The sequence below is a fragment of the Enterococcus viikkiensis genome (genome assembly GCF_005405345.1).
GTDB classification, from domain to species: Bacteria; Bacillota; Bacilli; order Lactobacillales; family Enterococcaceae; genus Enterococcus_A; species Enterococcus_A viikkiensis.
This window is the reverse complement of record NZ_BJDW01000004.1, coordinates 1-57,671: the sequence shown is the minus strand read 5'-3', so window position 1 is coordinate 57,671 and position 57,671 is coordinate 1. Positions and strand designations below refer to the sequence as shown.

Annotated in this window: 55 protein-coding genes, 1 tRNA gene, 1 pseudogene, 1 riboswitch and 1 other annotated feature; of the genes and pseudogenes, 39 read left to right on the top strand and 18 right to left on the bottom strand. The window is 40.3% G+C overall.

Annotated elements, in window-relative coordinates; all coding sequences use genetic code 11:
* Positions 1 to 433 precede the first annotated feature (433 nt).
* Positions 434 to 1,321, top strand: a complete 888-nt coding sequence (glyQ, locus tag FFM67_RS03755) for a glycine--tRNA ligase subunit alpha (protein ID WP_137613289.1) — start codon at positions 434 to 436, stop codon at positions 1,319 to 1,321.
* Position 1,322: 1 nt separating this feature from the next.
* Positions 1,323 to 3,401 carry a glycine--tRNA ligase subunit beta gene (gene glyS, locus FFM67_RS03750; protein ID WP_137613288.1) on the top strand — a complete coding sequence of 693 codons (2,079 nt, stop codon included), beginning with the start codon at positions 1,323 to 1,325 and terminating at the stop codon, positions 3,399 to 3,401.
* Between the two features lie 36 nt (positions 3,402 to 3,437).
* Here the strand turns inward: glyS and FFM67_RS03745 are convergent, their stop codons facing one another.
* Genes FFM67_RS03745 through FFM67_RS03730 form a run of 4 tightly spaced genes read right to left on the bottom strand, consistent with a single transcriptional unit; the run spans position 3,438 to position 7,840 of the window.
* Entirely contained in the window at positions 3,438 to 4,379 is a 942-nt protein-coding gene (locus FFM67_RS03745; RefSeq protein ID WP_137613287.1) for an AEC family transporter, read from the bottom strand.
* Between the two features lie 42 nt (positions 4,380 to 4,421).
* Entirely contained in the window at positions 4,422 to 6,371 is a 1,950-nt protein-coding gene (locus FFM67_RS03740; protein WP_137613286.1) for a fructose-1,6-bisphosphatase, read from the bottom strand.
* 15 nt (positions 6,372 to 6,386) lie between these two features.
* Entirely contained in the window at positions 6,387 to 7,199 is an 813-nt protein-coding gene (locus FFM67_RS03735) for a pyruvate, water dikinase regulatory protein (RefSeq protein ID WP_137613285.1), read from the bottom strand.
* Between the two features lie 11 nt (positions 7,200 to 7,210).
* A complete protein-coding gene (locus FFM67_RS03730; protein ID WP_137613284.1) occupies positions 7,211 to 7,840 on the bottom strand; it encodes a CBS domain-containing protein in 630 nt (209 codons plus the stop codon).
* A gap of 198 nt (positions 7,841 to 8,038) precedes the next feature.
* Between FFM67_RS03730 and FFM67_RS03725 the strand changes: the two genes are divergently transcribed.
* The 5 genes from FFM67_RS03725 (at position 8,039) to FFM67_RS03705 (ending at position 12,032) form a co-directional block, all read left to right on the top strand.
* Positions 8,039 to 8,110, top strand: a tRNA-Glu gene (locus FFM67_RS03725).
* A gap of 344 nt (positions 8,111 to 8,454) precedes the next feature.
* Positions 8,455 to 8,928 carry a hypothetical protein gene (locus FFM67_RS03720; protein WP_137613283.1) on the top strand — a complete coding sequence of 158 codons (474 nt, stop codon included), beginning with the start codon at positions 8,455 to 8,457 and terminating at the stop codon, positions 8,926 to 8,928.
* 3 nt (positions 8,929 to 8,931) lie between these two features.
* Positions 8,932 to 10,149 carry an efflux RND transporter periplasmic adaptor subunit gene (locus FFM67_RS03715; RefSeq protein ID WP_137613282.1) on the top strand — a complete coding sequence of 406 codons (1,218 nt, stop codon included), beginning with the start codon at positions 8,932 to 8,934 and terminating at the stop codon, positions 10,147 to 10,149.
* A complete protein-coding gene (locus FFM67_RS03710; protein ID WP_137613281.1) occupies positions 10,150 to 10,836 on the top strand; it encodes an ABC transporter ATP-binding protein in 687 nt (228 codons plus the stop codon).
* Complete coding sequence (locus tag FFM67_RS03705) at positions 10,833 to 12,032, top strand: ABC transporter permease (protein WP_137613280.1); 1,200 nt, start codon at positions 10,833 to 10,835, stop codon at positions 12,030 to 12,032. Before FFM67_RS03710 ends, FFM67_RS03705 begins: the two co-directional genes overlap by 4 nt.
* A 50-nt stretch (positions 12,033 to 12,082) precedes the next feature.
* On the opposite strand, the gene yidC is transcribed toward FFM67_RS03705, so the two are convergent.
* Both yidC and FFM67_RS03695 read right to left on the bottom strand, forming a co-directional pair.
* On the bottom strand, positions 12,083 to 13,012 hold the full coding sequence (gene yidC / locus FFM67_RS03700) for a membrane protein insertase YidC (RefSeq protein WP_137613279.1): 930 nt from the start codon (positions 13,010 to 13,012) through the stop codon (positions 12,083 to 12,085).
* Between the two features lie 104 nt (positions 13,013 to 13,116).
* Positions 13,117 to 13,389 carry an acylphosphatase gene (locus FFM67_RS03695; RefSeq protein WP_137613278.1) on the bottom strand — a complete coding sequence of 91 codons (273 nt, stop codon included), beginning with the start codon at positions 13,387 to 13,389 and terminating at the stop codon, positions 13,117 to 13,119.
* A gap of 129 nt (positions 13,390 to 13,518) precedes the next feature.
* On the opposite strand from FFM67_RS03695, the gene FFM67_RS03690 reads away from it, so the two are divergent.
* The 4 genes from FFM67_RS03690 (at position 13,519) to efp (ending at position 16,378) form a co-directional block, all read left to right on the top strand.
* Positions 13,519 to 14,280 carry a TrmH family RNA methyltransferase gene (locus FFM67_RS03690; protein ID WP_137613277.1) on the top strand — a complete coding sequence of 254 codons (762 nt, stop codon included), beginning with the start codon at positions 13,519 to 13,521 and terminating at the stop codon, positions 14,278 to 14,280.
* A gap of 129 nt (positions 14,281 to 14,409) precedes the next feature.
* Positions 14,410 to 14,907 (top strand): HD domain-containing protein, encoded by a 498-nt coding sequence (locus tag FFM67_RS03685; RefSeq protein WP_137613276.1) that lies wholly within the window; start codon positions 14,410 to 14,412, stop codon positions 14,905 to 14,907.
* A 44-nt stretch (positions 14,908 to 14,951) separates the two neighbouring features.
* Complete coding sequence (locus FFM67_RS03680) at positions 14,952 to 15,626, top strand: YczE/YyaS/YitT family protein (protein WP_246042913.1); 675 nt, start codon at positions 14,952 to 14,954, stop codon at positions 15,624 to 15,626.
* A gap of 188 nt (positions 15,627 to 15,814) precedes the next feature.
* Positions 15,815 to 16,378 carry an elongation factor P gene (efp, locus tag FFM67_RS03675; protein WP_071862208.1) on the top strand — a complete coding sequence of 188 codons (564 nt, stop codon included), beginning with the start codon at positions 15,815 to 15,817 and terminating at the stop codon, positions 16,376 to 16,378.
* 55 nt (positions 16,379 to 16,433) lie between these two features.
* Here the strand turns inward: efp and FFM67_RS03670 are convergent, their stop codons facing one another.
* Both FFM67_RS03670 and FFM67_RS03665 read right to left on the bottom strand, forming a co-directional pair.
* A complete protein-coding gene (locus tag FFM67_RS03670; RefSeq protein ID WP_137613275.1) occupies positions 16,434 to 17,333 on the bottom strand; it encodes a WaaS/CpsH family glycosyltransferase in 900 nt (299 codons plus the stop codon).
* A 184-nt stretch (positions 17,334 to 17,517) separates the two neighbouring features.
* Entirely contained in the window at positions 17,518 to 18,048 is a 531-nt protein-coding gene (locus tag FFM67_RS03665; RefSeq protein WP_137613274.1) for a folate family ECF transporter S component, read from the bottom strand.
* A gap of 35 nt (positions 18,049 to 18,083) precedes the next feature.
* Positions 18,084 to 18,180, bottom strand: a riboswitch (THF riboswitch).
* A gap of 181 nt (positions 18,181 to 18,361) precedes the next feature.
* Between FFM67_RS03665 and FFM67_RS03660 the strand changes: the two genes are divergently transcribed.
* A complete protein-coding gene (locus tag FFM67_RS03660; protein ID WP_137613379.1) occupies positions 18,362 to 19,126 on the top strand; it encodes a formate/nitrite transporter family protein in 765 nt (254 codons plus the stop codon).
* A 62-nt stretch (positions 19,127 to 19,188) separates the two neighbouring features.
* On the opposite strand, the gene FFM67_RS03655 is transcribed toward FFM67_RS03660, so the two are convergent.
* Positions 19,189 to 21,087, bottom strand: a complete 1,899-nt coding sequence (locus FFM67_RS03655; protein ID WP_137613273.1) for a M13 family metallopeptidase — start codon at positions 21,085 to 21,087, stop codon at positions 19,189 to 19,191.
* A gap of 157 nt (positions 21,088 to 21,244) precedes the next feature.
* Between FFM67_RS03655 and FFM67_RS03650 the strand changes: the two genes are divergently transcribed.
* The 6 genes from FFM67_RS03650 to FFM67_RS03625 all read left to right on the top strand — a co-directional run bounded on the left by FFM67_RS03650 (position 21,245) and on the right by FFM67_RS03625 (position 26,121).
* A complete protein-coding gene (locus tag FFM67_RS03650) occupies positions 21,245 to 21,820 on the top strand; it encodes a hypothetical protein (protein ID WP_137613272.1) in 576 nt (191 codons plus the stop codon).
* Between the two features lie 82 nt (positions 21,821 to 21,902).
* Positions 21,903 to 22,874, top strand: a complete 972-nt coding sequence (locus FFM67_RS03645; protein WP_137613271.1) for a ribose-phosphate diphosphokinase — start codon at positions 21,903 to 21,905, stop codon at positions 22,872 to 22,874.
* An 83-nt stretch (positions 22,875 to 22,957) separates the two neighbouring features.
* Positions 22,958 to 24,103 carry a cysteine desulfurase family protein gene (locus tag FFM67_RS03640; protein WP_137613270.1) on the top strand — a complete coding sequence of 382 codons (1,146 nt, stop codon included), beginning with the start codon at positions 22,958 to 22,960 and terminating at the stop codon, positions 24,101 to 24,103.
* Positions 24,104 to 24,208: 105 nt separating this feature from the next.
* Positions 24,209 to 24,556 carry a DUF1831 domain-containing protein gene (locus FFM67_RS03635; RefSeq protein WP_137613269.1) on the top strand — a complete coding sequence of 116 codons (348 nt, stop codon included), beginning with the start codon at positions 24,209 to 24,211 and terminating at the stop codon, positions 24,554 to 24,556.
* Positions 24,557 to 24,790: 234 nt separating this feature from the next.
* A complete protein-coding gene (locus tag FFM67_RS03630; protein ID WP_246042911.1) occupies positions 24,791 to 25,423 on the top strand; it encodes a hypothetical protein in 633 nt (210 codons plus the stop codon).
* 92 nt (positions 25,424 to 25,515) lie between these two features.
* Positions 25,516 to 26,121 carry a metallophosphoesterase gene (locus tag FFM67_RS03625; RefSeq protein ID WP_137613267.1) on the top strand — a complete coding sequence of 202 codons (606 nt, stop codon included), beginning with the start codon at positions 25,516 to 25,518 and terminating at the stop codon, positions 26,119 to 26,121.
* 84 nt (positions 26,122 to 26,205) lie between these two features.
* On the opposite strand, the gene FFM67_RS03620 is transcribed toward FFM67_RS03625, so the two are convergent.
* Positions 26,206 to 27,582: a PH domain-containing protein gene (locus FFM67_RS03620; RefSeq protein WP_137613266.1), complete on the bottom strand. Its 1,377-nt coding sequence runs from the start codon at positions 27,580 to 27,582 to the stop codon at positions 26,206 to 26,208.
* A complete protein-coding gene (locus tag FFM67_RS03615) occupies positions 27,579 to 27,956 on the bottom strand; it encodes a GntR family transcriptional regulator (protein WP_137613265.1) in 378 nt (125 codons plus the stop codon). The genes FFM67_RS03620 and FFM67_RS03615 overlap by 4 nt, the downstream gene beginning before the upstream one ends.
* A 183-nt stretch (positions 27,957 to 28,139) precedes the next feature.
* Between FFM67_RS03615 and mnmA the strand changes: the two genes are divergently transcribed.
* Positions 28,140 to 29,258, top strand: coding sequence for a tRNA 2-thiouridine(34) synthase MnmA (gene mnmA, locus FFM67_RS03610; RefSeq protein ID WP_137613264.1), 1,119 nt, complete (start codon positions 28,140 to 28,142; stop codon positions 29,256 to 29,258).
* A gap of 41 nt (positions 29,259 to 29,299) precedes the next feature.
* On the opposite strand, the gene FFM67_RS03605 is transcribed toward mnmA, so the two are convergent.
* Both FFM67_RS03605 and FFM67_RS03600 read right to left on the bottom strand, forming a co-directional pair.
* Entirely contained in the window at positions 29,300 to 29,530 is a 231-nt protein-coding gene (locus FFM67_RS03605; protein WP_137613263.1) for a hypothetical protein, read from the bottom strand.
* Positions 29,531 to 29,612: 82 nt separating this feature from the next.
* Positions 29,613 to 30,860, bottom strand: a complete 1,248-nt coding sequence (locus FFM67_RS03600; protein ID WP_137613262.1) for a multidrug efflux MFS transporter — start codon at positions 30,858 to 30,860, stop codon at positions 29,613 to 29,615.
* Positions 30,861 to 31,095: 235 nt separating this feature from the next.
* Between FFM67_RS03600 and FFM67_RS03595 the strand changes: the two genes are divergently transcribed.
* The 14 genes from FFM67_RS03595 to rlmN all read left to right on the top strand — a co-directional run bounded on the left by FFM67_RS03595 (position 31,096) and on the right by rlmN (position 48,739).
* On the top strand, positions 31,096 to 31,467 hold the full coding sequence (locus FFM67_RS03595; RefSeq protein ID WP_137613261.1) for a DUF1033 family protein: 372 nt from the start codon (positions 31,096 to 31,098) through the stop codon (positions 31,465 to 31,467).
* Positions 31,406 to 33,481, top strand: coding sequence for a DNA topoisomerase III (locus FFM67_RS03590; RefSeq protein ID WP_137613260.1), 2,076 nt, complete (start codon positions 31,406 to 31,408; stop codon positions 33,479 to 33,481). Before FFM67_RS03595 ends, FFM67_RS03590 begins: the two co-directional genes overlap by 62 nt.
* A 246-nt stretch (positions 33,482 to 33,727) precedes the next feature.
* Positions 33,728 to 36,406, top strand: a complete 2,679-nt coding sequence (locus FFM67_RS03585; protein WP_137613259.1) for a sigma-54-dependent transcriptional regulator — start codon at positions 33,728 to 33,730, stop codon at positions 36,404 to 36,406.
* Positions 36,407 to 36,526: 120 nt separating this feature from the next.
* Positions 36,527 to 36,844: a PTS sugar transporter subunit IIB gene (locus FFM67_RS03580; protein ID WP_071862190.1), complete on the top strand. Its 318-nt coding sequence runs from the start codon at positions 36,527 to 36,529 to the stop codon at positions 36,842 to 36,844.
* Between the two features lie 13 nt (positions 36,845 to 36,857).
* Positions 36,858 to 37,187: a PTS lactose/cellobiose transporter subunit IIA gene (locus FFM67_RS03575; RefSeq protein WP_137613258.1), complete on the top strand. Its 330-nt coding sequence runs from the start codon at positions 36,858 to 36,860 to the stop codon at positions 37,185 to 37,187.
* 27 nt (positions 37,188 to 37,214) lie between these two features.
* Complete coding sequence (locus tag FFM67_RS03570; RefSeq protein ID WP_137613257.1) at positions 37,215 to 38,357, top strand: GNAT family N-acetyltransferase; 1,143 nt, start codon at positions 37,215 to 37,217, stop codon at positions 38,355 to 38,357.
* A 15-nt stretch (positions 38,358 to 38,372) separates the two neighbouring features.
* Positions 38,373 to 39,626 carry a PTS sugar transporter subunit IIC gene (locus FFM67_RS03565; protein WP_137613256.1) on the top strand — a complete coding sequence of 418 codons (1,254 nt, stop codon included), beginning with the start codon at positions 38,373 to 38,375 and terminating at the stop codon, positions 39,624 to 39,626.
* A gap of 132 nt (positions 39,627 to 39,758) precedes the next feature.
* Positions 39,759 to 41,147 carry a glycoside hydrolase family 1 protein gene (locus FFM67_RS03560; protein ID WP_137613255.1) on the top strand — a complete coding sequence of 463 codons (1,389 nt, stop codon included), beginning with the start codon at positions 39,759 to 39,761 and terminating at the stop codon, positions 41,145 to 41,147.
* Between the two features lie 18 nt (positions 41,148 to 41,165).
* Positions 41,166 to 42,257 carry a DUF871 domain-containing protein gene (locus FFM67_RS03555; RefSeq protein ID WP_137613254.1) on the top strand — a complete coding sequence of 364 codons (1,092 nt, stop codon included), beginning with the start codon at positions 41,166 to 41,168 and terminating at the stop codon, positions 42,255 to 42,257.
* Positions 42,258 to 42,336: 79 nt separating this feature from the next.
* Positions 42,337 to 42,562, top strand: a binding site (T-box leader).
* 335 nt (positions 42,563 to 42,897) lie between these two features.
* Positions 42,898 to 43,539, top strand: coding sequence for an amino acid ABC transporter permease (locus tag FFM67_RS03545; RefSeq protein WP_137613378.1), 642 nt, complete (start codon positions 42,898 to 42,900; stop codon positions 43,537 to 43,539).
* Positions 43,540 to 43,552: 13 nt separating this feature from the next.
* Positions 43,553 to 44,188, top strand: a complete 636-nt coding sequence (locus FFM67_RS03540; protein ID WP_137613252.1) for an amino acid ABC transporter ATP-binding protein — start codon at positions 43,553 to 43,555, stop codon at positions 44,186 to 44,188.
* Positions 44,189 to 44,215: 27 nt separating this feature from the next.
* Positions 44,216 to 45,046, top strand: coding sequence for an amino acid ABC transporter substrate-binding protein (locus tag FFM67_RS03535; RefSeq protein WP_137613251.1), 831 nt, complete (start codon positions 44,216 to 44,218; stop codon positions 45,044 to 45,046).
* 75 nt (positions 45,047 to 45,121) lie between these two features.
* On the top strand, positions 45,122 to 47,521 hold the full coding sequence (locus FFM67_RS03530) for a DNA translocase FtsK (protein WP_137613250.1): 2,400 nt from the start codon (positions 45,122 to 45,124) through the stop codon (positions 47,519 to 47,521).
* A 150-nt stretch (positions 47,522 to 47,671) separates the two neighbouring features.
* The gene (rlmN, locus tag FFM67_RS03525; protein ID WP_137613249.1) at positions 47,672 to 48,739 is read left to right on the top strand and encodes a dual-specificity RNA methyltransferase RlmN; all 1,068 of its coding nucleotides are present in this window, start codon (positions 47,672 to 47,674) and stop codon (positions 48,737 to 48,739) included.
* A 295-nt stretch (positions 48,740 to 49,034) separates the two neighbouring features.
* On the opposite strand, the gene FFM67_RS03520 is transcribed toward rlmN, so the two are convergent.
* The 5 genes and pseudogenes from FFM67_RS03520 to FFM67_RS03500 all read right to left on the bottom strand — a co-directional run.
* Complete coding sequence (locus tag FFM67_RS03520) at positions 49,035 to 49,514, bottom strand: DUF2798 domain-containing protein (RefSeq protein ID WP_137613248.1); 480 nt, start codon at positions 49,512 to 49,514, stop codon at positions 49,035 to 49,037.
* 210 nt (positions 49,515 to 49,724) lie between these two features.
* Complete coding sequence (locus FFM67_RS03515; RefSeq protein ID WP_137613247.1) at positions 49,725 to 50,552, bottom strand: NUDIX domain-containing protein; 828 nt, start codon at positions 50,550 to 50,552, stop codon at positions 49,725 to 49,727.
* Between the two features lie 98 nt (positions 50,553 to 50,650).
* Positions 50,651 to 51,583 carry a peptidylprolyl isomerase gene (locus FFM67_RS03510; protein WP_137613246.1) on the bottom strand — a complete coding sequence of 311 codons (933 nt, stop codon included), beginning with the start codon at positions 51,581 to 51,583 and terminating at the stop codon, positions 50,651 to 50,653.
* A 148-nt stretch (positions 51,584 to 51,731) separates the two neighbouring features.
* Positions 51,732 to 52,130 (bottom strand): YtxH domain-containing protein, encoded by a 399-nt coding sequence (locus FFM67_RS03505; protein ID WP_137613245.1) that lies wholly within the window; start codon positions 52,128 to 52,130, stop codon positions 51,732 to 51,734.
* A 1-nt stretch (position 52,131) separates the two neighbouring features.
* A pseudogene (locus FFM67_RS03500) lies at positions 52,132 to 52,572 on the bottom strand (HIT family protein); the annotation flags it as partial.
* Positions 52,573 to 52,751: 179 nt separating this feature from the next.
* Between FFM67_RS03500 and FFM67_RS03495 the strand changes: the two are divergent.
* The 6 genes from FFM67_RS03495 to FFM67_RS03470 all read left to right on the top strand — a co-directional run bounded on the left by FFM67_RS03495 (position 52,752) and on the right by FFM67_RS03470 (position 57,657).
* On the top strand, positions 52,752 to 53,489 hold the full coding sequence (locus FFM67_RS03495; protein ID WP_137613243.1) for an ABC transporter ATP-binding protein: 738 nt from the start codon (positions 52,752 to 52,754) through the stop codon (positions 53,487 to 53,489).
* Complete coding sequence (locus FFM67_RS03490; RefSeq protein WP_137613242.1) at positions 53,482 to 54,690, top strand: ABC transporter permease; 1,209 nt, start codon at positions 53,482 to 53,484, stop codon at positions 54,688 to 54,690. The genes FFM67_RS03495 and FFM67_RS03490 overlap by 8 nt, the downstream gene beginning before the upstream one ends.
* Positions 54,691 to 54,694: 4 nt before the next feature.
* Positions 54,695 to 55,564 (top strand): D-amino-acid transaminase, encoded by an 870-nt coding sequence (dat, locus tag FFM67_RS03485; protein WP_137613241.1) that lies wholly within the window; start codon positions 54,695 to 54,697, stop codon positions 55,562 to 55,564.
* 89 nt (positions 55,565 to 55,653) lie between these two features.
* Complete coding sequence (locus tag FFM67_RS03480) at positions 55,654 to 56,436, top strand: phosphotransferase family protein (protein WP_137613240.1); 783 nt, start codon at positions 55,654 to 55,656, stop codon at positions 56,434 to 56,436.
* A 92-nt stretch (positions 56,437 to 56,528) separates the two neighbouring features.
* A complete protein-coding gene (gene trmB, locus FFM67_RS03475) occupies positions 56,529 to 57,179 on the top strand; it encodes a tRNA (guanosine(46)-N7)-methyltransferase TrmB (RefSeq protein ID WP_137613239.1) in 651 nt (216 codons plus the stop codon).
* Between the two features lie 229 nt (positions 57,180 to 57,408).
* Positions 57,409 to 57,657: a hypothetical protein gene (locus FFM67_RS03470; RefSeq protein WP_137613238.1), complete on the top strand. Its 249-nt coding sequence runs from the start codon at positions 57,409 to 57,411 to the stop codon at positions 57,655 to 57,657.
* Positions 57,658 to 57,671: the final 14 nt, after the last annotated feature.

The following is a 57,671-nucleotide window of genomic DNA, read 5'->3' as shown; positions in this document are numbered from 1 at the left end:
TAAATAATTTTAAAAAAAACAATGCAATTAAAGGATGGTATTTTCCAACCAATCTCTTTTGATAGGAGAAAGATTTGACAAAAGGGGCATTGAGTCGCTATTATAGAGTCAAGTTGAATAGGTGCGAAGATCAAATTAAAAATTTGTGGAAGATCACAGCGAGTTTGGAGAGGTGAAAGCCAAGCAGGGAAGCAAATTTTGTTGGCGTTTGTGAGCACATGATAGTGAAAGCTGCCAAGCTGATGCTTGGAAGTAGGGTGGAACCGCGTTGATACGTCCCTATGCCGATTTATTTCGGCATAGGGACTTTTTGTATTTATTCGTTCAACTTTTTGCGGTTTGGAAAATGACGGTCTTTAGTAGGAACAATTTTCAGTCATTACTAGCTTTTCGCAAGTTCCAAACATAATAAGAAATTACAGGAGGAAACAGAATGAGCAAATTAACAGTACAAGATATGATATTGACGTTACAAAAATTTTGGTCAGATAATGGCTGTATGCTGATGCAAGCCTACGATACAGAAAAAGGAGCGGGAACCATGAGCCCCTATACATTTTTACGGGCGATTGGACCTGAACCGTGGCGTGCGGCTTACGTGGAGCCTTCACGTCGTCCAGCCGACGGTCGTTATGGAGAAAATCCGAACCGCTTGTATCAGCATCATCAATTTCAAGTAGTCATGAAGCCGTCACCAAAAAATATCCAAGAATTGTATTTAGATAGCTTACGTCTTTTAGGAATCGATCCCTTGGAGCATGATATTCGTTTTGTAGAAGACAACTGGGAGAATCCTTCCATGGGGTGTGCCGGTGTTGGCTGGGAAGTATGGTTAGACGGTATGGAAATCACCCAATTCACGTATTTCCAACAAGTTGGTGGATTGCAATGTCATCCAGTCACTTCTGAAATTACTTACGGCTTAGAACGCTTAGCATCCTATATTCAAGAAGTTGAAAGTGTTTATGACTTAGAATGGAGTCGTGGCGTCAAATATGGTGAAATCTTCAAACAGCCGGAATATGAGCATTCAAAATATTCCTTTGAAGAAAGCGATCAAGAGATGCTGTTGGATAACTTTGATAAATTTGAAAAAGAAGCGAAACGTTGCATTGATGAAAATCTAGTTCATCCAGCCTATGATTATATATTGAAATGCAGCCACACCTTTAATTTATTAGATGCGCGAGGTGCGGTGTCAGTAACAGAACGGGCTGGCTACTTAGCTCGTATTCGTAATTTGGCACGTTCGGTTGCTAAGATCTTTGTAGCTGAACGTGAGAAACTAGGCTTCCCATTATTGAATCAGGAGGGCAAATAAGATGGCGAAAAATCTATTATTAGAAATCGGTTTAGAAGAAATGCCAGCCCACGTGGTTTGGCCTAGCATCAAACAACTAGAGGAAAAGGTCTCAAAATTTTTAACGGAGAACAGTCTAACCTTTGAATCGATCGAAACATTTTCGACCCCTCGCCGCTTGGCGATTCGGGTGACAAATATTCCCGATCGTCAAGAAGATGTCCAAGAAGAAGTCAAAGGTCCAGCGAAAAAAATCTCTCAAGACGCTGAAGGTAATTGGAGTAAAGCAGCGGAAGGATTTGTTCGTGGTCAAGGTCTAACTACTGACGCGATTACTTTCCGTGAATTAAATGGCGTAGAATATGTTTACGTGACCAAATATATCCACGGGAAAGAAAGCAAAGAAGTATTGACGGGACTTTTAGATGTGGTGAAAGGCTTGAACTTCCCAACAATGATGCACTGGGGCGATACGATGTTTGAATACATTCGTCCGATTCATTGGATCGTAGCTCTATTAGATGATGAAGTGATCCCATTTGAATTGTTAGATGTGGAAACTGGCCGGACAACAGAAGGCCATCGCTTCTTAGGCGACCAAGTGGAACTTACTGAGCCGAGCGAATATGAAGGAAAACTAGAAGAACAATTCGTCATTGCGGATGCCCATAAGCGTCAGCAAATGATCGTATCTCAAATCGAAGAAATCGCTGAAAAAAATAATTGGGTGATTGATTTGGATGCTGATTTATTAGAAGAGGTGACGAATTTAGTGGAATACCCAACCGCTTTTGTCGGTGCGTTTGAAGAGCGTTTCTTGTCTGTGCCGGAAGAAGTGTTAGTCACTTCTATGAAGGAACATCAACGTTATTTTGAAGTTCGCAATCAGGCGGGGATGTTGTTGCCTCATTTCATTTCTGTTCGGAATGGAAATAGCGTGAAATTAGATAATGTTATTAAAGGAAATCAAAAAGTATTAGCGGCGCGTTTAGAAGACGGCGAGTTTTTCTTTGAAGAAGATAAAAAATTATCGATTGAAGACTGTGTCGAAAAATTGAAGAACGTGACCTTCCATGAAAAAATTGGCAGCATGTATGAAAAAATGCAACGGGTGGGTATAATTGCCAAAGTCATCGGCGAGAGGGTTGGCTTGGACCAAGCAGAATTAACCGACTTGAAACGTGCGTCTGAAATTTATAAATTTGACTTAGTGACGAATATGGTCGGCGAATTTCCTGAGTTGCAAGGAATCATGGGTGAAAAATATGCCTTATTGAAAGGCGAGCGTCCTGCTGTGGCTACGGCGGTTCGGGAACACTATTTGCCAATCTCCGCTGAAGGAGAATTGCCGCAAAGTGCGATTGGCGCCGTTTTAGCAATTGCGGATAAGATCGACAGCGTATTAGGTTTCTTCGCTGTAGGGATGATTCCTAGTGGTTCGAATGATCCTTACGCATTGCGTCGGCAAACTTACGGAATTGTACGGATCGTCGAAGCGCAAGGCTGGACCTTCCCATTCACAGATATGCAAGGAGCAATAGTGGATGCCATCAATGAAGACATCTTAGATTACGGCATTCATTTCAATCGTGACCAAAAAGAATTTATCGAATTTTTCAAAGGTCGGATGCGGCAACGTCTTCAAATCCACAATGTTCGTCATGACATCATTGATGCCGTAGTGGATTCAAGTCAAGACGACTTAGTCCAAATCTTCCGGACGGCTAAAATTTTTGATCAGCATGTAACGGATGAGCATTTTAAAGAGGCAATGGAAGCCTTGACGCGAGTCATTAATTTGACTAATAAGATGAATCCAGCTACGATCACTTACAAAGTCGATCCTAAATTATTTGAAAACGACAGCGAGCAAGAATTGTATGAAGCTGTTAAAGAAGCTTCTGATGAATTCGCCAACCAAAGCATGGCGGAAAATTATCAAACCTTGACGAATCTTCGCCCAGTGATCGAACGCTATTTTAACGCGACGATGATCATGGTAGAGGATGAAAAAGTTCGTGACAATCGTTTGAATCAGCTAGCGATCGTTGCTCGGATGGCCAATGCTTTAGCAAGTATCGATAAGATTATTACGAAATAATAAATAAAAACCTTCGAGTTTATCCTCGAAGGTTTTTTATAATAACAATTTCAATAATAAGGGAATATAAGCGAGATATAGCAGCACCGAATAGCCTAATGCAGAGGCGGCAAAGGGCTGATCCGCATCGTAAGAACGTGCTAAGATCGGTACGGAATTTTGTACCGGCATGGCTGCTTGGATAATAAATACCGAAAGCATCAAGGGTGGTACGCTGATCCACAGACCTAAAAGCCAGACGACTAAAGGAGAGATCACGTAACGACCCATCAGCACCCCTAAGATATCTTTATTGAGTGTCAGATTTCTGATCCCCACATTATAAACAATGATGCCAATCACAAACATCGACAAGGGCGTAGTCAAATTTCCTAAGTAGGCGAGGAAGGTCGCGATTGAGCTAGGCAGTTGAAAATTTAAAAGGACCGCACATAAACCGATTAGAAAGCCTAGTAAGGCGGGGGAAAAGATTTTTTTTAAAATCGGCAACAGATGAAAATTGACGGTCGCTTGTTCGATTTGAGGATTGTCTCGTGCAATCAAATAAATACCTAATGTCCAAAATAGCGTCGTGTTGACGATGTAGTACAGCAATACATAAGGCACCGATTTCTCGCCAAAGATCGCCAGATTAATCGGCAGACCAATAAAAATCGTGTTGGAACAAGTAAACATCGTGGAGAAAATCCCATGACGAGTAGGCGTGATGCGAAAGAGCCACCGATAGACAAAGCTAATCATAAAGGTCAGCAGCATCGAAAGGATCGGGATCACCGTTCCGCCAACTAAGTGTAAAAATTCAGCACGGGAAAAATTTTTGGTGATGGTCAGAAACATGTTGCAAGGCAGTGCAATCTGCAAAACAAGTTTTGAAAAAGCGTCCCCGATTTGATTGGAGAACCACTGCTTATAAGTCAGCAGATAGCCGATAAACATCAAGACAAAAATAAAAAAGATATTGATATATGCAGAAATCATGTTTTCACCTCGAATTTACTATATATAAAAAAACCAGCAGCATCAATTAGTGCCGCTGGTTTTGTCATTTTTTTCTTGATAGTGAAGCAGACCAGTTAAATTTTCGATTTGTTCTTCTAAACTATCACCGACGGTCGTATCTTTGATTAAGACTCGCGTCAGTTCTCGGTCAATCACCCGCTTCAATGATGTTTCATCGGCCTTTTTGGCTAAAAGATTCGTGATTGATTCAAAGGGATCGTGGGTGACTAATTGAAAGCCGTAAGAATTATTCAGTAGTGAGTAACCGGCGATACCGGTCGTCTTTTGATAAGCCTTCGATAACCCGCCGTCGATCACAAAGAGCATGCCGTCGCCTTTGATTGGTGACTCGCCGCTTTTAACCTTCACCGGAGTGTGTCCATTGATGATCCGAGAGTTCTGTGAATACAAGGCGAATTCTTCTAAAATCATCTGGCAAGTTTCTCGGGTATCGCGAAACTTGTAGTAAGGATTTTTGATTTCTTTATGCGTTTCTTTGTCAGCGATAAAATAGCGTTCAAAAGTAGTCATGGCACTTTTCCCGAATTGCGGTGAGATCTTTCCGGTCCAGCAATACCAGATCCAATCGGCTTCGGAGCTATCGCTTTGTTGATTTTGACAACCTGTTCGAATCTGTTCATCAAAGAACAACAGTAGTTCCTTGCCGGCATATTCGTGTCCTTCGGTCTTTAATGGAAGGAATGAACCGTCTGCTTTTAAAGGCAAACAACCGTGAAATAATAAATGCTGATTGTAAACGCGGTACATCCCGCCTTTTTCCAACAGCAACTGTATGTGTTCTTGCATTTTTGCGGATTGTTGGAAGGAGGTCAGCAGCATATCCACCACATATTCTTCTTTCTCCGTTAACGCATGAGGATCCGCTTGTAGTGTTTGGAAGCAGCTTCCTTGCAAGGGATATTCTTTTCCTGCTAGTTGGATCGTATCCTTTTCGAAATCAATCTTTTCTAGCAGTAAGCGATCCTCCATCTCAAATTCAGGATGACGCTTGATCAATTGACCTTCCAATTTAAACTGAATGATTGATAAGGCTTGATGAACTTTTTCCAGACTATCTAGACTTTCGATCGAGTAATTTTCATTGCTGTTTTTTTCCTTCGGTGTAAAAATCGGATTTTTTTGATAATGTTCCTCGGCGTACATAAAGAGTGGTCGCAAATTCAACGCGTAAGCTTGCTCGATCTCGTATAGGTAATTGTAACGAGCTGCGATACGTAACAGCGTCAGTAAACAAGCCCGCGAGCCAGCGTAAGCGCCCATCCATAATATATCATGGTTGCCCCATTGGATATCGACAGAAGGGTGTTGAGTTAGTTTGTCCATTACCTTATCAGCGTCCGGACCACGGTCATAAATATCGCCCACGACATGTAAATGATCGACGACTAAACGTTGGATACTTTGACACAAGGCAGTAATGAAGGGCTTCCCTTGCTCTAAATCTAATAAGTGCGTCAAGATTTGATCAAAATAAGCGGCCTTATCCGAATAAATCGTATCTGTGTACATTAATTCTTCGATGATATACGCGTATTGCTTTGGTAAGGCTTTACGAACCTTTGAACGGGTGTATTTCGTTGAACAAAAGGCTAATAATTCCAATAATTGTCGAATTTTTTTGCGGTACCATGAACAATCACGATAAGCGAAAAATGCATCGTCAGAAAGCGCCTCGCGGGGATAAGCAACCAGAATCGTCAGCTTATCTTTTTCATGCTCGGTCAGACGATCTTGAAACAGCAAACTGATTTTTTCTTTGATATTACCAGCACCTGTTCGTAAAATATGGTCGAAAGCAGTAAATTCGCCGTGGATATCACTAATGTACAATTCGGTACCCTTTGGCAGATGAATGATGGCCTCAAGATTGATCAGCTCAGTCATGATAGCCTCTTTTGTACTAAATTCCTTTTCCAACATTTGATAATACTTATCTCGGGTAGATAGCATAATAGCCTCCTAAGGTTACAAAGAATTATCCAAGTGCTCACAAATCAAGGTTGCTGCTTCTTCAATCGATTTGTTGGTGACATCAAGTGTGAAAGCACCTAGCTCATCATAAATACCTAATGCATAATCGACTTCTTCTTTGATGCGATCAATATTCGCATAGCGAGAATTTTCATCAAGTCCCAAAGAAGCTAAACGGTTGGTTCGGATTTTCTGCTGCACATCGGGTTCGATTACTAGTCCAATGATTTTTTCTTTAGGAACATTTTTGATTTGCTCCGGTAACGGCACTTCAGGAATTAAAGGCAAGTTTGCTACCTTTAGGCGGCTGTTAGCAAGATACATACTCAAGGGTGTTTTAGAAGTACGAGAAATTCCTAACAAAACAAGATCGGCTTCCAAAAAGCCTTTGGCATCTTTTCCGTCGTCATATTTAACAGCAAACTCAATCGCAGCAACCCGATCAAAGTATTCTTTGTTGAGCTTATGAACAACTCCAGCTTGTTTTAGCGGGGCCACACCTGTTTTTTGGTGAACGATGTCCATGAAAGGTGCCATTAAGTTGATGTATTGCAGGCCAGTCCGTTCGCCAAAGTCAGAGACAATTTGAGATAAGTTATCGCTGACTAAAGTTGTCACGACAACAGCACTGTCCTTCAATGCATCGCCTAAAATATTTCTTAGCTCTGTTTCATCCTTTGTAAATGGAAAGCGGTAAGACAAATCAAACTCCACAGTAGGGAATTGTGCCGTAACAGCGTTAACTAGCTTCAGAGAGGTTTCACCGACTGAATCAGAGATCATATATAATGGTACACTTTTTTTCATTTTTTTCGCTCCTATCGATTGGTTTCCGTTTGTTTTGCTTGCTGCATAATATAATTAAAAATTCGTGATTTCGTAATTTTGCCAATGACTTTTTTCGGATTTTCTTCACTAACCACCGGCAGTGAATCGACTTGATAATCAAGTAGGAGAGCTCCTGCTTCTAAAATGGTAAAATCCTTGGTACAAGTCTGTAAATGAGGTGCTCGCGTCATTACGACAGCTACTGGCGTATTTTGCAGATTGCTGTTGAGAGAGGCGCGTAATAGATCTTTACGGGATAGTAGACCAACCAGTTGTTGTTCTTTATCCGTCACGTAGATAGAGCCAACATCATACATAAACATATTCGTAATCGCGTCATGGATCGATGTGTCTTGTGGGGTTAAAAGCGGCGATAACATAATTTCTTCCACTTTTACTGAAAAGATCTTGTCGAATAAAAATTGTTCAATTCCCACACCTGTATAGGTATAACCGACTTTGGGACTGGCTTCTAAAATACCAGCCATTGTCAAGAAGGATAAGTCTGTTCGTAAAGTGGCATGTGAAATTCCTAAGTGCTCGGCGATTTTTTCACCGCTTAAAGGCTGCTCACGCTTCACGATCTCGATGATTTTTTCTTGCCTTTGTGATAGATTCATAAGTCCTCCTAGTAAGCTCTGAATAATTTATTTGAAGGGGTAAATCAGAAACTTGAATACACAATCTATTATACACTTAATAACTATATAAACAACATAAACGAATGAATAAACGCATATATGGGAAACCAAAGAAAAAAAGGCAAAACACTTTCTAAATACATAATTTAGCAGTATACTACTCAATGTGTTGAAAACAACCCGTTAGTCAAGGGGTCAAGACGCCGCGTTCTCAGCGCGGAGGCACGGGTTCAAATCCCGTACGGGTTATAAAGAGTTTGGAATTGATGAATCAGTCTCGGTGACTGGTTCATCAATTCTTTTTTTTTACTTTTTTTCTTTGCGAGGTCAAAAAAGTATTTAATGAGACACTGATTGGGTGCTTTTTTTTACGAACAATTTAGTTTAAAAACTTGCAACGTTTATCAAGTTAAATCCCGTAAATGGTCGCGCTATTTTTAATTATTATTTTGTGATAAAATGAACATTTTTTGAAATCACCTTTAATGGGCTATCTGCAAGTAGTATAATAGGGATTATTTTATGAAATGATCTGTTGGGGTTGTTGTATGACTTTCATAAAGTAATGAAAATAATTGAAGCGGAGTGGTTAAATGGAAAAGCATTTGAAAAAGGCAAAGACGTGGAATATGATTCTAATTATTTTAGGATTGTTGTCAATTGTAACAGGAGTAATTGGATTGCCTAAGTCACTAAATCCTAAATTCAGTGATTATAAAGTGATGGGGGATTATGGTCAACAAATGTTTGATTATTTAAATAATCCACTAGTGAAGACCATTTCCATTCTCTCGTTAGTGATTTCAATCGTTTTAGTTATCTTTTATTTTATGGCTAATAAAAAATTGGCAGATCAGGTCGCACCTACTAAGATCCCGTATTATATCAATATTGGATGGAGTATTTTTGGTGCAATTATCGGTTTTATAATGCAACCGAAGATGGAAGTAGAAGGAATGGATTTTTCTTTGGTTATGATGATTGTTGGGATAGTTTTCCAATTAATTTTCTTGCTACCTGCTATTTTAGTAATTGTCCATTTATTCAAAGCAGAGCCAGAGGAGTAGCCGATGAAAAAAAGAAAATTTACAAAGAAGCAAAGAATTCGTTGGAGTATTATCGCAGGCGTATTGGTTTTAGCATTATTTATCGGAGCGTTTGTGTACTCGCAAGTAAAGGTAACTAAAAATGAAGCAAGCAGTGGGTATCAAACAGTCGTATTAAAAAAGTCTGATCCGTTGACCTTTAACGGAATGGTGCAAGCAACGCATACACAGGATTATTATTTTGACCAAACTTTAGGGAAAATTTCTGACATAAATGTTCAAGACGGACAAGAGGTCGCATCAGGAACTGTCTTGCTGAGTTATACCAATAACGACTATCAAGAGCAAGCAGACGAGCAAAGCACGAATTTAGACAAGCTTTATTTAGCAGTTAGTAATGCCCAAGAAATGCTAGCAATCGCCCAAGACAAGCAAGCCAAAGAACAGCAAAAACTGAATACTGCGACGACGAATTATAATAATACGAATGCGGATAGTGAAGAAGGCGCAGCCAAAAAGGAGCAATACCAGCAAGAGAAAACACAGTCTGAAAGTAGCGTGGATGCAGCAACTGATGCCGTTGTTCAAGCTAGACAAGCGCTGGAAAGTGCAAATGTGGAGTTAAGTTCGGCTAATCAAAGCGTTAATACAATTCGTGGAAAGGTCAGCTCAACGGTAACAAGTGCAACAGCAGGAATTGCCTACATTAATGAAAAAGGAAAAAATGATCCATCTGTTCCAGTTGTAAAGGTTGTTAGTAATGATGTGACGATTGAGGCCAAAGCCTCAGAGTATGATTATCCACAGGTTCATCAAGATGCTGCAGTTACGATTAAGCCCATCACGACGAATCAAGAAATCGGTGGGACAATTACGCATATCAGCAAGCTACCGGATCAAGCGAGTGAGGCAGGTGGACAAGCTGGAGTAGCTAGCAGTGCAGCGAGTTCGGTATCTAACTATAGTTTTATCGTCAAGCCGGCAGAAAATTTGCAATATGGCTACAATGTTCAGGTTGTCTTGCCGTTAAATGAGATTCGTTTGCCTAAAAAAGCTGTGAGAAAGACCGGGGAAACACAATATGTATTTGCCTATCGCAAAGGCAAGGTAGAAGAAGTGACCGTTCAAGCAGAAAATCAAGGGGCCTACTTCCTATTAAAAAATGGACTCAAAGAAGGAGACAAAATTATTTCTAATCCAGACAAGTCATTAAGAGATGGTCAGGAAGTGGCGGTGGATTAAATGATCGAACTTAAGCATATTAATAAATATTACCGCAACGATGAAGAAGTCTTGCACGTTTTAAAAGATATCAATTTAAAAGCGGATGCTGGGGAAATGATCGCGATTATGGGTCCCTCCGGTTCTGGAAAATCAACGTTGATCAATCTATTAGGCTTCATCGATACAAAATTTGAAGGACACTATTTATTTGAAGAAGAAAATTTGGTGACTACGACGGATGACCGCTTGTCAAAAACTCGGAATCAAATAGTTGGTTTTGTCTTTCAAAATTTTAGCTTGATTGAAAATTATACCGTGTATGAAAATGTCGAACTTCCCTTACTTTATAATGGTTATGGCTTTCATCAAACAAAAGAAAAAGTCATGGCGGTATTGGAAAAAGTTGGGATTGCTGATAAGGCAGAAAAACACCCCCGTCAGCTTTCTGGCGGCCAGCAACAGCGGGTGGCAATTGCTCGGGCACTGATTAATCAACCCAAATTCATTATCGCAGATGAACCGACGGGAGCTTTGGATACTCATACGTCAAATGAAATCATGGAGCTGTTTAAGGAATTAAATCGGCGTGATCAGACGACGATTTTCTTGGTAACTCATGACCCTGAAGTTGTTCCTTTTTGTACCCGCCTCGTTCGTATCAGAGACGGAGCGATCACTGAAGATCGGGCGGTGATTGAAGCATGAAATTTTATGTGAATTGGCGCTCGTCATTAGGATCTATTTTCAAAAATAAAAAGCGCAGTGCGTTAACGATGTTTGGAATAATTATCGGAATTGCGGCAGTAATTGCCATTTTGTCGGTTGGGCGTGGCTTTGAACGAGACACAATCGAAAGTTTGACGGCGAGTGATTCGGAGAAATTAGAAGTGAATATTAATTTTGTTCCGGGAAATGACGCCCTTTATTCCTCTAACATCGACATGATCCAAGCTTCTGATTTTAGTTTGTTGAGAAATGTCGAAGGAGTCGAAGCAGTCGCTTATCCCAAGAATGATCTTTCTAATATTTATAAGGATGTTCAGGTTAAAGATAAGACGAAAAATTATCGTATTTCTGTTGTTTCCAAAAAGGGTAAGGCGGTGCGCTATGGCCGCTCACTCTCGATGTATGATGATCAAACACAAATCAAAATCGTGACTCTGGATTCTTCTCTGGCTAAAGATTTATTTGGCACAGCGAAAGGCGCAGTGGGACGTGGCTTTAAATTAGGTAATCAAGTATTTACGATCGTTGGAGTTTTTCCATCCGGTGAAGGGGAGACCATGTTTTCGATGGGGGAAGCTAAAATTCAACTTCCTCGTCAAACGTACAGCCACTTTTTTGGCAATGAACAATCTAAAAACTCGGTGGTTTTAACGTTAGCCGATGGTAGCCAGTTGAATAAAGTTGCAGATAAGGCAATCAAAAAGCTGCAAGATGCTGGAGCGATGCGACAACAAGGAGAGTATCAAGTCTCCAATATGGCGATGATGACTGATGGAATCAGCGAAGTATTAAATAGTATCACGCTTTTCATTAGTGCGGTAGCGGGTATTTCTTTATTCATTGCCGGAGTTGGTGTAATGAATATGATGTATATCTCAGTTTCTGAGAGAACCAAAGAAATCGGGATTCGCCGTGCCCTAGGTGCAACTCGAGGCGCGATTCGTCTGCAATTTTTATTAGAAGGAATGACCTTGACGTTAGTCGGCGGAATTATTGGTTATCTGCTAGGAATGGCAGTAGCTTATGGGATTGGAAAAATGATGGATATTTCGGTATCCGTGGATTTATTTACCGTTTCGCTGGCTATTGGCGTTTCAAGTGCAATAGGCCTGCTATTTTCTGTCATGCCTGCATCTGAAGCAGCTAAGAAAGACTTAATCGATATTTTAAGATAGTCAATTAGAACAAAGTAAAAACCATCGCCGGACAGCGATGGTTTTTACTTTTATTTGCGTTGTTTGCCAGCGTTTCGTCCGCTGTTGTTTTTATTATTTTGGTTCTTAGGTTGATTGACTTGTTTTGGACTGATTGGTTCAGCTTGTTTGATTGGCTTTGTCACCACTTGTTTTGGTGGATTCTGTTTAAGCTCTTCTTGGATCTGTGCTTTGATCCGAGGACGCATCAAAACGTTCGTGATAAAGGTTTGGATACAACTAAAGATCCCACCGACTACCCAGTACAACGCAACTCCGGCTGGAGAAGTGAAGGACATGAAGACGATCATAAGAGGCGATGCGATCATCATGCTGCGCATCGTTTTCTTTTGTTCTTCAGGAATCCCAATGAGTGAAATATACCCTTGCAGCAAGTATGCGACCCCGACAACAGCTACTAAAATATAACTTGGTTTTGCCAGATCAATGCCGATGAAGGTCGAGTGTTGAATACCTTCAGAGAAACGTGCTGTGTAATACAATGCGGAGAAGATCGGCATTTGGATCAGTAGTGGCAGACAGCCCATGCCGCCCATCATGCTGACGTTGTTTTCTTTGTAGACAGCCTGCATCTCACGCTGTGCTTCCATTTGTTCTTCTTGGGTGGATGCCGCTTTTACTTTTGCTTGTGCAGCATCAATTTGTGGCTTGATCGATTGCATTTTTTCTGATTGGATCAAAGATTTCTTCGATTGATTGATTCCTAAAGGCATGATAATCAAACGAACGATGATTGTTAAGACAATGATCGCCAAACCGTAAGACCAGTTGAAATTTTGAACCATCCAATTTAGAAAGTTTTCTAAGGGAACAACTAACATCCGATAAACGATACCAGATGTATCCGGGTTTCCGTTTTTATCGGAGCGGACACAGCCCGAAAGTAGGATAACGGCACCTAAAAGGCCCGAACCTAAAAGCCAATTTTTAAATTTATTCATTTATTTCTTCCTCTGCTAATAAAAATTTATACAGGAATTACTATACTAGATAACCCAAGCCTTTTCAATCTAATTCGGAAAAAGCAGAGAACCTTGTCAATTTTTTAATAGACAACCTTAAATTGTTTAAAATCCTTGATGCTAGGATCTTCGTATTGCTGGATATGATCAACACGGGCAAATGAATTTTTTGGTTTGTTTAATTTTTCTAGAAATGCGTCTAATTGTTCTTTCGTACCGACTGCTTCGATCGTTACGCTACCATCATCTTCATTTTTAACCGTTCCTGTCAAGCCGATTTCAATGGCGATTTGATGGGTTGTATAACGAAAGCCGACGCCTTGAACGCGTCCAGTTACATTTAAGTGCATCTTCATTTGAAAAACCTCCTATTAAATCTTTTCTTACCTTATATGATAACGAGTTTTACTAGTTCTTACAAGAATTCGCGTGCTATAATGACAGACGGAGAAAGACATTGTAGACAAATTAAATGAGGTGACAGCTTGAAAGAAATCCAATCAAGTAAAAATGAATTAATCAAAGCAACCAAAAAGTTGCAACAAAAAAAATATCGCCAACAAACGCAGACCTACCTATTGGAAGGGTTTCACTTAATTCAAGAAGCAGTGAAGGCTAAGGTAGTCTTACGAGAAATTTTTATCAGTCAACGCGGATTAAAGGAATGGTCAGAGTGGATTGAAGCGCATTTGACAGATTATTATTTAGTTTCAGATGAGGTACTAAAGGCTTTAACGACGCAACCAACACCGCAAGGAATAATCGCCGTAGCAGAAATGCCGAAGGAACAGTCTGAAGCTTTTTCTGGCGCTTGGCTACTTTTGGATCATGTGCAGGACCCAGGAAATGTTGGGACGATGATTCGGACAGCGGATGCGGCTGGTTTTGCTGGTGTCGTTTTAGGTCAAGGAAGTGCGGATTTATATAATGAAAAAACACTGCGCAGCACCCAAGGAAGCTTGTATCACTTATCGGTTAAAACCGGTGATCTATTAGAAATCGTTCCCAAGATGCAGCAAGCTGGGAAAAAAGTTTTTGGAACGGCGCTAGATAGAGCAGCAAAAGAATATTTAGCTGTTCAAAAACTGTCAGATTTCGCCTTGGTAATGGGCAACGAAGGGCAAGGGATGACCCCGGAATTACTAACGCTGACTGATCAAAATCTGTATATTCCCATCAAAGGGCAAGCGGAATCTTTGAATGTGGGAATCGCTGCGGGTATCTTGATGTTTCATTTGCTTGAATAAGTCTTTACTTTTTGGTAACTGTTATTAAGGAACTGTTAAACTTCAATCTGCTCTTCTTGGAAGCCTATCCAACTTTTCTGAGACGTGCTATAATATTCACCAGAGACAAAGAAAAGGGGCTTTATATCCATGACCGAAAACTGGCGTGATGACGAGGAATACGTTTCTTATATTGAGGATTTACTAGCTACCGAAGAAGTCCAAAAATTAGCAAATTACACCCAACATATGAATTCAACTCGTTTGGAACACTCAATCAGTGTTTCCTATAATAGTTATAAATTAGCAAAACAATTTAATGGCGATGCAAGAGCAACTGCTCGTGCTGGCTTACTTCATGATTTGTTCTACTATGATTGGCGGACAACGAAATTTGATGAAGGGTCACATGCTTATATGCATCCTCGTATCGCGGTTAAGAACGCAGAAAAAATCACGGACTTATCCGACCTTGAACGAGACATTATTATTAAGCATATGTGGGGCGCAACGATTACTCCTCCAAAATATAAAGAAGGCTATATCGTAACGATGGTTGATAAATATTGTGCCATCAAAGAAGCGGCAGTTCCATTAGTTGACCGTTTCAACGCCTACAAAGCACGTTTTAAGAAAGAATGGAACTAGTATAAAATTTTAGGCATCAAACATCCTTGTTTGATGCCTTTCTTTTGCCGTTTTTTGGTTTTAGAAAGGTTAGACATAAAAATGGAAGTGAGGCGTCACCGATTAAAGCAAAAGTAGGGAAACAATTATTATTCGCACTGATAGGAACATTTGTCGCGGCAATTGGCGTGCGCTTGATCGTGGTTAGTGGATTAGGTGCTGACGCTATCAGTACCTTAGTATTAGGAATTCTTCAGCATGTATCCTTGAAATTTGGAACGATTAGTATGCTGTTTAATGGAATCGTTTTAGTGATTATTTTTTTCTATGATCGCAAGATGATCGGGTTTGGCAGTCTGATCAATAGTTTTGGTTTGGGCTTTTGTTTAAACTTGTTGGATTGGCTAGGACTGCTGCATCAGATTCCAAAGGGAATGGAATACCCTTCGATTATTTTAGGTTCGATTGTTTTTGGGATTGGGACAGGAATCTATTTATTAGCCGATGCGGGCTCAGCGGCCTATGAATCTTTAATGATACTGATCAAACGAGGATTGCACAGTACGGTTAAGACAGCGAGAATTTTATTGGATGCAACTTTTTTCTTAACGGGCTTTTTATTAGGTGGTCACATCGGGTTTGGAACGGTGATTGTTTTATTAGTAATGGGCCCCTCGTTAGAAGTAACCTTGAATCAACTGCCTAAACGAAAGTTTTTCCGAGTACGAGCAGTAAAATGAGTGACTAACAGTTTAGACAAGCAATTTTTTCCTAGTAACTGAAAGGGTTATTTGCTACAATGAATGAGGTTCATTTTATGTAGTAGAAGACGATTTTTTGACTGAAAATAAATGTTTTAGTCAGCAGAAGAATCAAAAGGCTTCTAAAAAATAAAAAGTAATTAATTAAGAATAAGGAGTGTTTATTCATGATTGCAGCAAGCGATTTACGTGCAGGTATGACGTTTATTCAAGACGGAAAATTGATCAAAGTGTTGGATGCCAGCCACCACAAACCAGGTAAGGGAAATACAGTTATGCGAATGAAACTGCGTGATGTTCGTTCAGGATCAACTTACGACACGACTTTCCGTCCGGATGAAAAATTTGAAAAAGCGATGATGGAAACAAAAGCAGTTCAATATTTATACAGCCAAGATGACGTGGCAATCTTCATGGATCTTGAAACCTATGAACAATATGAATTACCAATTTCAACGATTGAAGCAGAAATGAAATATCTACTTGAAAACATGGAAGTAAAAATTCAATTCTACGGCGATGAAGTGATTGGGTTAACGCCGCCAACAACGGTGGTCTTGAAAGTGGTTGAAACGCAACCATCAATCAAAGGAGCAACAGTTACAGGATCGGGTAAACCAGCAACAATGGAAACTGGCCTAGTTGTGAACGTTCCTGACTTTATTGAAGAAGGCGAAATGCTAGAAATCAATACAACAGAAGGTACGTATCAAAAACGCGCGAATAAATAATTAAAAAATAGCTCGGACCTTTCTATAAGAAAAGGCTGAGCTATTTTTTTCACGTTTATAACGCGCTCTCATGCGCCATCAATTCGGGATAGTATTCATATTCAGCAAAAACTTTCGGGTCATAGTCTACGAAGCGGCGGGCCCAAGTCTCGGCTTCAAAAAAATCCAAGAGCGTTTTGTCGGCGGGGTGATAAGGAATATTTAGAAATGCCGTCAGTTTGCTTAAATCGGGAGTGATTAGAAACATATTACGGGAATCATACAGACGATAAAAGGGCAGCATTTTATTAGCGGTGACTAATTTTTTTTGCAAGAAGAGCGATTCAAAGGTTCTCAGTGTTACACCATATTGACCTGCACGCAGTATTTCTAAAATACTGGTGCTATTTTTAACGAGTTTCAGATAATCTTCGTAAGGTAAATACCCAGCTTGTTCATTTCCTCGCTTTGGAAGGATATGATAATACGTCGAAAGCCCTAGCGCTTCAAAGCGTTCCTTTAATTCTAAGGCTTGTTCCTTGCGGCCATTGTCATTGGCGCCAAAGAAAATATCGTAATCACAATGGTTTAAAGGACTACCCACTGAACAAGTGTAAAAGGAGCTATTGTGAAGCAGCCCGAGATCCCGAGCTTCTAACGGATCAAAGTGATAGATTTCATCAATCGCCGGTTCCTTTTGGGCAGCGTTCAATAAACGGTAATGTTCCAGCTTAAAGTGGTTCCAGAAAAATAGAACAATTTTGGCATTAGTAAAAGGACGAATGCGTGCAGCCATTTCTGGATCAAACGCATAGTCTAAAAATATAATCAATTGAAAATCTTTCAAGAACGTACGGAGATAATCATTACTGGCTGCAAGGAGCTCTTTCCCTGAGCAAACAGCAATATCAGATAAGGCAGGGAAAAAATAAAGGGAACGATCTTTAGGGACGAGTAAAATTTCAGAGTTTTTCATGTTCCTCCCAGCTTTCTTGTTAAAATTTTTCCAATCATAGCGCTTTCTATAACCAATAGCGATTTTTATGCTTGTAAAAATAAATACAAAAAAAGACTTGTACTCAAATTGAGCCAAGTCTTTAAAGGAATTTTTTGTGTGAAAGAAATAACTACAAAAGAATAACGTAACTAATTCTCAAAGATTAATGGGCGCGATTGAAGTTTGCCACCCAGCGTTTATAAGGTAATACACCACCTAAGAAATAGGTAATGAGCGCTTGGATTGGAATCCAGATCACGGTCTTGATTAGGCGTGGTGCCCAAATCACCCAGCTAGTTAGTGGGACCTGATACATCATTGCCAGCCACAGGGGTGTTAAGATCAAGTTGATCACGATCGTAGTAACAAGAACCGATTGGATCGAATTTTTCCAAGTAATCTCTTTCTTATAAAAGAAGTAGCCATAGATCGCTCCTTCAAGAAAGGCATTAATGGTAAAGCCGATAAAAAACGGTGCTTTAGCAAAAAGTGACATTCCAATAAAATCAGCAATCACCGAACCAATCCCTGTCCAAAATGGGCCGAACAGCATGCCCATAATAATCTCTGGGATAAAGGTGAAACTGACTTTGAGAAATTGTGTCTCGATTCCTAATAGGCGAGACAAAGTGACCATCATGGCGATCAAAAGCGCCATCGTTGTGATGCTTCTAGCATCGAGGTGTTTCTTCATTCCGAGCATCTCCTTATAGAGCTGCTACATCTTCATGCAGCGAATGCGAAAATAAAACCGCAGACTAAGTCTTTCGTCCAGAAGGCAACATCCCATCCTTCCAGCACTTAACGCTTTATTTCCTACTCTGATTTATTTTTGGAGGAAGACCTCCGTGAAAAATACTAGCACAGAAATGAATAGGAAACAAACTTTTCATTTCGGGCTAGTTAAAAATGAGCTATTTTTTTAGGAAATCCTCTTTTTAACTTGTGAATAAAATAGTAAGATAAGGAAATGAATTGAGAAAATGATTGAAGAAAGTGGGAGTTATATGTATACGCCAAGTGAGACAGCGGAAATTTGTAGTAAAAAAGGCATTGAAAAAGTGGAAAAAAATCTGGTGGCAAAAATGTTGCTAGGTTTCATTGGAGGAGCGATGATCTCATTAGGCTATGTGTCCTATATGAAAATCGTGGCAACAACGCCAGAAGAACTTAGTTTTTTGGGAACTTTATTAGGAGCGTCGGTTTTCCCGATAGGACTGATTGTTATCTTACTTGCCGGTGGTGAACTAGTTACAGGAAATATGGTGGCTGTCTCGATGGCCTGGTTGAATAAAAAAATTAGCTGGCAGGCAGTAGTAAACAATTGGCTGATCATCACATTCGCAAACTTGCTTGGAGCAATCTTTGTGGCCTTTTTCTTTGGTCATGTGGTTGGGTTAACCGGAAACGGTGCGAATCTACATGAAATGTTGGTTGTGGCAGATGCAAAATTAGCGGCAACACCTCTGCAAGCCTTTGTCTCTGGGATTGGTTGTAACTGGTTCGTTGGCTTAGGGGTTTGGTTAAGCTACGGTTGTAAAGATTCTGCTGGAAAAATGATTGGTATTTGGTTCCCAATCATGATTTTTGTTTTGTTAGGGTTCCAGCATAGCGTTGCAAATATGTTTGTATTATCTGATGCGATGATTGAAGGTCATATTGGGCTTTCAGCTTTCTTGGCAAATATCATTCCCGTATATTTTGGTAACATCGTTGGCGGGGTAGCATTTGTATCATTCCCATATTTCATGTCGTATCAAAAGGGCCATTAACAAACGAACAAAAAGAGAGAACTTCATTTTTGAAGTTCTCTCTTTTATTGTAAAGAAATCAATTACCAAATGCTGACCCGTTTTTCTGGTGCTAAATACATGGCATCTGTTGGTTGAATGTCGAAAGTCTGATAAAAGTCCTTCAGATTCTTCGCTTGAATATTTGCCCGCAATTTATTTGGTGCATGGACATCGATTGCTAATAATAATTGAGTATATTCTGGACGAGCTTTCATCCGCCAAATCGTTGCCCAATTAATAAAGAAGGCTGCAAGATCTACCTGGTCTTCTTTTTTTGCGGCTTCTAGTGCACAGCTCAATCCACCGGCATCGGCAATATTTTCAGAGACGGTTAGTTTGCCGTTGACTTTTCCGTCAGCAATCTCTAAGCCGTCAAACTCAGCGATCATGTCATCGGCTAATGCTTGAAAATGTTTTTTGTCAGATTCGGTCCACCAATTATTTAGATTGCCGAATTCGTCGAATAACGCACCGTTATTATCGAAAGCGTGAGAAATTTCGTGAGCGATCACCGCTCCAATCCCGCCAAAGTTTTGGCTGCTGGATTGTTCTAAGCTGTAAAAAGGCGCTTGTAAAATCGCTGCTGGAAAAACGATGATATTTCTGAAGGGATGGTAATAAGCGTTTACTGTATCAGCACTCATTTCCCATTCCTCACGATCCACCAATTGATTCCACTTTGAAAATTGATCTTCGCGGCTTAAGCGGCTGAAGCGCAATGCATTGTGTAGTAAAGGTTGCTCTTTTTCGACATGAAATTGACTGTAGATTGCTGGAATCGTATCGGGATAGCCCACATGGATGCCTAAGGTTTTCAACTTGATGATGGCTTTTTCCCGAGTCTCAGGACTAAGCCATGTATTTTGACTCAAACGTTCCTGATAAATACCGACCATACTTTCCACCATCTGCTGAACATCTCTTTTCGCTTGTTCACCAAAATAATGCTTGCCGTAATAATCGCCTACGACTTGATCGAATCGACCGGAAGCAAGGTAATAAGCAGCTTTTTCTTGCGGACGAGCTTCTGGTGCACCAGAGAGCGCACGACCGTAAGTCCCACCAACTTGGCGAAATTCCTCACTGAGATAACCGGTCAAAGCATTTAAGGTCATGACGAGCATCCAGCTTTTCATTAGTGGGAAGGTTTCGGGATTGACTAATTCATTCAGCTTTTGGAAATAGGCCGGTTCAGTCACAATAATTTTTTCCGGCAGCACACCGATTAAATGCTCGATCAGCTCCTTTAGTTGCAGCTGGCTGCTGTGAGCGACAAAGGCTTCGCCGCTTTCGGGATTGTACATCTTACTGTAATCTGCATTTTCTTCGGCACTTTTTACATGAGGGGCCAGTAATTGATCGAAGTGCACGGCCTCTTCAGTCACTTTTTCAGCGTACGCAGCATCATAGCCGGCCAAGGCGAATAATTGCAGCGTCATTTCTTTAAAGATTGTCATGAGTTGCTGTGCTTGGGGATGGTCCGCTTCATAATAGGTTTTATCCGGTAAGATCAAGCTAGGGGCAGCGGCAAACAATGCGTTGACCTTGGCATTTTTCATATCCGCATCGACATCCAAGCCAAATGGTAAAGGCAGACCGTCTAACACCCAAGAGCTTAGCTGTTGATTCAAATCGGAAAAATCTTGTAGTGCTTCAACGCGTTTTAGTAAAGGTAACATTGGAGTAGCACCTTCAACATCTCGTGTTTTGTAATCGTTGGCTAATTTGAAATAGTCAATGTATTCTTGCATCAGCTTGGAAGGGATTTTTACTGAACCAGCTTGCATCTTTTTCGTATCGGTCATTAATAATTCATCGACCCCATCTACTAAATCTTGAAAGCCGCCAGTCGCTGGCTTATCAGCAGGGATCTCCGCTGCTTGGATCCATTCTCCATTGACGGCTTCGTACAAATCTTCTTTGATTTTTGTTTGCTCCATGAACAATCGACTCCTTTATTTTGTAGTATGCATGAATAAGTAAAAGCTTTACAGGTTCTGTACCTTTTCTGATAAACTGTAAAGCAGATAAGAGATCTCCTATATTATGATATAGTTTTGGAAAATACTCAAAATAAAATGATTTTGGGGTGATGAAATGACCTATCCGATCAATCAATGGATCGAATTAAACAGTTTTGGAAGCTATCGCACGTGGAAAACACCCAGCGGTTTTCTTTGTGGAACGTATGCCAGCAGCGTGTTATTGGCCTATTGGCAAGATAACCTCGATGCTGCTTGCCTGTCCGCTGAGATCAGAAAACCGCAGCAGTTTGAGCCCGACGTTTTAATAAACAGTTTGCGCCCGCTATTGCAGCCACTTGATCTGCCGACGGTCCCACTTCAAATCGCTGTAGGCCTTAATCATTATTTTCGCCGCTATCAAGTACCTTATCGCGCGCGGATAACGACTTTAGGTGCTTGGCAGCGAGTAACGAAACGGATTCTAGCCGGCGAACCGGTTATGATTGGTTTGTTAAAACTATTCGGCAGTACCTACAACAATCATTGGGTAGTTGCTCATGGTTTTTTAGAAACAGCTGAGGGACAACGGTTTTTCAAGGTTCATGACAATTGGGGCAACGCTGATAAAATCATTCCCGCCGCTTGGGCGAATGGAACGATTTCTTTGATTAAGCAAAGAGGCAGCTCTGGAGGAAATTTTAGCGCATAGCAGTTTCAACCAAAAGTAAAATCTACAGCAAACCAACAAAAATATGTTAAACTGAGGGTACCAAAATACTTGGAGGGACACCATGTCAGAAGAAAGTAACGATAAATTTAAGATTTTCAGCCTAAACGGAAATCGCCCTTTAGCTGAAAAAATTGCCGCTGTTTGTGGAGTGCCATTAGGAAAAAGCACAGTGAAGCAGTTTAGTGATGGAGAAATCGCCATTAATTTGGAAGAGACGGTTCGAGGATTTGATGTTTATTTGGTTCAATCGACGAACGAACCAGTGAATGATCATTATTTGGAGTTATTGATCATGATCGATGCGTTAAAACGGGCGAGTGCTAAGACAATCAACGTCGTTTTACCTTATTATGGGTACGCGCGTCAAGATCGCACGGCAAAACCTCATGAACCGATCACCGCAAAATTGGTTGCCAACTTACTTTCAAACGCAGGTGCAACGCGAGTATTGACGCTTGATTTACACACGGTGCAAGTGCAGGGATTCTTTGATATTCCAGTGGACAACTTGTTTACGATGCCGTTGTTTGCGCATTATTACCGTCGTCGCGGAATGGTTGGTGATGATTATGTGGTCGTTTCGCCAAAAAATAGTGGCGTTCAAAGAGCCCGCAGTTTAGCAGAGTATTTAGATACAACCATTGCTATCGTAGATACAGCCGAAGAAAATAATCCCGATTCTGGTTATGTGATTGGGGATGTTGAAGGCCGTTCTTGTATTATGGTAGATGATATTTTGAATACCGGGAAAATTTTCTCAAACGCGGCTAAGACATTGATGAAATCTGGTGCAAAAGAGGTCGTTGCTTGTGCTTCACACGGATTATTATCGCCGCCAGCCAAAGAAAATTTAGATGCAGCAGATATTAAGGATATTTGTATCACCGATTCTGTCTCAACAGATCCTGCAAGACATCCAGAAAAATTGTCTATTATCAGTTGTTCGGATTTGCTAGGTGAAGCAGTCAAACGCATTCATCAAGATCAATCTGTCAGTCCATTGTTTACGATGGAAAGAAAAGATTTTGAGTAAAAGGGCAGTAATGCCCTTTTTTTGTAGAGTCTTTTGAACTGTGCTAGAATAATCCTAAAAATCGGAGAAAGGTTCGAATAATAGTGGAAAATATTTATTTAGATCATGCGGCAACGAGCCCGATGCACCCAGAAGTCATTCAGGCAATGACTGAAATCATGTCAGAAACCTTTGGTAACCCATCGAGTATCCATCATTACGGACGTCAGGCTGCTGGAAAATTAGAATTGGCTCGGGAAGTTGTTGCTAAGAGTTTGGGCGTTAAATATCATGAAATTATTTTTAACAGCGGAGGCACTGAAGGCGATAATACGGCTATTTTGTCAACCGCTTTAGGACGTAAGAACGAAGGTCGCCATTTAATTACGACGCAAATCGAGCACCCGGCGGTTTTGAATACGATGAAATTCTTGGAAACGCAAGGGTTTGAGGTAACTTATTTGCCAGTTGATCGCCAAGGAAATCTTTCAATGGCAGATTTTGAGGCTAGCTTGCGGCCAGATACAATTTTAGTTTCAATTATGTATGGCAATAATGAGATTGGTAATTTAATGCCAATCAAAGAAATCGGTGAACGTTTGAAGGACCATCCCGCTTATTTTCACACGGATGCTGTCCAAGCGTATGGCAATCAAATGATCCGACCTCATGAGTTAGGAATTGATTTTTTAAGTATCTCTGCTCATAAAATTAATGGACCAAAAGGTGTTGGTTTCCTCTTTAAGAGTGATCAAGCGAAGTTGGCACCCCTGTTAAGAGGCGGCGAACAAGAAGAAAAGCGCCGAGCAGGGACGGAAAATCTTGCTGGTGTTTGTGGAATGGCAAAAGCCGTTGAACTCTTGACGGAAGAGGAACGGGAAAAACGTCGCGTTCTTTATGAACAATTTACGCAGACGATCCTAACCACGTTGGATCAGACCGGGATTACTTATCAAGTCAATGGCGATTTGGAAAATAAGCTCCCCCATGTTTTAAACCTGCGTTTTAATGGTGTCTTGAATGATTTATTGTTAATGAAGCTAGACTTACGAGGCATCGCTGTTTCAACTGGTTCGGCTTGTACGGCAGGAACGATTGATCCTTCCCATGTGTTAGAAGCCTTATATGGGAAAAATGCGCCAGAAATCAAAGAGTCGTTACGTGTAAGTTTCGGTTATGGAAATACGCTGCAACAAGTCGAGGAATTTGCGGAACAATTAGTTGCCAGCTTGCAAGAACTAACAAAGTAGATTGAAAAGCAGGCGACTTATCACTATAATTAGATATGAGGAAATAGGGACACTCCGTAAAAAAGAGTGCCCAAATAAAATCATAAACTATGATGAGGTGAGCAAATGGCATTTTCAAAAACTGCGACAGTCAAAGGGGCGAAGTTTCAATACGCGCTAGCGCCAACAGCCAAAAAATATACGTTACGCGACAATGGATTTACTGAAACAAGTTCAGGGAACTTCCAATTGATTCGTCCGTTACAAGCGACACCCCAAAGCAAAGAGGGCTTCAAATTAAAAATTACGGTAGCCAAAGACATACAAACGTTAAAAATGTCTGTAACGACCGGGAATGGCTTAAAAGCGGTGGATATTTTCAAAGACAACAAACAAGAAATGGTCCAGGAAAAATTTTACTTTTTACTAGATGGCATGATTGACCGTGGCCTATTTGTAAAAGAGGAAGTTTAGCCAGTCAAAATAAAACCGAGACAGGTTAATGTCTTGGTTTTTTTGTTAGAAATAACGATAAAATAATGTGTTTAATGGAAGATGATTTTTTATCTTCGTATAAATGATAGATTAATTCGCTAATTTCAGTTTTTTTTTCAATAATTTTGAGGCTGAAGAGATTCAACGGATTAAGATTATGGTACACTAACAATATAAAATTGTTGGAATGAAGGTGAGAAGTTGCTTCACAAGATGCATACAATCGAGCACCATAAAATTATTTCAGATTTTCGTCTCTTGTCGGGGTTGACTGTCACGATTGAGGACTGCGCCAATTTGACAAAAGAATTCCAAGTCTATGGTGTAGAGGATTATTATATTAGCGATTACAAGGGCAATAGTTATTTGACGCGTTATGTGGATTACTTTATCGATGCGATTCCTTGCCTTAAATATAAGAAAAATTATTTTATCCCATTGATCTTTCGCGATATGCCGGACACGCAAAAAATGTTTCGTGATCCTTATCGTTGGGAAGCGTTTTTTATTTTGTTAGATTGGTACTTAACGTACAATCCTAAAAAAGTGCTAGTACCTTGTAGTCAAAAAAAAACCGACATAGAAATCGTGGATACCGCCTTTTTAATTTTTCGTCTATGGGAAATTTATGAAGGATCAGCTTTTCCTATCGCCAATTTAAATAATTTATCAGAGTTCGAAAAATGGAACAACGTTTTCCATTTAATCGATACTGGGAAATCTGTTACTCGCGACAAGGCGTTCGATGCTACTAAGGTCGAGGATCTAACCCAACTGGAAACAGTCATTACGATCATTAAATTAAAATACCAAGCGTTACTACAAAAACAAGGCTACCAAGTTTAGGGGCCTTTTTTTTACTAGCAATAAAAGGGCATTTTTTTTGGAGTGGTGGTAAACTAAAGAAAAGAATTCGAAAACGTTTGTAGGTGATAAAAATGAAATACTTTATATCAGATACCCATTTCTTTCATGAAAACCTATTAGGAGATAATGATTTCGCCCCTCGCTTGTTTGACTCAGTGGAGGAGATGAATCAGCAAATGGTCGATGCTTGGAATGCAGTCGTCAATGAAAAGGATACTGTCTATCATTTAGGGGATGTGGCGATGCATCCTCAGTACGAACAAGGTTTTTCTGATATTTACAAGATATTGGTGCAGTTAAAAGGAAAAATTGTGTTTATTAAAGGAAATCACGATTCTCGGACTTTTTTTAAGTATCTTGAGAAGCATGATCCAGGAATGGAAAACGGGGCACCAAAGTTTGAATTTCAAGATGTTGGAGCAATCGTCAAATTTAATCATCATCAGTATTATTTAACGCATTACCCAATGCTCTTAGGAAAAACCGTGAACATCCGTAATCTTCACGGGCATATTCATAATTACAGTATGCCTATCGCCGAAGATATCAATGTTGGGGTGGATGCACCGGAACGCAATTTTTTGAAAAATAAACTGCCTTTTGGCACACCAATCTCAGAAAATTTAATCGATGAAATCGCTGCTGGCAAAGAAGTCGAAATAAAAAAATTGCAATAGTAAAAACACCCGATTTGATATTAAAGGGGATTAACGAAAAAGCACCAGGGCTATCCTTTCAAAGGACCAGTCCTGATGCTTTTTTTATTTTTCAGCTTTGATTTCTTGGTAAAGTTTTTTTGTTTCAGCAGGCTGCTTGTTTGTATAGAAGTAATCACGCTTTTTGGTTCCGAGTTTTAAAATTGGTTTTGAACTGTGATCGATAAGTAAAACGGACGATTTGCCATCCATCCGAAAATAGCCGGTGGCGTAGTCATTGGTGGCTAAGCCACTTGTCCGAACACTACGAGTGGGTAGCTGATTGATTAAAGCAACGTCTTCGATTTGATTCAAGGGAATCGTTTGTTTCTTGATAAAGGGACCATCTAACAGCAGGGTTTCGTTTTTTAGTTCATAGGTCAACGGGTCTGGATGATAGTCCAAGACGTATAAGGGAACAACAGCAACTAATGTGGCTATAACTAGAATAACTGGAAGGAGACCCATAAAAATTTTGCCGCCGATTCTGCCGAGGTTAAAAGAAATATTCATACCGATTCGATCGGGAATCATCAATCGTCGATCATCGGGATTGTAGTAGATTCCATAGCGCCAGTAATAATCGTCACCAGAATAACGCACGGTAGTTGATTGGGTCAGTAACTGGTCTTGCTTTTGACGAAGTCGGAGCAGCCACCAGATCGTTGATCCGCAAAAGAAAAAAATCAAGATAAATTCAACAACCATCAACAAAGTAAAATAGTTTGGATTGATCGTTGTCGTTAATAAAGGAACATAGATCAGCACGCTGAGAATAACACTCAAAAAGACGGAGAGACTTGACCAGTAAAATTTCGTCAAATCATTGTATTGCTGATTGAGGTTCTGATCATCGGTCATGGATCGAACCGGCAGCCGTCGGATCACCCACCAAGTCACTAGTAGAGTTAGCCAAACGCTTAAATTCGTTACAAGAAGAATCCAGGTCAATGAACCTAGTTCTTGTCGATACAATAGAAAACTAAATAAAAGATTCAAGCCTAGTGTCAAAAGAAACCACCAAGGGGATACTAGCTTACGGTTCTTATTCAGGACGAGTTTCGTATCGATTTGAATGGGCTGGGTAGGTAGCCGCCATTCATTATCGATGATTAATTGATGTCCTTTACGTATATAACGAAGCATCATAAAATAATTCGCTCCGATCGTTAAATACAAGAGCAGGAAGAACAGTAGCATGAAGCTGGAGTCTTTCATAGGAAGCAATAAGATTAGATCAAGAAGTGATAACATAAACGCTAGTTGGAATTGACGCTTACGGTAGCTTTTTGAAAAATGTAGAACTTGTGGATCATTGATTTTATCCGCTGGAAAAGTATTTTCAATAATTACATAGTTATGGGGTTTTGCGGCTAGTGTGCTAATGAACGCCATGGTCACGTTACACAGAATCAATATGCCTAAAATCATAGGAGCCATCATTGTTTTTCATCCCTTCTAAAGGAGTTCAAGATTGTTTCGATTTTGTCTTGTAATTTTTGGTCATCGGGTTCAGCCAAGTAAAGTTCTGCTAAAACAAGGGTCAAATTTTCCTCACTGTTTTTCTTTGAGTGTACAGGTAATGGTGCGACGACAGTTCCTTTGCGACGGTCGGTTAATAAATAGCCTTCTTCTCGTAGTTGTTGGTAGCCCTTCGAGACAGTCATGGTGTTAACACCCAGTTCATCGGCGAATTGACGAACCGTTGGTAATTGTTCGTTGGGCGCTAATTCACCACGAGCAATGCCAAGAATGATTTGTTTACGCAACTGTAAATAAATCGGTTCCTCCGAGTGAGGATCAATTTCTAAAATCATCTCGTTCGCCTCCTTTGTATTATCTATATTGATACAAACAATACAAAAAAACAATTAGGAAACGCTTTAGAAGAAAAATCTATCGAAAATTTAAGATTTATGTTGTATAATTCGTTTTACTGAAAAGTTGCGACCTTCAAATCGTAGAGTTTTCGGAATCTAGATTGAAATGATGGTGATACTGTGTCTAACAGCAACACACGAGTCGTCGTAGGAATGAGCGGCGGCGTCGATTCATCTGTAACAGCTTTGTTGTTAAAGGAACAAGGCTATGATGTAGTCGGCATTTTTATGAAAAATTGGGACGACACTGATGAAAATGGTGTTTGTACCGCGACAGAAGATTATAAGGATGTGGCGAAAGTCGCTGCCCAAATCGGCATTCCTTATTATTCTGTCAACTTTGAAAAGGAATATTGGGATCGAGTCTTTGAATATTTCTTAGCAGAATATCGTGCAGGCCGCACGCCAAATCCTGACGTGATGTGTAACAAAGAGATCAAGTTCAAAGCTTTCTTAGATTACGCGATGGAATTAGGAGCAGATTATGTAGCGACTGGCCATTACGCACAAGTCGAAAAAGATGAAAATGGTGTCGTTCACATGTTACGAGGGGTCGATAATAATAAAGACCAAACGTATTTTTTGAGTCAATTATCGCAAGAACAATTAGCTAAGACGATGTTTCCTTTAGGCGGCATGCAAAAACCTGAAGTTCGGGCAATCGCTGAACGTGCTGGTTTAGCAACTGCAAAGAAAAAGGATTCAACCGGAGTCTGCTTCATCGGTGAAAAGAATTTCAAACAATTTTTAAGCAACTATCTACCTGCTAAAAAAGGCAAGATGGTCACACTTGATGGTGAAGAAAAAGGGACTCATGATGGGTTGATGTATTATACGATCGGCCAACGTCAAGGCCTAGGTATCGGCGGCGGCGGAAAAACGCAAGAGCCATGGTTCGTAGTCGGTAAAGACTTAACGACGAATACATTATATGTGGGACAAGGCTTCCATCATGAAGCATTGTACGCAACAAGCTTAGATGCTAGCGAAATTCACTTTACTACTAGCGAAGACCGACCTAAAGAATTTAAATGTACAGCGAAGTTCCGTTATCGCCAACAAGATTTGCCAGTGACCGTTCGTCTATTAGACGGCGATCGAGCAGAAGTTATTTTTGATGAACCTGTTCGGGCTATCACACCTGGCCAAGCAGTCGTTTTTTACGATGGTATGGAATGTCTTGGCGGCGGATTAATCGATCACGCTTATCAAGCAGCTAAAGAGTTACAGTATATTTAAGCATAAAAAAGTGGGGACATCCAATGGATGTTCCCACTTTTTTATGCTAGGCTTTGGGCAAAATGAGCCATCGCAACTTTTACTTCATTTAGTTTTTCAGGTTTGATTAAGGGAAATAATTTTTCTTGCAGCTTTTTAAATTCTTCTAAGCTTAAATTATTAGTCTCTTGATCAGCAAAGCTCTTAACTAAAATTGCTTTTGCTTCTTCTTGTTTTCCTTCAATTGTGCTGTTTAGGAAAAAGTCTAAAAACTTTAATTGTCCTTCAAGCATGATGTTCACTTCTTTCATTAGTATCTTATCATTGATAGTATAAAAAACTAACGAAAAAGTTGCCATTAATAAGTCTTAAAAATTAATGGATTTCTTGCGCTTGCTGATTTTTCTCGGCAATTTCCTTTGTGTTGCGATGAACCAGCAGATAATTAGTCAAAACTAAAGCGGAGGTTGAGATAAAGACACCACGATAACCAAAGATGGACGAAACACTCGAACCAATCATTGGCCCCACGACATTTCCCGCGGCTTGGAAGGATTGGTTGTAGCTAAAAATTCTTCCGGCGGCATCATGCGGAGAATATTTTGTAATCAACGCTTGTACCGCAGGCAACAGACAAGCATCAGAAATTCCGACTAAGAAACGGAGAAAGGCTAATTGCCAAACATTGGTTACGATTGACATCGGTAAAAAGACCAACATAGCAAAAATCAAACCGATGCCTAAAATTTTCTCACTGCCGATGCGGTCGCCCAGCCGTCCAAAGCGAGGTGCTGCGATCAAAGTGGCGACCCCAGGAATCGATGCGATAATACCACTGACCAGAGTGACGTTGCCATGCCCATGCATCAGTTGCCGTATATACAGACTAATGATCGGGCTAATGGAATTATTTGAAGCTTGAATCATCAAGGTAGTCACAAACATTCCAATCACGACATGAGGATATTTTAAATTTTGGAAGATTTGTTTTGCTGGCACCATGTCCTTTTTCTCAACGGGTGTGAATTCTTCATGGACAAATATAAGACTAAGTAGAAAGACTAAGAATAAAATTCCACCAGTAATAAAGAAGGTTAACCGATAGCCAAAGATTGAAGCAGTGACGCCGCCAACTAATGGGCCCAGTAAATTTCCGGTGACCGCACCGGTAGCTAAGGTGCCAAGTACCTGTCCACTTTTTTCTCGCGGCGTTCCAGTGGCAATTAGCGCAGTGGCGTTGCTAATGTAGCCGGAAAAAACACCTTGCAGCAAACGCAAACCAATTAATTGATACACATTCCCGACCGTGCCCATCAGGCTAATGACGATAGCCATACCCAACGAAGCCCGTAGCAACATTAATTTTCGTCCTTTTTGATCGGCAAGTCTTCCCCAAAGTGGCGACACGATTGCGGTAATCAAAAAGGTTGAAGAAAAGGTGATGCCACTCCAAAAGTTTAGCTGCTGATTCGTATAGTTGCCTAATGAATCGATATATAAAGACATGAAGGGCATCACTAAACTGAAACCGATGCCGGCCATAAAGGTACCAAACCATAAAACAATTAGATTTTTTTGCCAAGTAGCACGAGGTTGAAACAATTTATTTTTGATCTTACTCAAATGGATAATAGCCTTCTTTCAAAAAATTTCCATAATCGTTTTCATTATAACCCCATCAGATGGGATATTAAATTTTAGCGCGTTGTGTTAGGATAGAATTAAGAAAAAAGCAATATTTTTTCGAGAATAATTTTTTGGTTATCGTCCTTTTTATTGATTTTGTTTCAACTGAGAACATATTTCTTGAATTTTTATTTCAAGGTACTTATGATTGAGGTGGAAAGAAGGGTCGAGGATGTATCAAGTAATCACGATGTATGGCGATAATGAACCTTGGTGGTTCTTTGAAGAGTGGCAAGCAGATATCCAAGAGACGACAAGCTTTGATTCTTTAGATAAGGCGGTTGACTATTACGAAAATCGCTGGAATGAGCTCCGAAATACCAATACATATAGTAACGCAAAACAAAATTTTTTAAGTGCATTTTGGAAAGAGCAAGACGAACGCTGGTGTGAAGAGTGTGATGACTATTTACAACAGTACTGGGGTCTAGCACTATTAAAAGACGAACAGCCGTTGACGGTTGACAGCAGAAAGGAATTTTATGAAACAGCTAATTATAGCGGAAAAGCCAAGTGTTGCAAGAGACTTGAGCAAGGTGCTTAACGCTACACAAAAGAATAAAAACTATTTCGAAGGACCCAATGTTGTCGTGACTTGGGCCCTTGGTCATTTATTGAGCCTAAAAATGCCAGAGGATCTAAATAAGGAATGGCAAAGTTGGCAAATGGAAACATTACCGATGATTCCAAAACAGATCGGGATTACCCCGTTACCAAAAACTCGTGGACAATTAAAAGCGATTCAACAACTAGCGAAGCGTAAAGATATTTCTGAGGCGGTAATCGCTACCGATGCTGGCCGTGAAGGAGAACTAGTTGCTCGCTGGATCTTAGAGTATGTTCGATTTGAAAAGCCTGTTAAGCGGTTATGGATTTCTTCTCAGACCACTAAAGCGATTAAAGAAGGCTTCAAGCAGCTGAAACCAGCCAAAGAGTATGATAATTTATACTACTCCGCTTTAGCACGGGCAAAAGCGGATTGGTTAGTGGGCTTGAATGTGACGCGGGCTTTGACGGTAAAATATGAAGACAGCCTTTCTGCTGGCCGAGTACAGACACCGACTTTGGCGATGGTCCGTCAACAAGAAAAGAAAATTGAAAAATTCCGTCCACAAAGCTATTATGTGATTTCTTTAGAAGTCGAGGGACAAAAAACAAAATTAAATCAAAAAAATCCTTATGCCATTGCTGAACGAGAAGAAGCTGAGCAATTAGTCAAAGAGCTAGGAAAACAAAAAGGGACGGTCACTGAGATTAGTCAGAAGGAAAAAATAGAGCCCGCACCACTTCCTTATGATTTAACTGAAATTCAAAGAGACGCTAATGCCCGCTACCAGTTTTCTGCTAAAAAAACCTTGTCCTTGGTTCAAAGTTTATATGAAACCCATAAAATTGTGACCTATCCCCGAACGGACAGTAAATATCTGACGAATGATATGAAGTCGACGATGAAAGAACGGCTACAAGCAGTCGCAGACTTTGCGCCAGAGGTCAAAAGCTATATCAAAAATGGGGCATCAGTCAAACAACAAAAAGTCTTTAATGACAGCAAAGTCACTGATCATCACGCGTTATTGCCAACGGAACAGCGGCCTCGCTATGAAAAATTATCTACCGATGAACAACGTATTTACAATATGATCGTTACGCGCTTCTTAGGCTTATTTGCGGAGCCCCACAAAGAAAGCCAACAAAAAGTGATAGTGACTTTTGGCAAAGAGCATTTCACCTTCCGTCAAAATAAAGTACTAGTCGCTGGCTGGAAACCAAGTGAAGCTGATAAAAAGGCGATTCAATTTTCAGAAGGCATGAAGGTCGTACCGAATTTTACGATCGAAAAAGCGTTGACTACGCCACCGAAGCCTTTGAACGAAGGCACACTGCTAGCACAGATGGAAAAGCATAGTTTAGGAACCCCAGCAACTCGCGCGGAAATCATTGAAAAGCTGATTAAATCTGAATTGATGGAGCGTACCACTAGCGGTCTGCAAGTCTCACCGAAAGGCAAGCAATTACTAGAGCTAGTCAATCCTTCATTAGTAACGCCAGAATTAACCGAAAAATGGGAAAAACAATTAGAAGCGATTGCTAATGGCAAGTACAGCAGCAAACAATTCTTACAAGAAATCGAAGCGGACACAAAAAAATTAGTCAGTGAAGTCAAGCACAGTGATAAAAAATACCAAGACTTCTCTATTACCGCAAAAAAGTGTCCAGAGTGTGGTTCACCTTTACGAGAAAAAAATACTCGCGATGGGAAAATATACATCTGTACGAATCCAGAATGTACGTATCGCCGCCGCAAAGATCCGAAGGTTTCCAATCACCGTTGCCCACAATGTCATCGTAAAATGGAAATTATTGATGGGAAAAATGGGTCTTACTTCCGCTGCAAATACGACGGAACAACGGAAAAAATGTTAGATAAGAAAGAACGTTCGAAAAAAATGACGAAGCACGAAGAACGGCGCCTATTGAAGAAGATCAATGATCAAGAGGAGCCGCAAGAAAGTCCGTTAGCCGCAGCACTAAAAGCGGCAATGAAAGAGCAAGACTAACTTAACTGTTAGACTGATTGATTCAGTCTAACAGTTTTTTATAGTTGAATGAAATGAATGTGTCACTTCAAACTATATTGGCATATTGATGAAGGGATTTATCTACATTATAATGAAAATAGCGATCAAACAATTTCATCGATTAACTTGGATAGGCCTAATGCCAATCGAAGATCGTGCAGTGGAACTTTTATAAGAAAAGGGTTACAATACAATTGGTTTATACCATTCTCGGGAGGGATTTTTTTGAAATCAAGAAAAGATGAAGTGTTAGAACTGTTACGGTCCAATCCAGCAGAGCAAACTGCACAAGAATTGGCTGATCAAATGGGGATCGATCGGACGAACATTAGTCGCTATTTGAATGAGTTGACAAAAGAAGGCTCGGTTAAAAAAATTGATGGTCGTCCAGTAAAATTTCAATCTGCTGCAGTTTCTGCGGAAAAACATATTAACTTCGATAATTTAATTGGTCGCGAAGAATCACTGAAAAGTCAGATTCAAAAGTCAAAAGCGGCTATTTTATACCCGCCACGGGGCTTACATACGATTATTTTTGGCGAAACGGGAACTGGGAAGACGATGTTTGCAGAATGCATGTATCGTTTCGCGGTCTCTGCGGATGTATTAGATGAGAGTGCGCCTTTTATTACTTTTAACTGTGCCGACTATGCTCAAAATCCGCAGCTGCTTTACGGACATATTTTTGGGGTAAAACGTGGCGCTTTTACTGGTGCGGAAGAAACACGAGAAGGGTTGATGGAAAAAGCCGATGGCGGCATTTTATTCTTAGATGAAATCCATCGTTTGCCACCAGAAGGTCAAGAAATGCTATTTACTTTTATCGATAAAGGAACCTTTCGTTCACTAGGAGACGGCCAAGAAAAGCATGCGTCCGTGCAAATTATTGGGGCGACAACGGAAACTAGCTCGATGTTTTTATCGACCTTCAATCGTCGAATTCCTATGCAAATTGAGTTGCCCTCTTTAGCTGAACGTTCTTTAGATGAACGATTAGGGATTATTAAGGAATTCTTGCAACAAGAAGCCAATCGCTTAGTTCAAGAGATTGCTATCGATAAGCGCAGCTTGTTGGCCTTTTTGTTGTACAAAGCCGAAGGGAACATTGGACAATTAAAACGGGACTTGAAACTGGTTTGTGCGAAAGCCTTCCTACATTATCAAACTAGCAATGAGTCAGAAAAATTAATGATCGTGGAAGAAGACTTGCCTTTAGTGGTCCAAAAAGGATTGTTGCGGATCAATGAAGTCCAAGATATGTTGACGCCTTTCTTAGACAAGAGGAATCTTTATTTGACTTTGAAGCCAGGGGCGGAGGATGTTGTTTGGGGACAAGATCCGACTAAAGATATGGAAGTCTATAATTCAATCACCTATAAATTAGAAAAATTAGGTCGTGAAAATCTATCTGAGATCGACTTAGAAGAATTGATCAGTGACGATGTGGATCAATATTTTGAGACGTATGTAGAAGAGCTTTCCCATTCCAATGCTTATCGCGAAATTATTTCAGATGATCTTTGGAAAGTGGTAAATGATCTCTATGACTTTGCGAGCGCGAAAATGAATCGCGAATATGACGAAAAAGTGCGTTTCGCCTTTGCGCTGCATATTAACTCAACGATCGAACGGATTCGCGGCAATCAATTCATTTCTCATCCTAACTTAAATGATATTCGCCGCAACTATTCAAAGGAATTTTTATTGGCGATCGAGTTTTCTAATCGGATTGAAGAAGCTTATAATATTATGATCCCTCTAGATGAGATCGGATTTATTACCATGTTCTTGATCATGGACAGTCACGAGGAACATAAAATCGATGAGAAGCAAGTAGCGATCCTCGTGATCATGCACGGAAAATCAACGGCTTCTAGTATGCTAGAAACTGTCCAAGAGTTGTTAGGAACCACCAAAGGTATTGCCTTTAATATGCCTTTGACACTAGATACGGAAGAAATGTATGCTCAAATCAAAAATTATTTGCAAGGTCAGCGAGAAAACTTTACGGAAGGGATCATCTTGTTGACAGACATGGGCTCACCGAATAATTTTGGGAATTTAATTTACCACGAGATGGGCATTCGCACACGGGTCATTTCAATGGCTAGCACGATGCTTGTTCTGGAAAGTTTACGTCTGGCAACGTTAGGCCGTTCCCTTGAAGAAATTTATACCAGCGTGATATCGATGTTCCAAACAATGGTCCGCTTGGAAGAACCAACGCCGAAGGATGAAAAGAAAGTGATCATCGTCGCCTGCTTCACCGGCGAAGGCGTGTCAAAACGGTTGAACGAAGTTGTTTCTCAAATCGTCAACCTCGAGGAATTCGAAGTCATTCAAATGCAGTCCCTCGAGCGAGAAAGTTTCAAACATCGAATCGATCAATTAATTACCCACAAAGATATCGCAGCAATCGTGGGGACGATGGAGATTCACTATCAAAAGATTCCTTTTATACCAGCGATGAATTTATTTAAACGAGAAAAGATTTTGGAATTCCAAGATTTATTAGGAAGCAGGATCACATTACCAGAGATGGTGGATTCCTTGACGAAAAACTTTTCACCAGAACTGGATGTGAAAACGTTATTTCTAGTAATTGATGATGTGTTACAGGGGATTCGCAAAGATCGAGAATTGATTATTGAGAATACGTCATTGCAGGCATTGAGTGTTCATATCGCCTTCTTGATTGACAAAATCAAAAAAGCCGAAGAACGACCTCCTTTTGAGAACGTTAAGTATTTTCACCAGCAAAATCGCTTATGCTTTAATCAAACAGCGGCGAGCTTATCGTTACTGGAAAAACAATTTTCAGTTCGTTTTACCGAGGATGACATCGCCTACATTGTTAAAACCCTCGAAGATAATCGCGTAGAACTAGAATTGCACAGTGTGTAATTCTAGTTTTTTTGTGTGTATCTTGAAAACCTTGTCATCACAGCTTCTGTGCACTGAAAAAGTTGGCACGCCAATTGCTTTATATAAAGTGAACAATAAAAAATTAAGGAGTGTTCGGTTATGAAAAGAATTATGCTAGTTTGTGCAGCAGGGATGAGCACCAGTTTATTAGTAACAAAAATGGAAAAAGCAGCGGAAGCTCAAGGATTAGAATCTGATATCTTCGCAGTCTCTGCATCGGAAGCGGATTCAAAATTAGAAGATGCAAGCAAACCCGTTGATGTTTTATTATTAGGCCCACAAGTTCGTTTTATGAAAAACCAATTTGAAACAAAATTAGCAAGTACAGGAATTCCTGTTGATGTAATTGATATGAAAGATTATGGCATGATGAACGGTGAAGCTGTTTTAACTACTGCCCTTAATCTAATGAAGTAAGGAGCTAAAAAAGATGAGTGAAACAATGAGTCAAGAACAATTAGAAGCTGTTATGGGATTGATCATCAATGCCGGCAATGCCAAAAGCGATGCAATGGAAGCGATTCAAGCTGCTAAAACAGGAGACTTTGCTTTAGCGCAAGAAAAATTAACTGCAGCAGATCAAGCATTAGTGGAAGCCCATCATTCTCAAACGGGTCTATTGACAGAAGAAGCTAGCGGCAATCCGATGACGATAACTTTGTTAGCAGTCCACAGTCAAGACCATTTGATGACGAGTTTGACTTTCAATGATATGGCAAAAGAAGTCGTTGAATTGTATCAACGTTTAAGCAACGAATAAATTTTAAATAGATTGAGGAGTGATTCAATGAAATTAACACGTGATCAGAAAAGTTTGAAAGCGATCACAGGTTTGATTGAATACGCTTTTAAGAAGCAACAACCGATCATTGATGATTCGCTTTTTCTATCCCGTTATGAGCATGCTGATTGTTACGGTGTGTATCAAGACGATGAATTGACCAACTTGGTGATGGCGAATCACTTTGAAATTCAACTTTTTAACCAAAGAGTCAAAATGGCCGGCGTTGGTTATGTCGCCAGTTATCCTGAATACCGAGGAAAAGGCGGCATCAGTACGATCATGCTGGAGCTTTTGTCAGATCTTCATCAAAAAGGAGTAGCTGTCTCGCAGCTTGCGCCTTTCTCAGAAGATTTTTATCGGCAATTCGGTTATGAACCGACCAGTCGTCGAAAAATCTATCGGATACCGGCGCTAGCTTTTAATTATTTGACGAGTGAAAAAAGGGGGAGTGTGAAACGCGGGTCTTGGCAACAGATGGAGTCAGAGATCAAAACACTTTATCAACATTTGTTAATGCAGCAGCAAGTTGGAACGGTCGTCCGGGAAGACTGGTGGTGGGAACGTCTGAATCATTATTATGCCCATCGTTTTTATGCCGTTGCTTTTGACGAGGCGGGTGAAGCTAAAGGTTATCTGATTTATCGAATGCAAGGAGCCACATTATTAGTTGACGAGCTCGTCTACGAAGACGTATTCGCTTTGCGTAAATTATTAACATACTTGAAGGCCCATGTCTCATCATTTGAAGATTTTCTTTATCACGCACCTGTTCATGAACGAATTGAAACATGTTTTCGTGAACAAGAAGCCCTTTCGATTACTTTAGAACCTTATATGATGAGTCGTATTATTGACATAGAGCAATTATTACCACATTTTCCAATTTGTCAAAAAGAAATTATTATTGAAGTAACGGAAGACCAAGAATGTCCTTGGAATGTGGGAAGCTGGCTAGTCAGTCAGGGAACATGCCGAAAAGTCCAACAAGCAGGCGATATTAAAGCGTCCATTCATGGATGGAGCGAATTATTACTAGGAGAGCTGACTTTAGCTGAGGGAATTTTTCTCGGAAAAGTTACCACGTCAAAGGACTTTGACACGGATGTCTTTCCAAAAGGAAAACAAAGTTTTTACGACTATTTTTAAACAGGGGGAAATATAATGGATAAATTTATCAATTTTATGGAAAAACACTTTATCCCATATGCTTCTAAAATTGGGAATCAGCGCCATTTAGTAGCGATTCGGGATGCCTTTACAGTAACCATGCCGTTAATGATTTTAGGGGCATTAGCGGTAATGATCAACAACTTGCCAATTCCAGCTTTCCAAAATTTAATGAACGGTATTTTTGGCGGTGAAGCATGGAAAGGCTTCGGCGGCGCGGTCTGGAATGGAACTTTTGGTGTTCTTTCAGTCTTTATCGCGTTTTTAGTTGCGTACAACCTAGCTAAAGGTGTTGGGAAAGATCCAATCGGAACAGGGGTTGTCTCTGTCGCGTCATTCTTCACTTTAGGAGCTGCTACAAGCGGAATGAACTCTTCTGGTTTATTCGTTGCCTTAATCGTAGGTATGTTAGTAGCTGAAATCTTTACTCGTTTAGTTGGCAATGACAAACTAGTTGTTAAAATGCCTGACGGCGTGCCACCAGCAGTTGCCCGTTCATTTGCTTCTTTATTCCCAGCAATGATCACAATTTCGATCTTTGGTGTAATTGCAGCAATTATCGCCGGCTTTGGCGTTGAAGATATGTTTGCAGCTTTCTATGCAATGGTTCAAGAACCGTTCATGGGCTTAGCGAATTCATATGGTTCAGCATTATTAATCGCATTCATCACACCATTCTTATGGTTCTTCGGATTACACGGGGCTAATATGATCGACCCATTCATGCAAGCAATCAATGCACCAGCGATTGAAGCAAATAATGCAGCAATCTCAGCTGGTAAAGCAGCACCTTATATCGTTAACAAACCATTTATCGACTCATTCGTAAACATGGGTGGTACTGGGGTAACGATTGGTTTGATTATCGCAATCTATTTAGTTGGACGTAAAAATAAACCATTCATGGTCGTAAACAACTTGGCCGCAGCTCCTGGTATTTTCAATATCAACGAGCCATTAATGTTTGGTCTGCCATTAGTATTGAATCCTGTTATGTTCATTCCATTTATCTTGACACCAATGGTTTGTGTAACTACTGCTTACTTCGCAACGAAATTTGGTTGGGTGCCAGCCGCAACTGTTATGCCACCGTGGGTTACACCACCAATCATTGGCGGTTTCTTAGCAACACAAAGTATTTCAGGAGCAATTCTTGCTGCAGTTAACTTAGTGATCGCTATTGTCATGTATGTACCATTTGTATCTCTATCAACAAGATTAGAATTGAAAAAAGGAACTGAGATTTAAGAAATACGATGGGGATTATGGATCACTCGATCCCTAATCCCTTTTCTGTTTAGTTGATAATACAGGTAGCGTAAACACCCGATAACAAAAATCTCAAAACAATAGACTTAGAAAAAAGTTAGGAGCTTTATAATGAAAAATTTTCCAAAAAATTTCTGGTGGGGTGCTGCCACATCAGGTCCGCAAAGCGAAGGACGTTTTAACAAAAAGCACGCGAATGTGTTTGATTATCATTATGAGATCGAACCAGAGAAATTCCATAATCAAGTAGGGCCAGATACCGCTTCAAACTTTTATAACAGCTATAAAGAGGACATCCATATGATGCGTTCCATTGGTATGAATAGCCTGCGGACGAGTATTCAATGGAGCCGCTTGATTGATGATTTAGAAACCAATACCGTGAATCAAGACGCAGTTGATTTTTACAACAATGTCATCGACACAATGATTGCTGAAGGTATGACACCGGTCATGAACTTGCATCATTTTGATTTACCAGTAGAACTGTATGATAAATATGGTGGCTGGGAATCGAAAAAAGTGGTGGATCTCTATGTAGGGTTTGCACAAAAATGTTTTGAATTGTTTGGTGATCGGGTGAAATTCTGGGCGACTCATAACGAACCAATGGTCGTTGTAGAAGGCGAGTATTTGTTCCAGTTCCATTATCCAAATATTGTTGACGGGAAGAAAGCAGTTCAAGTAGCTTACAACTTGAACTTAGCATCAGCAAAAGCAATCCAAGCTTTTCGTAAATTAAAAATCAAAGATGCACAAATCGGGACGATTTTAAATCTGACACCGACATATGCGGCTTCTGAGGCACCAGAGGATCAAGAAGCTGCCAGAATCGCGGAGCTTTGGAACAATAAAATGTTCTTAGAACCAGCTGTTTACGGACATTTTCCAGCTGAGTTGGAAGAATTGTTGACGCAGGACAAAGTCTTGTGGGAAACAACGGACGCAGAAAAAGAAATCTTAAAAAACAATACCGTTGATTTCTTAGGAGTGAATTTCTATCATCCAAATCGGGTGAAAGCTCCTGATGTGGCACCAAATTCTGTGGGTGAATGGATGCCAGACCGTTATTATGATGCTTATGATATGCCAGGCCGTCGTGTAAACTTGGACCGCGGCTGGGAAATTTATCCAAAAGCTTTATACGATATTGCGGTGAACATCAAGGAAAATTATAAAAATATTCCGTGGTATGTTTCTGAAAATGGAATGGGTGTTTCTAACGAAGACCGCTTCAAAAATGCTGAAGGCATGATCGAGGACGATTACCGAATTGATTTTGTTCAAGAGCACTTAGAATGGCTGCATAAAGGAATTGAAGAAGGTTCTAATTGTTTTGGATACCACATGTGGACACCAATTGATTGCTGGTCTTGGTTGAATTCTTATAAGAATCGCTACGGCTTCATTTCAAATAATATCCATACACAAATTAAAACAGTGAAAAAATCCGGCTACTGGTTCAAAGAAGTAGCTAAACAAAATGGTTTAGACGACTAAGAAGCAGGAGGAAAACGAATGAAACGTGAATTAGGTATTTCGGTTTATCCCGATCATAGTGATCCGCAAGCGGATCGTGAGTATATCAAAAAAGCAGCAGAACTTGGCTATACTCGTATCTTCATGAGTATGTTGGAGGTAACGGAAGGCAAAGAGAAGGTCAGTGAGAAATTCGGCAGCATTATCCATTTTGCGAAAGAGTTAGGAATGGAAACAGTATTGGATATTGCTCCTTCGATTTTTAACGACTTGGGGATCTCCTATGATGACTTGAGCTTTTTTGCTGAGTTAGGCGCTGAAGGGATTCGTTTGGACGAAGGCTTCGACGGCAATAAAGAAGCAATGTTAAGCTACAATCCAGAAGGTCTAGCGATTGAGTTGAATATGAGTAACAATGTGGCTTATCTTGATAATATTTTATCTTATGAAGCGAATGAACCGTTTATCTACGGCTGTCATAATTTCTATCCGCAAGAAGGTTCCGCGCTCCCATATGATTTTTTTGTTGATTGCAGCAAACGATTCAAAAATCATGGGATCAAGACTGCCGCGTTTATTACGAGTCAATCTGCTGAATACGGTCCTTGGGATGTCAATGATGGGCTGCCTACTTTAGAGATGCATCGTCATTTGCCGATTGATCTACAAGCTCGGCATATGTTTGCTACAGGCTTGATTGATACCGTGATTATCGGAAATGCCTATGCATCAGCTGAAGAGTTGGAAAAAGTAGCGGCAGTCGATCGTTACAAAGTCAGCTTAGGAATCGAATTTGTACCAGATGTGACATCTGTTGAGAAAAAAATCGTGGCTGATTCAAAACATTTCCGCAGAGGAGATATTACTTCTACCGCGGTTCGCTCAACAATGGTGCGGGTAAAATACGCAGACGTTGCCAACCCGGTTCATGACAATACGCAAGAATTCCAAGTGGGCGATGTTGTTGTGGGCAATGATGAATTCGGTAAATACAAAAATGAATTACAAATCGTTCTGGAGCCTCATAGTGATACTCGTAAAAACTTAGTTGGAAAAATTCCGCAAGCCGAATTAATTATGCTGGACTTTTTAAAACCGTGGACGAAATTTCAATTTGTTGCTAAAAACTAAATTTGAAGTTCATGATAAAAAGATGAGGTTCTTTATTGACAAACCCTCTAAAGGCGTGTAAAGTATGACTCAACTTAATCAAACGACAATGAAAAGAAGAGTAGCAGTTCATTTGTTCCCAGAGAGTCTCTGATTGGTGAAAAGAGACAACGATGATTTGTGAACCACATCTTTGAGTCGATTAGTTGAATCAAGTAGGCTGATCCGGGAGTGCCCGTTATAGCAGAGGTCAATTGACCAGTTGAGATCGTTCGTTGTGAGACGGCGATAAAAAAAGGTGGAACCACGTTATTCACGTCCTTTAGCCCTAGCGGCTAAAGGACTTTTTTATTTCTCAAACTAGTGATTGACCTATCGAGGTTCTTTTTGCGAGAAGAGAACAAAGATGAGGTGGAACCACGTAGCAAGCGTCCTCTGGTAGAAATACCAGAGGACTTTTTTTGTTTTTCTTTACGCATTAGCATAATTATAGAGATGGTAGGCGTAGCGAAGGTAAACTTATTTTTCGCAAAGTTAGAAAATTACTATCATTGGTAAGAGCTTGCTGTCAGTTTCACCTTGATCAAAGCGGACTTGTGTTAAGAGTAAACACTTTTGAAAGTCACACAGCTTTCGAAAAAATTGGAGGGATATTGGGATGATAAATTATTTGATCGAAGTCATGCCGCAATTATTACAAGGGGCAGAAATAACACTGAAATTATTTAGCTATACGATATTAGGCTCGTTGCCTTTGGGGATCATTTTATCCTTTGGCTTAGCCAGCCATTTCAAACCACTGCAATGGCTTATTCGTTTTTATGTCTGGATCATGCGGGGAACACCATTGCTGCTGCAGTTGATCTTTGTCTTTTATGGATTGCCATTGGTGGGCGTCGTATTTGATCGTTTCGAAGCCGCGCTGTTTGCTTTCGTATTGAACTATGCAGCTTATTACGCGGAGATTTTCCGTGGGGGAATTCAATCAATCCCGGTGGGACAATACGAAGCGTCAAAGGTGATCGGCTTGAATCCATTTCAAACAGTCACACGAATTATCATTCCTCAAGTAGTGAAGATCGTCTTACCTTCTGTTGGAAATGAGGTCATCAATTTAGTTAAGGACACTTCATTGGTTTATATCCTAGGCTTGTCTGATGTGATGCGGGCAGGAAAAATCGCGATGGAACGTGACACGACGTTGCTACCATTGTTTGGAGTAGCAATTATTTATTTAATCATGACGGCTGTTGTCTCGGTCATCTTGAAGCAATTAGAAAATCGTTTGAATTATTATCGTTAGGCGGGTGAAAAAAATGATTGAATTGAAAAAAGTAAACAAATCTTTCGGAACAAAAAAAGTCATCAATAATTTGGACCTAGTTATTCCAGATGGACAAATTTTAGCAATCGTTGGGCCTTCCGGTGGCGGAAAAACTACCCTGTTGCGGACGTTAGCAGGTTTGGAAACAGCTGATAGTGGGACTTTTTTATTAGACGGTCAGCCTTTTGATCCTAGTGGGGAAAAAAATAAAGAACAAGTGGTAGGGGTCGTTTTTCAAGATTTTCAACTGTTTCCACATTTAAGTGTGTTGGACAATATTACGATTGGTCCGCGACTAGTTCTAAAGCAAGATAAAGAAACATATCTAGCCAAGGCTAAAGAGTTGGCTGGCTTGTTGGGAATCGGAGAGTTGCTAAATAATTATCCGTACCAATTATCTGGCGGACAAAAGCAGCGGTTGGCGATTGCGCGGGCAATGGCGATGAATCCGAAGGTCTTGGCGTATGATGAACCAACCAGTGCATTAGATCCTGCCTTGCGGCAACAAGTGGAGAATTTAATCTTAGGTTTGAAGGCCGATGGCGTGACCCAGATCGTCGTAACCCATGACTTAGTATTTGCTGAAGCGATCGGGGATAAAGTTTTAAAGGTGGAACCAATTAAATAAAACATAAATGAAGTAGGAGGAGTTCGTATGAAAATGAAAAAAATTATTTTAGGAATGATCACGGTTTTGACTTTAGTAACCTTAGGTGCCTGTGGCAAGAAAGAAGCTAGCAGCAGTGACGACAGCTGGAAAACGATCGAAAAAGATAAAAAAGTAACGATCGGTTTAGACGATACTTTTGTGCCAATGGGGTTTAAAGATGAAGATGGAAAAATCGTCGGATTTGACGTTGATCTTGCTAAAGCAGTCTTCGATGAATATGGGATCAAAGCCAAGTTTCAACCGATTGATTGGTCAATGAAAGAAAATGAATTAGACAATGGTACGATTGATTTGATTTGGAATGGCTATACTGTGACGAAATCGCGGGAAAAGAAAGTGTTGTTCAGTGATCCATACGCACAAAATGAACAAGTCTTAGTCACGAAAAAAGATAGCGGCATTACCAAAGCTTCCGAAATGAAAGATAAAATTTTAGGTGCGCAAGAAGGGTCTTCTGGTTATGAAGCCTTTGGCAATGAGCCTAAGCTGTTAAAAGACATTGTTAAGGACAACGATGCTACGTTATATGCCAGCTTCAATGAGGCGATGATCGATTTGGAAAATGGTCGGATTAACGGTTTATTGATTGATAAAGTGTATGCGGACTACTACTTGAAGAAAGCCAATAAATTGGATAAATACACTATTTCAAGTGTTGGCTTCAAAAATGAGGATTTCGCAGTTGGTGCACGAAAAGGTGACAAAGAATTAGTCGGAAAAATCAATGCTGCCTTTAAGAAATTACAAGAAGATGGCAAATACGCTGAAATCTCTAAGAAATGGTTTGGCGAAGAATTGTCATTACCAAAAGAATAAACAGGAAAAGGCGAACAAAACTTTTGTTCGCCTTCTTTTTTTTGTATAATAGAACAGAATGAAAAGAGGGATAGCATGGCGCAGAAAAAGCGTACCAAGAAAAAAAGAAAAACAAAAAAACAAAAACAACTGCAAGAACAGCGCCTGATTATCGGAATCGGTATCTTATTCATCCTGTTCGCAGTCTTTTCCTTATTTAGTCTCGGCTTTCTCGGAAATCTGATCGCCAACGTTCTGCGTTTGATCGGCGGCAATACGTATCAGTTCCTAGCCTTGCTTTTAGGGTTATATGGCGCGCTCTTAGTCGCAAAAAATACGAAGCTGCGATTAACAAAGCCGCGGCGCTGGTTAGGCATTGGTATTTTTTATTTAGGTATTTTGTTGATTTTACATGCCCGATTATTTGCGAATGTTGAAAGTCAAAATCCGAATGTATTGAAAACGACCTGGGATCTTTTGATGGTTGATCTTTTAGGTAATCAAATCACCCAAAATGTTGGTGGCGGAATGGTGGGGGGCGCACTGTATAGCCTCAGTCATTTTCTAGTTTCTCAGATTGGCAGTTATATCATCGCGGTCTTACTGTTAGTGTTAGGTGTTTTCTTGTTCAGCTTATTAGACTTTAATCAAGTCACCGATTATTTAGCCAATTTTACGGAAGCACTGAAAGAAAAATTATCTGAATCTGATGAAAAAAAAGCTTTGCGAGATGAAAAACGACAAGAACGCCAAGCGCAAAAAGCGCAAGCTAAGGCAGAAAAACAAGCTGCCGAAAAAGCAGCGTTGAAAGCAGAACAAGTCGAACGGGAAAAAAATCGAGTGCGGTCATTGAGCCCCGGTGAACAGTTGGCAAAAGAAAATCAAGAAAAGGTTGAGCGGGAACCGGAGCAAATGACGCTTGTTCCGATTGAAGGATTCCAGGAAAACTTGGAATCAGTGGCACCCGCACCCCAGAAAAAAAGGGAGCAACCGGAAGAAGAACTGGAAGATCCAGGCGATCTTGAATTTGAGATTAACGCAGAACCGGAGGATCATGATTATCAATTGCCACCATCGACCTTATTAGATTCGATTCCAGCGACGGATCAAAGTGACGAATATAAAAAGATCGAGCAAAATATTAAGGTCTTAGAAAAAACCTTTAACAGCTTCGGCGTCGATGCCAAAGTAGTCAAAGCCAGCTTAGGACCCTCGGTCACTAAATTTGAAGTCCAGCCGGCTGTCGGTGTAAAGGTCAGCAAGATCGTTAATTTAACCGATGATATCGCCTTGGCTTTAGCCGCAAAGGATGTCCGGATGGAGGCACCGATTCCTGGAAAATCATTGATTGGGATTGAAGTACCAAATGGCACCATCAGTACCGTTTCTTTCCGTGATATTATTGAAGCTCAGCCAAATCATCCAGATAAAATTTTGGAAGTTCCTTTGGGTCGAGATATTTCTGGTATGGTCCAAACCGCAGATCTAACAAAAATGCCTCACTTGTTAGTTGCCGGTTCAACAGGGAGCGGGAAATCTGTGTCGATTAATGGGATCATTACTAGCATCTTGATGCGGGCCAAGCCCAATGAAGTGAAGCTTATGATGATTGACCCGAAAATGGTTGAGTTGAATGTGTATAATGGGATTCCCCATTTGTTGACGCCAGTCGTGACGAATCCAAGAAAAGCGGCGCAAGCCTTGCAAAAAGTTGTACAGGAAATGGAAGAGCGCTACGAAAAATTCGCGGCTACTGGTGTGCGAAATATTTCTGGCTTCAATGAGTTAGTGATCCAAAAAAATTTAGAAGACGGTCAGAACCGCCCAATTCTGCCCTTTATTGTGGTCATCGTGGATGAGTTGGCTGATTTGATGATGGTAGCCAGCAACGAAGTCGAAGATGCCATTACTCGCTTAGCACAAATGGCTCGGGCAGCGGGAATTCATATGATATTGGCGACGCAAAGACCCAGTGTCGATGTCATCACCGGGATTATTAAAGCCAATGTTCCGTCCCGGATCGCCTTCGCTGTTTCCAGCGGGACAGATTCACGGACGATCATTGACAGTAACGGTGCGGAAAAGCTTTTAGGTCGCGGGGATATGTTGTTCTTGCCAATGGGAGAGAACAAACCGATCCGGGTCCAAGGCGCCTTTATTTCTGATCATGAAGTCGAGCAGATCGTAGAATTTGTTTCCGATCAACAAGAAGCGCATTACGAAGAAAAAATGATGCCGACAGAAGAAACGACTTCTTCGCCATCAGAAACGCCGCAGGATGAGTTGTATGAAGAAGCCAAAGCACTAGTAGTGGAAATGCAAACAGCTAGTATTTCTTTACTGCAACGCCGCTTCCGCATCGGCTACAATCGTGCCGCACGAATCGTAGATGAGTTGGAAGATCATGGGGTTATCGGGCCTTCTACCGGTAGTAAGCCACGGGAAGTCTTGGTGGAAAAAACCGAAGAAGAGTTAGAAAATCCATTGGATGAATAATGAAAGATAGTCTAGAGAAATCTAGACTATCTTTTTCTTTTTCTAAAGTGGATTGTTTTCTCTTTGTGAATCAGTTATAGTATGTAGCGAATGTTTCAAAATGATTTTTAGTACATAGAGAGTCATTGAACAGAAGTAGGAGGAATCACCTTGGAAAAACCCTCGATTTACGGTTTAAGCAGAGAAGAATTAGTTGAATGGTTTCTGGAGCATGGCGAGAAGAAATTTCGGGCGACACAAGTCTGGGAATGGCTATACCGCAGTCGTGTGGCCGAGTTTGCCGACATGAGCAACCTTTCAAAACAAACCATCGCGTTGCTAGAAGAAAACTTTATCATCAATCCACTGAAACAATTAGTCGTACAAGAAGCGAGCGATGGTACAGTTAAATATTTATTTGAATTGCCGGATCATTTAATGATCGAAACGGTCTTAATGCGTCAGGAATACGGTTTGTCTGTTTGTGTGACGACCCAAGTTGGTTGTAATATCGGCTGTACATTTTGTGCCTCAGGTTTATTAAAAAAACAACGGGACTTAACGGCAGGAGAAATCGTTGCGCAAATCATGTTAGTCCAACATTATTTTGACGAACGTGGCGAAGAGGAACGAGTTTCTCATGTGGTTGTGATGGGAATCGGCGAACCTTTCGACAACTATAAGAACGTCATGAACTTTTTACATGTAATCAATGACGACAAAGGCATGGCGATCGGTGCTCGACACATTACTGTCTCAACAAGCGGTTTAGTGCCAAAAATCAAAAAATTCGCGGAAAACGGTTTGCAAGTGAACTTAGCAATTTCGTTACATGCACCAAATAACGAAGTGCGCTCATCCATCATGCGAATCAATCGCAGCTTCCCAATCGAAAAATTGATGGAAGCAGTAGATTATTATATTGAAGAGACCAATCGACGGGTGACCTTTGAATACATTATGTTGTCCGGTGTCAATGATCGTCCCGATCATGCGCAAGAATTAGCCGACTTAATGAAAAATAAGAAAAAATTAGTCTACGTAAACTTGATTCCATACAATCCAGTAAGCGAACATGACCAATACTCTCGCAGTAGTAAAGCGGATGTCTTACGTTTTTATGATGTCTTGAAGAAAAACGGCATCAACTGCGTAATCCGTAAAGAACACGGAACCGATATCGACGCAGCTTGTGGTCAATTACGCAGTAAACAAATGAAAAAAGCAGAAGTGAACTAAGTTTAACTCCCTCATTTTTAAAATGGGGGAGTTATTTTGTCAGTTGTACTTTTCACAGTAGTATAAAATACAGTTGCTATAAATTTGCGAACAGGCAGTTTAGCTATTGATAGACGAAATGAAAACCAAGGAATTTTTGGGGCTTTTGGAAAAGTTGCTTTCGCTAAATCGACATAGCAGTGAGTGGCTCTTAAATTGAGAAAGTTCCGCCGTTGTCAAAAAGGTCAGCTAAGTGAGTTAACGACCAAACGTCCTCAAAAAATCTTGTACAATATAGAAAAAAGAAGTTTATTTACTAATCTAAGATAGTTCCTTCTGGGAATAGTCGGCGGAAAACTTTTCGTACCAAAGGACCCGCAATGAGTAATTGAAAAGGTAGAGCCATAGCAACATTTTTTAAACTATTCGTTCCCCAAAAAAGCAAGAGTTGGTTCCATGCTTGTGTGTGGCTCAAACCTTCAACAGCGCCATATAATGACATGAAAAAAACCATCGGCAAGACCATACAGGTAGAAACGGTCATGACCGTTTTTAACGGACTGGCAAAAGTTGGAAGCAGACGAAAGGCAACTTTTTTCGCAGGTCCGGAGACGACGAACCAGTCTAAGACTAGCGCGCAGCAATAGGCTGGTGGCATACCGAGCCAGCTGGCTTTCAAGACGGTCCAATTCACTTCGCCGCTATGTAAACCGACGTTGTAAATGCTCATCCATAGAACCATCACAAAACACATCATCAACGTATAAATAAGACTTTCTCTTTTATTTTTGGGCATTAAAAATCCTCCTTTGTTCAGGCAGTCAGTTTTTTTCTCACGGCCTGTCTGATTCCGTTTCCTATTTTAATAAGAAGTGGAACGCACAAAAAAGTGGCTGTCGAATAACTCGTTACGACGGCCACTTAGGGATCTTCACTGCGTTATGGAAAGACAAATTTTTGCTGCTTCCATTATAAACATATTTTTTCTTTTGATGTAAGTAACATTTTATTTTTTTTCACCAATCTCGTCTTTTAAGCGATATATTTTGGAGGGACGCCCAATTCCCACAGGACGTTCACCGATTTCATCAAAGTATTGGAGCATTGCTTTTTTATAATTGGAGTGATCAACTGTCTTGAAATCCACCCCTAAAAATTTAGCAAAGACTTTTCTGGCTTCGGTGATCGTGAATTCTTTGCCTAACACTTGCAAGATCAAAGGTTCGTGATCCATTTTGTTAAGCACACGATTGAAGGCTTTACGGATGATCTCGTTATGGTCAAAGGCGAGCGTGTCTTTACCAACGGATTTTCCAGCTTCTAACTCAATCTCAATGGAAATGTCATCACTAGTCAAGCTGATGGTTTCACCATGACGCTCAAGGTTGAACCAGCGAGCATCTTGCGTGTCGTCGCCAGCAGTTGGGGGAACTTGTCCGATAAAGGCTAAATAACTAACGGTGATTACCCAGCCGCGGGGATCGCGATTCGGTGTACTGAAAGTGTGAAGTTGTTCGACACTTTTCCGGCCAATCGTCAAGCCGGTTTCTTCTTCTGTTTCTCTTCGAACACTGTCGTTGGTAGATTCGTTTCGTTCAACGAACCCACCAGGTAGCGCCCAAGAGTTGCGGTAAGGATTTCCTCGACGTTGAATCAATAAAATTTTTAATTGGTCTTCTTCTTTGTTATACCCCATGATCACGATGTCAACAGTGACTGAAGGCTTGTCATATTCGGGTTGGTCTTGTTCTTTATACCAAGCGATGAATTCCGCTTCATCAGCAACGTGTTCATAATAATCTTTTTCTGCTTCCTTAGAGGCAAATTGTTTCATGCGATCTTCACCCATTTTCTTATAAGTATTCGTGACTTTATTGTAGCATGAATAACAAAAAAAGGGGAATTCCTGTTGGAATTCCCCTTTTGTGACTCTTATTTCGTTGATTCAGTGGTTGCTTTTTTATTTGAGCTGTTGGTTGTTAAGAAGTCAGATAAGATATTTTCGAAAGTATCGTCTTTAATCTTCACGTTGGCTTTCTTTAATTCTTCCGCGATTACTTTAGAAGAGAAGGTTTGGTCAGCCATTTTAGTATCTTCAGCTATTTGTTTCAATTCTTTTTTGTATTTGTCCATGTCATTGCCTTTGGAAGAATTTTTTTCCATTTTAACAATGTAGTAGCTTGATTGGTAAGTAGAAGAGTCCATTGAAGTGATGACATCTGAAACTTCGCCATCTTTCAATTTGAAAGCTGCTTCTTTTACTTCTGCTGGGACAGTTGATGATTGTGAGTCAAATTTGATTTCGCCGCCATCTTTCTTAGTTGTTGGATCTTGTGATTTTTCTTTTGCGATTTTTGCGAAATCACCTTTGTCATCTAATTGTTTCTTGATCTCTTTGGCTTCATCTTCGCTGCTTGCAAGAATAATGCGGGCAGTTACTTCTGGGTGGAATGAATCCCAAGCCGCTTTTATATCTTTATCAGTAATCTTCACATGAGCTTTCAGCCCCGCTTGGAAGGCTAAAGATTGTTTCAAGTATTCCTTGTAAGTTTTTTTCGTGTAGCCAGCAGATTTTAACTGACTTTCGAAGCTATCGCCCATTTGTTTTTCTGATTTTTCATATTCTTTGTCGATTTGCTTATCGGTTACTTTGTCACCATAAGCATTTTCAAAAACTTTGTAGATGATCATGTTACGGACCAAGCTTTGGTTTGATTGTTCTTTTTTAGCTTCGTTGTAGAAGTCTTCTACGGTTATTTTTCCGCCCTTCATTGTGGCGATATCTTGATTTGAACTTCCTGAACAGGCACCCAGTACGATAACACTAAGTAAGCCGGCAGTGGCTAAAAGAATCTTTTTTTTCATTTCAGTATTACAACTCCTAAATTAAAATTTACTTACACTTGTTATTCCGTTTCCACTATAACACACCTAAAAATACAAAAGGAAGAGCTTAAAAATAGTTTCCGAGAAAATTCATACTAAATACACAATTCGCCGCAAAAATGAAGAATTATTTCCCTTCAGCAGCTGGGTTAGGCCGCTCTAAAGCAAAACGGCCTTTTTTTATCACTTTTTGGCTTTCCTCTTGTTGAGGGAGTGCTTGGTTGATTTTTTCTATTTGTGCTTGGATCTGCTGGATGCGGGGTTCCGCTTGAAAGCGAAATTCTTCAACATCTTTTTCTACCCCCGATTTAAAGGCGGGAACCAAAGTATCGAAGGTTCCTTTTAAGGTAGCAAGGGAATCGCGGAAGTCGGTGAGATTATCATTCAGCTCATCGGTCAATTCGACTAACTCCCGGGTATTGATAATGATTTTTTCACGCGTCTCGATCCCTTTTCGCGGTGCTAAAAGTAAACCGCCTAGGGTTCCAAGGCCAGCACCAAATAAAAGTCCTTTAAACAATCCCATGTTAATTCACCTGTTCCTTGATTTTTTCTGCGATTGCTTGCATCTCCTCCGGTTTTTGTTGTTCCGCATGGTTGCCGAAGTGAATTGAGAAATCATCTTTTTTACTGTAACGAGGTACTAAATGGATATGAGAATGGAAAACAGATTGATAGGCTAATTCTTTATTATTATTTAAAATATTTAATCCTTCCATTTCAGGAAAAGCTTTTTCTAATGCGCGAGCAATTTTAGGAATGCGGGCAAAAACATCCGCTGCCAATGTTTCATCATATTCAAAAATATCGGTCACATGCTGTTTGGGCACAACTAAGGTATGACCTTTGGTTGTTTGAGAGATGTCTAAGAAAGCATAAACTTTTTCATCCTCATAAATTTTGTAGCTAGGAATTTCTTGGTTGATGATTTTACAAAAGATACAGTTTTCCATTAGAAACATCCTTTCTGAGTGTTTATTCGTGCTCTATTTTTTGTCGTTTGGCTATTTGTAAAAAGAGTCAACGACCGTAAATGCTTCCTTAACTTTACCATAACTTGTTCTACTTGTGCGGGAAAAGCTCAGTCGATCCTTAAATAATTATCGGATTCTGGTATAATATGAGCTAAGAAATTGGAGGGAACAAAATGAGCTTAGCAATTCAACATGTTACAGGAGGCTACGGCCATTTGCCTGTTTTAAAAGATATTAATTTTGAAGTTAAAAATGGCGAGATGATCGGCTTGATTGGTTTGAATGGAGCGGGAAAGTCCACCACGATTAAAAATATCATCGGACTCTTAACGCCGCAAAAGGGCACTATCACGGTTGATGATTTGACCTTGCAGCAAGAACCAGAAGAGTATCGCAAAAAAATTGGTTATATTCCTGAGACGCCTTCTTTATATGAAGAGTTGACGTTAAAGGAACATATTGAAGTAACCGCGATGGCTTATGGTATCCCAAAAGACGAGGCGATGCAGCGGGCGGAAGTCTTATTGAAAACCTTTCGTTTGGAAAACCGTTTGGAATGGTTCCCAACGAATTTTTCTAAAGGAATGAAACAAAAAGTGATGGTTTTATGTGCCTTTTTGATTCAACCAAGCCTCTATATTATCGATGAGCCGTTTTTAGGACTTGACCCATTGGCAATCAATGCTTTGCTTGAATTAATGGTTGCGATGAAGGAACAAGGTGCGGCGATTTTAATGTCCACGCATATTTTAGCAACGGCGGAAAAGTATTGTGATCGTTTTGTCGTTTTACATGAAGGTGAGGTTCGAGCACAAGGGACGTTAGACGAGTTGCAAATGGAATTTAATTTGCCAGGTTCTTCATTAGATGAAATATACTTGGCCTTGACGAAGGGGAAGGAACATGCGTGATTTTTTTCAGTTGCGGAGCCAGCGACATCAGAAAAAAATGATGAAATATATGCGCTATGTCTTAAATGATCACTTTGTTCTGGTGTGTTTATTTTTAGTCGGCGGCTTAGCCTTTTATTATTCGAATCTATTGAAGCAATTACCATCTGATTTTATTTGGAGTTTGCCAATTGTCGGTCTCGTCTGGTGGGTGATTTTGCCCTTTGGGAAATTAGCGACCTTGGCTGAACCTGCCGATATGACTTTTTTATTACCAAAGGAAAAAGAAATGGGCTCCTATTTGACTCGTAGCTTAGTCCATTCAATCAGTTTTCCTTTTGCAGTAGAGCTGCTAATCTGCGGTGCATTGATGCCCTTAGTGGTATTAGCGAATCACAGTCGTTTCGTCAATTTTTTCTTTTATGTAGCAATGCTTTGGTTGTTGAAGTTTGCTCATTTACGCTTACAGCGTCTCGCTTGTTATCAAGAAAGCCATACGTTGGTTCAACGGCTGATGTTTGTATGGTTTGCAGCTAGTTTGATAACCATTTTCGTGAGCTTATATGTTGCAGCTTGGCTGGGTTTGATTTTAGCGTTGTGTGTCGTCGTGCTTTTTTATTGGCAGACCAATGAACAAAGCCGACTGCTTGATTGGAGCAAAATGATTGATCGTGAAAATGCGCGGCTGCATCGGATTTATCAGTTTATTAATTTATTTACCGATGTTCCTGAGGTAGAAGCGAAAGTGCGCCGGCGTAAATATTTAGACGGCTTTTTAGCCAATATCTCATTTAAACAGGAAAATACGTATTTGTATTTATTTGCCCGCGGCGCCTTACGTGGTGCTGAATATGGTAGCTTATTTTTCCGGCTATTAGTGGTTGGCGGGGTGCTCTTACTCTCGTTGACTGATTTTCGTTTTATTGTCGGAATTAGCTTGTTATTTATATATCTAATCGGTTTTCAAATGATTCCCTTGTACAGTCAATTTGATTACATCAGCGCGGTCCAGCTTTATCCTGTGCCACGTAAATTTAAAAAAGCCGCATTGCAACGGGTGCTGACGTTATTGTTGGTAGCGACGGCGATCATTTTTAGCTTATGTAGTTTGATTCATTTGGCAATCGGTGAAAGTTTGGTGCTACTTGTTGTGTTGTTAATTGAAATTGGTTTGTTTAGCTGGTTTTATCTTCCAGCGAGAATAAAGAAAATGGAGGACTGAGTGAATGAAAGTATTATGGAATGATCAGATCGTCGATGAATCAGAAGTAAAAATTGATTTAGAAGACCGGGGTTATCAGTTTGGTGATGGTATTTATGAAGTGATTCGAATTTATGACGGCTACTTCTATATGGAAAAGGAACATTTGGATCGACTTTGGACCAGTGCGGAAAAGATTCGTTTGACCTTGCCTTTCACGCGAATAGAGCTAAGTCAGCGACTACATCGTCTAGCGGCAGAAGTTGGGTTAGCAAATGCTCGCATTTATTTCCAAGTGACGCGAGGAACAGCGAAACCACGGTTACATGATTTTCCTGATCCAGCAGAAGTGCCCCCCGTTTTGTTAGCAGATATCCAACCAGCAACACGACCGGCTTCCAAGCAAAATATCGGTATTCAAGCCGGCTTTGTAGAAGACAAACGTTGGCTTCATTGCGATATTAAATCGATTAGCTTATTGGGAAACTTATTGGCCTTGGATGAGGCGAAGCAAAAAGGGTATGATGAAGCCGTCTTAGTTCGTGATGGAAATGTTACCGAGGCTTCTGCTTCGAATTTATGGATGGTTAGCGGCGGTGTGCTTTATACCCATCCGGATGGAAATTTAATTTTACCTGGGATCGCTAAATTAAAAATTCGTCAGCTGGCTAAGGTTTTAGGGATCGAACTGCGAGAAGAAACATTTACGAAAAAAGAATTATTAGCGGCGGAAGAATGCTTTAAAACGAGTTCCGTTGCGGAAATTATGCCAATTGTAGAAATTGATGATCAAACAATTGGTGATGGCATGCCGGGACCAGTCACAAAAAAATTGCTGGCTGCTTATATTGAAGCCATTGAACTCGCTGTTCAAGCCCATCAAAATGAAAAATAAACAAAGAAGAACATACATGCTCTTGACGAAGTGGGCTTCCCAGACTACAATAGTAAATACGTTTAAAATGCTAGGGGAGGGCCTTTTTCATGGAGTTTCAGTTGGATAGTGACTGGCGTGTACAGCCGATCAAAGGCGATACAGGAAAAACGTATATCGGCTATCGCGATGAGGATCGTGTCTTTATTAAACGCAATACCACTCCAATGTTGGCGGCTCTATCTCGTGAAGGCATTGCACCGAAGCTTGTTTGGATCAAACGAACAGGGGATGGCGACACCTTGACCGCTCAGGAATGGCTAGATGGACGAATTCTTGAGCCGGAAGAAATCGTACAGCGTAATGATGTTGTGGATGTTTTGTATCATTTGCATCATTCGGCTTCTTTGAAAGTGATGCTAAAAAAAATGGGTGGCCGACAAGTCTCACCACAGCAATTATTAGCGGATTATGAAGCGAATTTGCCGACGATGATCAAACAAAATAGCTTCATTGAATTAGTCTATGATTATTTGAAAAAAAATATTCCTACTTACGCAAAAAAAAATTACACCGTCGTTCATGGCGATGTGAATCATCGAAATTGGTTGGTATGTTCGAACTATTTATATTTGGTTGATTGGGATTCAGTGATGTTCGCTGATCCGGCGTTAGATATTGGAACGATCTTAGGCAATTATGTGCCGCTGTCTAGTTGGAGCAAGTGGCTCGTTCGCTACGGCATTCGGCCAACGGATGAGAATATGGAACGCGTTTATTGGTATGGCTTAATGAGTTTATTACTAGAAATCGCTCGTCAATACAAGCGCCAAGAATTCCACCATATGAATCAATCCATCTTACAATTAAAACGAATTTTTGCCGGAAGTTGATGCGCGGTGAAAAAGAAACATTTTTCCATTTTTTTTGGAAAAATGTTTCTTTATTATGAATGGTACATAAATAGATTCTTTGGAGGAAAAAAATGCGAGTTAGAAATCGTCCGGGTGCGGCAGAAATGTTAGCTGCTCGACCTGAATATGTAGTAGCAGATCCTGAGGCTTGGAAGGGCCGTTGGACAGAACGTTTTGGCAATAATCATCCGATCCAGATTGAGATCGGCATGGGCAAAGGTCAATTTATTACCGGAATGGCAGCAGCCCATCCGGAAATCAATTATATCGGAGTAGAAATGCAAGTCAGTGTGATCTCTTTGGCGTTAGATAAATTAGTCGAAGCAGAATTGCCGAACTTACAATTATTACATGTGGATGGCTCGGAGCTGACAAATTATTTTGCGGATAGCGAGATCGATCAAATTTATTTGAATTTTTCTGATCCGTGGCCTAAGAAGAAACACGAAAAACGTCGCTTGACCTCACCAAATTTCCTAGCGGTAGATGAAGAAATCTTACGACCTGCCGGAGAAATTCATTTCAAAACAGACAATCAAGGACTGTTTGAGTATTCGCTAAGCAGTTTTTCAAAATACGGCATGACCTTGCAACAAGTGTGGTTGGATCTGCATGAAAGTAATTATGAAGGCAACATCATGACCGAATATGAAGAAAAATTTTCAAAAAAAGGCCAACCTATTTATCGCGTAGAAGCCCGTTTTCAAGACAAAACAAACTAACTGTTCAAGCGATTTGACAGCACACACGTCTAAATGATTGTTTATGCGCAAAAAAGCCGAGATGCATATCTCGGCTTTTTTGCGTTCTATTACACACTTCGGCATAGTACCAGTTCTTTTTTATCGATTTTATTTGACTCACCTGCTGGAAGAAGCTACCTAATAAAAATTCTAACTCATTAGAAACGAAACAGAATTTTTACGTATCTTATTTGTGAGGTGAAAGGAAATGGAGATCGAAGAGCTTTCGGATGAACTAATCCAATACGGTTTCAATCAGCAAATGCAGGATTTTTATTTATTGCCCAAAAAAGAAATGTACCATTGGTTTTTCCGCCGGGGTTCTTTCTTTGACTATAAAAATACTAACCTAGCCTATGAAAAAAATGAATTGACTATTGCGACTGCATTACAGCCTGCATTCCCGAATTGTGTAACGATAATCACTCGAAAAACCGCTGTAACGCTTGATATATAGCGGTTTTTTTGTAG

Excerpts from the sequence above, each read along its gene's own strand:
- glyQ (WP_137613289.1), top strand. The coding sequence starts at position 434 with ATGAGCAAATTAACAGTACAAGATATGATATTGACGTTACAAAAATTT.
- glyS (WP_137613288.1), top strand. The coding sequence starts at position 1,323 with ATGGCGAAAAATCTATTATTAGAAATCGGTTTAGAAGAAATGCCAGCC.
- FFM67_RS03745 (WP_137613287.1), bottom strand. The coding sequence starts at position 4,379 with ATGATTTCTGCATATATCAATATCTTTTTTATTTTTGTCTTGATGTTT.
- FFM67_RS03740 (WP_137613286.1), bottom strand. The coding sequence starts at position 6,371 with ATGCTATCTACCCGAGATAAGTATTATCAAATGTTGGAAAAGGAATTT.
- FFM67_RS03735 (WP_137613285.1), bottom strand. The coding sequence starts at position 7,199 with ATGAAAAAAAGTGTACCATTATATATGATCTCTGATTCAGTCGGTGAA.
- FFM67_RS03730 (WP_137613284.1), bottom strand. The coding sequence starts at position 7,840 with ATGAATCTATCACAAAGGCAAGAAAAAATCATCGAGATCGTGAAGCGT.
- FFM67_RS03720 (WP_137613283.1), top strand. The coding sequence starts at position 8,455 with ATGGAAAAGCATTTGAAAAAGGCAAAGACGTGGAATATGATTCTAATT.
- FFM67_RS03715 (WP_137613282.1), top strand. The coding sequence starts at position 8,932 with ATGAAAAAAAGAAAATTTACAAAGAAGCAAAGAATTCGTTGGAGTATT.
- FFM67_RS03710 (WP_137613281.1), top strand. The coding sequence starts at position 10,150 with ATGATCGAACTTAAGCATATTAATAAATATTACCGCAACGATGAAGAA.
- FFM67_RS03705 (WP_137613280.1), top strand. The coding sequence starts at position 10,833 with ATGAAATTTTATGTGAATTGGCGCTCGTCATTAGGATCTATTTTCAAA.
- yidC (WP_137613279.1), bottom strand. The coding sequence starts at position 13,012 with ATGAATAAATTTAAAAATTGGCTTTTAGGTTCGGGCCTTTTAGGTGCC.
- FFM67_RS03695 (WP_137613278.1), bottom strand. The coding sequence starts at position 13,389 with ATGAAGATGCACTTAAATGTAACTGGACGCGTTCAAGGCGTCGGCTTT.
- FFM67_RS03685 (WP_137613276.1), top strand. The coding sequence starts at position 14,410 with ATGACCGAAAACTGGCGTGATGACGAGGAATACGTTTCTTATATTGAG.
- efp (WP_071862208.1), top strand. The coding sequence starts at position 15,815 with ATGATTGCAGCAAGCGATTTACGTGCAGGTATGACGTTTATTCAAGAC.
- FFM67_RS03670 (WP_137613275.1), bottom strand. The coding sequence starts at position 17,333 with ATGAAAAACTCTGAAATTTTACTCGTCCCTAAAGATCGTTCCCTTTAT.
- FFM67_RS03665 (WP_137613274.1), bottom strand. The coding sequence starts at position 18,048 with ATGAAGAAACACCTCGATGCTAGAAGCATCACAACGATGGCGCTTTTG.
- FFM67_RS03660 (WP_137613379.1), top strand. The coding sequence starts at position 18,362 with ATGTATACGCCAAGTGAGACAGCGGAAATTTGTAGTAAAAAAGGCATT.
- FFM67_RS03655 (WP_137613273.1), bottom strand. The coding sequence starts at position 21,087 with ATGGAGCAAACAAAAATCAAAGAAGATTTGTACGAAGCCGTCAATGGA.
- FFM67_RS03650 (WP_137613272.1), top strand. The coding sequence starts at position 21,245 with ATGACCTATCCGATCAATCAATGGATCGAATTAAACAGTTTTGGAAGC.
- FFM67_RS03645 (WP_137613271.1), top strand. The coding sequence starts at position 21,903 with ATGTCAGAAGAAAGTAACGATAAATTTAAGATTTTCAGCCTAAACGGA.
- FFM67_RS03635 (WP_137613269.1), top strand. The coding sequence starts at position 24,209 with ATGGCATTTTCAAAAACTGCGACAGTCAAAGGGGCGAAGTTTCAATAC.
- FFM67_RS03630 (WP_246042911.1), top strand. The coding sequence starts at position 24,791 with ATGCATACAATCGAGCACCATAAAATTATTTCAGATTTTCGTCTCTTG.
- FFM67_RS03625 (WP_137613267.1), top strand. The coding sequence starts at position 25,516 with ATGAAATACTTTATATCAGATACCCATTTCTTTCATGAAAACCTATTA.
- FFM67_RS03620 (WP_137613266.1), bottom strand. The coding sequence starts at position 27,582 with ATGATGGCTCCTATGATTTTAGGCATATTGATTCTGTGTAACGTGACC.
- FFM67_RS03615 (WP_137613265.1), bottom strand. The coding sequence starts at position 27,956 with ATGATTTTAGAAATTGATCCTCACTCGGAGGAACCGATTTATTTACAG.
- FFM67_RS03605 (WP_137613263.1), bottom strand. The coding sequence starts at position 29,530 with ATGCTTGAAGGACAATTAAAGTTTTTAGACTTTTTCCTAAACAGCACA.
- FFM67_RS03595 (WP_137613261.1), top strand. The coding sequence starts at position 31,096 with ATGTATCAAGTAATCACGATGTATGGCGATAATGAACCTTGGTGGTTC.
- FFM67_RS03590 (WP_137613260.1), top strand. The coding sequence starts at position 31,406 with ATGAAACAGCTAATTATAGCGGAAAAGCCAAGTGTTGCAAGAGACTTG.
- FFM67_RS03580 (WP_071862190.1), top strand. The coding sequence starts at position 36,527 with ATGAAAAGAATTATGCTAGTTTGTGCAGCAGGGATGAGCACCAGTTTA.
- FFM67_RS03575 (WP_137613258.1), top strand. The coding sequence starts at position 36,858 with ATGAGTGAAACAATGAGTCAAGAACAATTAGAAGCTGTTATGGGATTG.
- FFM67_RS03570 (WP_137613257.1), top strand. The coding sequence starts at position 37,215 with ATGAAATTAACACGTGATCAGAAAAGTTTGAAAGCGATCACAGGTTTG.
- FFM67_RS03565 (WP_137613256.1), top strand. The coding sequence starts at position 38,373 with ATGGATAAATTTATCAATTTTATGGAAAAACACTTTATCCCATATGCT.
- FFM67_RS03560 (WP_137613255.1), top strand. The coding sequence starts at position 39,759 with ATGAAAAATTTTCCAAAAAATTTCTGGTGGGGTGCTGCCACATCAGGT.
- FFM67_RS03555 (WP_137613254.1), top strand. The coding sequence starts at position 41,166 with ATGAAACGTGAATTAGGTATTTCGGTTTATCCCGATCATAGTGATCCG.
- FFM67_RS03540 (WP_137613252.1), top strand. The coding sequence starts at position 43,553 with ATGATTGAATTGAAAAAAGTAAACAAATCTTTCGGAACAAAAAAAGTC.
- FFM67_RS03535 (WP_137613251.1), top strand. The coding sequence starts at position 44,216 with ATGAAAATGAAAAAAATTATTTTAGGAATGATCACGGTTTTGACTTTA.
- FFM67_RS03530 (WP_137613250.1), top strand. The coding sequence starts at position 45,122 with ATGGCGCAGAAAAAGCGTACCAAGAAAAAAAGAAAAACAAAAAAACAA.
- FFM67_RS03520 (WP_137613248.1), bottom strand. The coding sequence starts at position 49,514 with ATGCCCAAAAATAAAAGAGAAAGTCTTATTTATACGTTGATGATGTGT.
- FFM67_RS03515 (WP_137613247.1), bottom strand. The coding sequence starts at position 50,552 with ATGAAACAATTTGCCTCTAAGGAAGCAGAAAAAGATTATTATGAACAC.
- FFM67_RS03510 (WP_137613246.1), bottom strand. The coding sequence starts at position 51,583 with ATGAAAAAAAAGATTCTTTTAGCCACTGCCGGCTTACTTAGTGTTATC.
- FFM67_RS03505 (WP_137613245.1), bottom strand. The coding sequence starts at position 52,130 with ATGGGATTGTTTAAAGGACTTTTATTTGGTGCTGGCCTTGGAACCCTA.
- FFM67_RS03495 (WP_137613243.1), top strand. The coding sequence starts at position 52,752 with ATGAGCTTAGCAATTCAACATGTTACAGGAGGCTACGGCCATTTGCCT.
- FFM67_RS03490 (WP_137613242.1), top strand. The coding sequence starts at position 53,482 with ATGCGTGATTTTTTTCAGTTGCGGAGCCAGCGACATCAGAAAAAAATG.
- dat (WP_137613241.1), top strand. The coding sequence starts at position 54,695 with ATGAAAGTATTATGGAATGATCAGATCGTCGATGAATCAGAAGTAAAA.
- FFM67_RS03480 (WP_137613240.1), top strand. The coding sequence starts at position 55,654 with ATGGAGTTTCAGTTGGATAGTGACTGGCGTGTACAGCCGATCAAAGGC.
- trmB (WP_137613239.1), top strand. The coding sequence starts at position 56,529 with ATGCGAGTTAGAAATCGTCCGGGTGCGGCAGAAATGTTAGCTGCTCGA.
- FFM67_RS03470 (WP_137613238.1), top strand. The coding sequence starts at position 57,409 with ATGGAGATCGAAGAGCTTTCGGATGAACTAATCCAATACGGTTTCAAT.